Origin of the sequence: Pseudomonas sp. GXZC (assembly GCF_026967615.1) — a bacterium.
Taxonomy (GTDB): Bacteria; Pseudomonadota; Gammaproteobacteria; order Pseudomonadales; family Pseudomonadaceae; genus Aquipseudomonas; species Aquipseudomonas azotoformans_A.
In genome coordinates this window covers 6,367,269-6,423,926 of sequence record NZ_CP114115.1, presented here as the reverse complement: position 1 = coordinate 6,423,926, position 56,658 = coordinate 6,367,269, and the positions used below count along the sequence as shown (strand labels likewise).

The following is a 56,658-nucleotide window of genomic DNA, read 5'->3' as shown; positions in this document are numbered from 1 at the left end:
ATGCCGCCGGGGCCGTTTTGCGCCAGGTGGCCCATCTCTCGGCCAGTGCGGGTGCCGACGCCACGGCGTTGCATTTCGTCGTCGTCCCACATCGTGCCGTCCACCAGCAGGCAGTCGCTGCCGGCCATGATCTCCAGCAATGGCGCGTCGACCTTGCCCAGCCCCGGTGCGTAGAACAGTTTGCCACCGGTACGCAGGTCTTCGACGATCAGGCCGATGTTGTCGCCGGGGTGCGGGTCAAAGCGGTGCGGCGAGTAGGGCGGTGCGGCGCTGCGCAGTGGCAGTGGGGTGAAGCGCAGGTTGGGGCAGGCCGGGATGGTGAAGCTGGCATCCAGTTCGATGCGGTTCCAGGCCAGGCCGCCGTTCCAGTGGGTGAGCATGGTGAACAGGGGAAAACCGGTGCTCAGGTCTTCATGGACCATGTCGGTGCACCACACCTGGTGCGGGCAGCCTTCGCGCAGGCTCAACAGGCCGGTGGTGTGGTCGATCTGGCTGTCCATCAGGATGATCGCGCTGATGCCGGTGTCCCGCAGGGCGCGGCCAGGTTGCATCGGTGCAAAGCCCTGGAGTTGCGCGCGGATATCCGGCGAAGCGTTGCACAGCACCCAGTTCACACCATCGTCGGAGATCGCGATCGACGACTGGGTACGCGCTTGGGCCCGCAGGCTGCCATCACGAAAACCCGCGCAGTTCACGCAGTTGCAGTTCCACTGCGGGAACCCACCGCCGGCGGCGGAACCTAGAATCTGGACAAACATGGCAGCTCCATCAAGCTCAAAACAAAAACGCCCCGGGCGAACCGAGGCGTTGTATTACCCAGCGGATTAACGGCTGGCGAAGTACATGGTGACTTCGAAACCGATGCGCAGATCAGTGTAAGCAGGTTTGGACCAGGTCATATTCTTACTCCTACGAAGGGATGGGACGTTTACTACCAAGTAATACATATAGTCCACCTCCAGTCGGAGATGTTCAGATGTGTGCGTAGGAATGTTACGCAATTCTTTTCAAGTTAGCGCTGTCTTGGTGGAAAAAGCCTTTTGCAGGGGCGGCAATGATCAGTCTGCCGCTTGCCAGGTTGTCGAGATGCGCGGGCCGTTGGCAACGCAGCGCCAGCCGCCTGTGGCGTCGTTCAACTGCTGGGCGGCTAGCTGTAACGCTTCGCGGGTATAGGTTTGGATGTGGGATTGAAGGTCAGCCAGGTAGCCCGACGAGTGGCCCGCCAGGTGGGCGTGCCACAACAATTCGGCGGCTTGGGCGCTGGGCAGTTCCTGCGCTGAGAATTGCTGCGCCAAAGCCATGGTGCCCAAGTCGGCGCTGCTATCGATCAGGACTGGCAGTTGTTTCAGGAATACGTGCAGGTGATCAACGATGCCTTCCAGCGACACGCTGGGGGATTGCACGCCGAATAGCAGGCCGGTCTGGCCATTGATCTGTCGGATGCCGCTGAACACGGCGTAGCCGATTTGCAACTCGACGCGCAGGCGCTGGTAGAACGGGCCTTGGAGCAGATGGCCAAGCAGTCGCCAGGCGGCTTCATCCGCCAGGGACTGACTTGGCGTTGGGCAAAACAGCAGCAGTGCGGCTTCATCAGCGTCGGTTTTAATCTCATGCCAGATACGCTGGCCGCTGAGAGAGGGCAGAACATGATCGAGGTGTGCAGGCTGCCCTGGCAGACGGGCCGCTGCGGTCTTGATCGCGGCTTCATGCGCTGGGGAGAAACCCAGTCCCAGGCCGTGCCAGCGCGCAGTGGACCACGATGCCGATTCGGGATTATGACCGTTGCAGCACGCGGGCAGCGCCTTGAGCAACTCACGGATGGCAATCATCGGCGGTGAGTCGGGCGGGGCCTCTTGCGGTTGATTCAGGCTTTGCGCCAACGCGTCCAGCACGGCCGGCATGGGCTCCTGCAGCCCAATCATTTTCACCTGCCAGTCTTGGCCCAGGCTTTCGAACGACAATTCGACGCCCGCCTGACGGGCATGCTCGCGTAACGGCTGCAAAGTGTTTTCCAGGCCGGAGGGGGCTGATCGCCATTGCAGATACAGCGCACCTTCATCACCGTCGCCTGCCAATGCCTGGCTGAAGGTCAGCGCCGACTCTTCCCTACGTCCACGGGAGCGATCCTGCGCAAAGGTGCGCAAGCCCCGGTGAGCGCTGGTCTGGCCGCGAATCAGGCCGGCGCGTTCTTCCTTGGCCGGTGGGCGCAGGAATGGGTTGTTCGGTGGCAGTTGCCATGAGTGCTCGGAGGGCGGCAGGTGCAGCGAATCAAGCAGGGCTTTGAGGGCGATAACGTCCTGTTCCGATAGGCCTTGGCTGTCGTTCCGGGCCAAGGCCAGGGCGCCTTGGACCTGCTGTTGACGCGCGGCCAGCAGCGCGAACTCTTCCCGCAGTGATGTCCAGTCGCTGTGTGCGAAAAAGCTCAACCAGTCGTGCAGCAACGCCTCGATTTGCGTAGCCGATTCGCTTTGGGTGGTGAAGTCGATATCCAACACAGCCTGCCCGGCGAAGTCATAAATCACAGACGCCTGCAGGGCAGTCGCCAGTTGCCGCGTCTTCAATTCAGCCAGCAATCCGCCGGGTGCCGAGGCGTTTAGCCAGGTGCAGAGAAACGCCAGTGCTTCCCGTGGCGCATCGCAGGCGATGACGTGGTGCAGGTGATGGTGGGTGATGTGCTGATAGGTCCACGCATCGCCCTGCATCAATGCCGGTGGAGCGGATTGTGGGCGTAGCGGTCCTGAGGTGAGTTGCTCGCTGAACAGCTGTGCCAAGGCTTCCAGCTCTTTCAGTGATTGCGGGCCCGCCAAGCTCAAGGTCATCTGCCCGCTCTGATAGAACTGCGTGTGGAATTCCTGCAACGCCTGCTGAAATGCCTCACGCTCCACCGGCAGGCTGTCGCGGTTGCCTGCATGGAAACCCCGCAGCGGATGATCCGCCGCCAGCCCTTCCAGCAACGCGACCTGCTGCTGCGCCTTGGCATCGCGGGACCAGGCGACAAACTCGGCGTGCAGCACCTCGCGCTCACGCAACTGGTCCTCCAGCGCCAGGCGCGGGTGGCTCAGCATGTCAGCCAAACGCTCCAATCCACCGGCAAACAGTGCAACTGGCAGCTCAAAGAAAAATTCCGTGGTGCGCTCACGGGTGCTGGCATTGATCTGACCCCCATGACGTTGCACGTAGGCCATCAACCCTTCGTTTGTGGGAAAACGCTCGGTTCCCAGGAACATCAAATGCTCCAGGAAATGCGCCAACCCCGGCCAAGCCAGCGGCACGTCATGGCTGCCCGCGGCTACGCGCAAAACGGCGGCGCAACGTTTGAGACGTGGCGCATGCTGCAAGGAAACCCGCAAGCCATTGGCGAGGGTCAGGTGAAGGTGATGAGGGTGGGCCGGCGCAGGCATGGGCACTTCCGAAACGTGGGATGTGCCTATGCTAACAAACCGGCTGGATCAGGGCTTGTGCAGCGCGCCATACAGCTTGGGGCGACGGTCCTGCAGGTAGTGATTGGCGGCACGGGCCTCCAGGATCGACTGATGCTCCAGCTCCCCGACGATCAAGGCTTCATCCAGGCCCGCCTGGGCAATGCGCTGGCCATTCGGCGCGGCGATGCTGCTTTGCCCGCAATACTGGATCTCGCCTTCGTGCCCGCAATAGTTGGCGTAGGCCACATAACATTGGTTCTCGAAGGCCCGCGCCCGCACCGTGACGTCGGCAACAAAGTCGAACGGCACCATATTGGCGGTGGGCACCAGGATCAGTTCGGCACCGGCGAGGGCCAGGCGTCGGGTGTTTTCCGGGAACTCAAGGTCATAGCAGATCAGGAAACCCAGCTTCCAGCCGTTGAGCTCCACCAGCGGGAAATCATCGGCACCGGCACTGAACATCGAGTGGTCCAGATCGCCAAACAGGTGGGTCTTGCGGTAGTTGCACAAGCGCTGGCCGTGGGCGTCGATCAACTGCACAGCATTGTAGATCTGGCCATCCTCGGCCCGCTCCGGGTAACCGTACAGAATCGCCAGCCCTACACGTTTGGCCAGTTCGGCGATCGCCTGTGCCGACGGCCCATCCTGCGCCTCGGCCAAGGCGCCAACCGCCTCGGCGCCGATGTTGTAGCCGGTGAGGAACATCTCCGGCAGCACCAGCACATCGGCGCCGGTCGCCTCATGCGCCAATGCGTGCAGGCGCTTGAGGTTGCCGGCCACATCCAGCGGCAACGGTGGGCATTGGTAAAGGGCGACGCGCATGTTCAACTCCTTAGTCGGCCAGGGCGATCGGCCCGATCTCATCGAATACGTCACCCGGCCCAGGGTTCTCTGGGTGAGTGCTGCCACCGAAGTGGGTCATGATGCCCCACACCGCATTCAGCGAAGTCTGCACTGCGCCCTCGACCCAGGCTGGGGTCCACGACACATCATCACCGGCGATAAAAATCCCACGTTGTTCGGCGGGCATGTCCTTCTGCATGAAGTGCGCATACATACGCTGGTTGTAGCGATAGTGGCCCGGCAGCGCGCCTTTGAAGGCCCCGAGGAAATGCGGGTCGGCTTCCCACGACACGGTGATCGGGTCTCCGATGATGCGCGCCTTGATATCGACTTTCGGGTAGATCTTTTTCAGTGCGTCGAGGGCCAGCTTCACGCGTTTGTCGATGGGCTGCGGCAGCATTTTCAGCGCGTCGCTCATCCACGAGTACGACAGGCAGATCACTCCCGGCTTGTCGTCGCCGTTATCGAACAAATAGGTGCCACGGGTCAGGCGGTCGGTGAGGGTCATGCTCATCAGGTCGCGGCCGGTTTCCGGGTCTTTGTCTTTCCAGAACGGGCGGTCGACCATCACGAAGGTTTTCGACGACTGCATGTAGCGCGTGCGGTCCAGGGCCATCCACATCTTTTGCGAGAACAGGGTTTCGTCGCATTCGATCTGGGTGGTCAGCAGCCAGCTTTGGCAGGTGGTCAGCACCGCGGCGTATTCGCTGGTGTCGCCATAGTTGTCGGTGACGGCGAAACGGCCATCGGCGGCATGGGCGATACGTTTCACCCCGGCCCGTGGCGCGCCCCGGTGCAGTGAACTCAGACTGGTGCCGGCCGGCCAGTGGGCGCAGCGCTCCGGCACATGGCGCCAGATGCCCATCGGCACCTGGGCCACACCGCCGACCACCAGGTGTTGATGGTCGTCGCAGTTGGTCATCACTACACGGAAGATTTCCAGCATGGAGTTGGGGAAGTCTGAGTCCCAACCGCCAGTGCCAAAACCGACCTGGCCGAAGACTTCGCGGTGCAGGAATGACAGCTTGGCGAACGCCTTGGAGGTAGCGACGAAGTCGTAGAAGGTGCGGTCGTCCCACAGTGGCACCAGCTTGTTCCATAGCTCCTTGAGGCGCGGCACGTCACGGTCGCGGATGGCCTGCTGGATATCGCCGAACTGCGAGCCAGCTTCCAGGGCATCGGCCCAGGCGTCCGCCACTTCCTGGAACAGCACCGGCAAGTCGGAGAGTTTTTGCGCGTAGTGGGTCTGGCCTTCAAGGTCGATGACCGTACTGCCGGACGCCGGGGTCAGTGGGTTGGGGAAAGGTTTGGTTTCCAGCCCCAGCTTATCCACGTAGTGGTAGAACGCAGTGGACGACACCGGAAAGCGCATGCCGCCCAGCTCGGCAATGATGCCTTCGGCACCTTCGAAGGCTTGGGAGCGCAGGCGTCCACCCATTTTCGAGGCTTCGTACACCACCGGCTTGAGACCGAGCTTCATCAGCTCGTAGGCGGCCACCAGGCCCGCGATCCCGGCTCCGACGATCGCCACTTCGGCACCGTGGTTGGCGGCGGGGATGCTGCCGAGGCCGGCCGGGTGTTCGATCCAGTCATCAAAGGCAAACGGAAAGTCTGGGCCAAAGATGGTGATGGGCTTTTTACCGTCTGCAGGGTGGCGATTGTTTTTGTTGAACGTGTTCATGGCTGACCTTGCTTGATACCCGGCGGGGCACGACCCGCTGAGTATAGGAAAAGATGGCAGCCAGTTTAGGGAGCGTTGCGTACGTTAATAAGACGCAATGTGTCGTCGGATTGATCTATTTTTAGTCAGAGTGACGAAGCTTGTGGTCAAACTGGCTGACCGCGATCCAATTTGTTGCTGAGGATGATCGAAGTCGTGGTTTTCTCCACGCCGTCCACGCTGCCGATCTGGTCGAGCAATTGGTCCAACTGCTCAGGCGAATCCGTGCGCAGCCAGGCGACGTAATCGAACTCGCCACTCACCGCGCACAGCTGCTGCACCTGGGCCATGGCGCTTAACCGGCGCAACACCTCTTTGCCAGAGCGCGGTTGCACGGTGATGCCCACGTAGGCTTGCAAACCACCGTCCGCCACCCGCTGGCTCAGGCGCACGCCATACCCGGTGATCACCTGGGTTTTCTCCAGGCGCGCCAGGCGAGAGGTCACCGTGGTGCGTGCGATGCCCAACTGCCGGGCCAGCATGGCCACGCTTTCGCGGGCGTTGATCTGCAAGGCGGCGATCAGTTGGCGATCGATTTCATCTAGGGCGGGCAAGGTGAGGGCTCCGAAACAGGGCAATAAGCAGGCATCTTACAGGTTGGCGTCAGCGAGGAGGCAGCGCGCAAACAGTTGCGGTACGGGGAGTTGGCGCTGGTTATAGCGACTGAGCAGAATGATTTCGCGGTAAAAGGTCAGGGTACCCAGTGGGATAATTCGTACCTTGGGCGAGCGTTCCAGCCACAACCCGGCCTGAGGAATCAGCGATACACCCAGGCCGCACTCGACCATCTTGACGATGGCCTCCAACTCGTCCAACTCCAGCGCCACCTGCACGTCAAGCTTCTGCTCACGCAGGAATCGGCTGACCAACCGACCACCAAATGAGGCCCGGTCATAACGCACGTGAGGCTGCGTCGCGAGCAGTTGCAGAGGGTTATCACCCGCTAGCCTGTCAGGCACGATCAGCACAAACGGTTCCTTGCGCAGCACCTGCACATGCAACTCCTTGGGCAGGTCGAAGGGCGGACGGATGATGATGGCCGAGTCCAACTCGCCTGCATCTACCTGGCTCAACAGTTCCAGGGACACACCTGGTATCAGCTTGCACTCCACCGCCGGCGCCGCCTGGCGCAAACGCACCAGCGCCTGGGGCAGCAAACCGGTTTGCGCGGTGGTGATGGCCCCGACTTTCAACTCGCCCCGGTATTCGTTGGCATCCACCGGTACCGCCATGCGGTTGAAGGTTTCCAGAATCTCCTTGGCCAGCGGCAGTGCGCGTAGCCCGGCAGCATTCAGCGTGGCCTGGCGTCCGGTGCGGTCGAACAACGGCACGCCGAGGGCCTGCTCCAATTGACGAATCTGTGCACTGACCGCCGACTGCGTCAGCCCGATATGCATACCCGCCGCCGCAAACGTGCCGTGCCGGGTTACCGCAATAAAGGTTTTCAGTTCGCGCAGCATGGGCCTCTCGATTGATCGAAATAATTTGAGCTCGATGCAAAAACTATCGTCTTTTCATCGTCAGGAGCAAGGCTAAACTCGATGCACTTAACGCCCATAGAGGTTTGACCTGATGACACTTGCGCCTTTTCACCTGGCAATTCCGGTATTCGACCTGGCCGCCGCGCGGCACTTCTACGGCGACGTCTTCGGCCTGGAAGAAGGCCGCTCCAGCGACCATTGGGTCGACTTCAACTTCTTCGGCCACCAATTGGTGATCCACGAACACCCGAAAACTGCCTCGCAGGAGGCTGCCCACACCAATGCCGTAGACGGCCACGATGTGCCTGTGCCGCACTTTGGCGTGGTGCTGGGCTGGGACGATTGGCATGCCTTGGCGGAGCGCTTGCAGGCGCGGCAAACCCGGTTCGTGCTGGAACCGCATATTCGGTTCAAGGGGCAGGTGGGGGAGCAGGCGACGTTGTTTCTGTTTGATCCGTGCGGGAATGCGCTGGAGTTCAAGGCGTTCAGGGATATTGGGCAGTTGTTTGCGAAGTGAGGCTGCCAGACACACAAAAGCCGCGCAATGCGCGGCTTTCTTGTTTGGTGGGCCCACACGGACTTGAACCGTGGACCAAAGGATTATGAGTCCTCTGCTCTGACCAACTGAGCTATAGGCCCTGTAACAGGTCGCGGATTATAACGATGGTTTCCCCGCTGTGCCATCCGAATAATCCTCAATGCGCATACGAAGAAACGTAGCAGCAAAAAGCTCGGGCGGTAGCGGCAGGCTGACGATGTAGCCTTGCATCTGTTCGCAGCCTTCGGACGCCAGGAAGGCTTGCTGTGCGGGGTTCTCCACGCCTTCGGCGATGATGGTGAATTGCATGCTGTGGCCCAGGGCGATGATGGCGCGCACGATGGCGGCGTCGTGGGGGTCGTCGGGCAGGCCGCGGACGAAGGACTGGTCGATCTTGAGGAAGTCCAGGGGCAGGCGCTTGAGGTAGCTGAGGGATGAATAACCGGTGCCAAAGTCGTCAATGGCCAGCTGTACGCCGAGGTCTTTGAGCTGGTGCAATACCTCCAGCGCTTCTTCGGCCTGGCTCATGATGAAGTTTTCGGTGATTTCCAATTGCAGGCGGCCGGGGTCAAGTTGGTAGTCATGCAGCAACTGTTCGATACGGCCCAGTAAGCCGGGGTGGCGTAACTGCGCGCCAGCCAGGTTGACCGACAGTGGGCCGAAGTCGTCGAAGTGGCCTTGCCAGGCGTGCATTTGCCGGCAGGCTTGTTCCAGCACCCAGTCGCCAATCTGCAGGATCATGCCGTTTTCTTCGGCCAGGGCGATGAAGTGTTCGGGGGGCACGTCGCCAAAGGTGGGGTGGCGCCAGCGGATCAGGGCTTCGGCGCCGATGAGTTCGTGGGTCGTCAGGCTCAGTTTGGGCTGGTAGTAGAGGCTCAACTCATCGCGCTCGATGGCGCGGCGCAGTTCGTGTTCGAGTGCCACGCGTTCGTTGGCCTGGGCGGTGAGGTCGCGGGTGTAGCTTTCAACCCGGTTGCGACCCTTGGCTTTAGAGCGATACATCGCGGCGTCTGCGTTCTTGACCAGCGTGGCAACGTCGGTGCCGTCCTCGGGGTAGAGACTGGTGCCGATGCTGGCGCTGATGAAAAACTCGTGCTCACCCGCCTGGAACGGCGGTGTGAAGCAGGCCAGCAGTTTATTCGCCAGGTACTGGGCGTCGCTGGCGTGCTGCAAGCCGGGCAGCAGGATGATGAATTCGTCGCCGCCCAGGCGGGCGACGGTGTCGATGTCCCGCAACTGTTCCTTGAGGCGTACCGCGATGTCTTTGAGCAGCAGGTCGCCAATCGGGTGGCCGAGGCTGTCGTTGATGTGTTTGAAACGGTCCAGGTCGAGAAACAGCACGGCGCCTTGTTTGCCGGTTTCCTGATGGCCGTTGAGGGCCGCTTGCAGCCGGCTTTCAAACAGCGTGCGGTTGGGCAGGCCGGTCAATGGGTCGTGGTGCGCCTGGTAGTCGAGGCGGGCCTGGGCAAGTTTGAGGCTGGAGATGTCGGCAAACACTGCGACGAAGTGCGTGATCAACTGGTCGCGATTGCGCACGGCACTGATCGTCAGCCAGCTTGGGTACACTTCGCCGTTCTTGCGACGATTTGAGATCTCGCCCTGCCAGTGGCCCTGGGCAGTCAGTTGATGCCACATGGCGGCGTAGAACGCACTGTCATGCAGGCCGGAAGCCAGCAGGCGCGGGGTGTGGCCGAGGGCTTCGGCCTCGCTGTAGCCGGTAATCTCGGTGAAGGCGCGGTTGACGGCGCTGATGTTCTGGCGGGTATCTGTGATCAAGACGCCTTCGGCCGTGCTCTCGAACACCGTGGCGGCCTGTTGCAGTTTTTCCTGCATCAGCTGGCGCTCGGTGATATCGCGGGCGATGGTCAGCATGCAGTCTTCGTCGCCGATCGGCAACGGACGGCTGGACAGTTCGCACAGGCGGATCTGCCCATCGCTGCGGCGGATATGGCAGATGAAGTCACGCACAAAACCATCGCGCTGCATCATTTCCAGCATGTGTTTGCGTTCGTTGAGGTCGACCCAGATGCCCAGGTCCAAGCTGGACTGGTCGAGGGAGGTGGCGCTGGTGAAGCCGGTGATTCGGCTGAAGCCATCGTTCACTTCAATCAACAGTCCATCGCGCTGTCGACTCAGCAGCAAGCCGTCGGGGGAGGCGTGGAAGGCCTTGGCGAATTTCTCCTCGGAGGTTTGCAGTTGTTGCTGGGTTTCCTTGAGTTGGGTGATGTCACGCACCACCACGACGATGGCTTCTGTGGTGTCGAGTTGGAACGGTTCGGCGGAAATCAGCCCGGTGAAGGCCTGACCGTTGCTGCGCAGAAAGGGCATTTCCAGGTTGCGGATACTGGTGGTCTGCACCCGTTGCAGCAGGTCGGGCCCGACGCCCTTGATGCCCCAGATATTCAACTCGGTAGCGGTTTTACCGACGACCTGTTCGGCCGTCAGACCAATCTGGTCTTCAAACGCCTTGTTCACTTCCAGCAGGCAGCCATCAGACAGTCGTGCGATCACCAGCATGTCCGGGCACTGCTGGAACACCGAGGCGAACTTTTGCTCGGACAGCTGCAAGGCTTCCTCGGTGCGCTTGGCCTCGCTGATATCGATCATCAAGCCGCGCAGAACCGGCTCATGACCATGTTCGATCAGGCTGACAATGTCACGCACCCACAAGCAACGGCCGTCAGCGGTGATCACCCGGTAATCAATGCTGTGGTCGCGGTTGGCACGGGTTTCGCGATAGCAGTAGGCTTCGGTGCGGATCAGGTCGGCGGGGTGAATGATGTTGCGCCAGAAGCCTGGGATCAGCCAGTGCGCACGCGGGTAACCGAGCAAATCTTCAGCGTGGGGCGACACATAGCTGTAGGTGAAGTCGGTGATACTGGCTTCCCAGGCAATGGCGGACAGGCTCTCCACCAGGCCGCGATAGTGGTATTCGCTGCTGCGCAGTTCCTGTTCGAGGGCGACGCGGCGGGAGATTTCCGAACTGAGCCGGCGATTGATCCGAATCACCACGGCCAATACGGTACTCAGCAAGAGCACTGCGGGCAGGCCGTAGGTCAGCAGGTCGGTCCAGAAGGTGCGGTGATCGGTAAAGCTGCCGACCCAATGTTGCTGGATGGCGTCGGTTTCTTGCGGGCTGAGGTCGGCGAGTACCTTGTCCAGAATGCCCACCAGCATTTTGTTGTCACGCGGTACGCCCATCGCCAATTGGTAGCGGTAGGGTGTTTCGCCGCTGACGTACAAGCCGTCGAGCTTGAGTTGGCGCAGGCTCCAGACACTGGAGGCGAGATCGCCGACCACTGCATCCACTTCATCGGTGGCCAGGGCTTGCAGCGTCGAGCTGACATTCGGCATGGCCACCAAGTTGAGATCCGGGTGATGGGTGCGCAACAGCTCATGGGGGGCGTAGTTTTCCACCACGGCAATCTTCAAGCCGTAGAGGTCCTTCAGGGTACGTGGTTTGGCGCCGCCCTCATGGGCCAGGATGACGATGGGAAAGTCCAGGTAAGGCCGTGTGAACGCCATGTAGCCCTGACGTTCCGGCGTGGACATGATGCCCGGCAGCAGGTCGAGCTGATTGTTACGGGCCTGTTCCAGTACCGCACTCCAGTTCGCCGGCTCGATCAATTTGACGCGCACGCCAAGGCGGTCCTGGATCAGGCGCACATAATCCGCTGCCAAGCCTTGGTAGCGGCCATTCTCGTCACGGTATTCAAAGGGTGGCCATGACGCATCCACCCCGAGGCGCAGCTCCTGATGGTCCGCCAGCCAGCCACGCTCATCATCAGTAAGAGTCAACGCGCCAGCCGTTGCGGTCCAGGTCAGCAGCGACAGCAGCAACACAGTCGGCAATCTGGGCATAACGGTCTCGTTATGGCACGGGGAATGTTTCGAGTGTAGACGGGCATTGCGGGGGAGGAGGAGGGGCGCAGGATTTTATCGATACAAAACAAAACCCCCGGCCTGGGCCGGGGGTTTTGGTATCACTCGTCGAGGAAGGAGCGCAGATGCTCGCTTCGCGTCGGGTGGCGCAACTTGCGCAGCGCCTTAGCTTCGATCTGACGGATCCGCTCGCGGGTCACGTCAAACTGCTTACCGACTTCCTCAAGGGTGTGGTCGGTATTCATGTCGATGCCGAAACGCATGCGCAGTACCTTGGCTTCACGGGCAGTGAGGCCGGACAGTACGTCGCGAGTCGCTTCTTTAAGGCTCTCAACGGTGGCGACATCGATTGGCGACTGCATGGTCGAGTCTTCGATGAAGTCACCCAGGTGGGAGTCTTCGTCATCACCAATCGGGGTTTCCATGGAGATCGGCTCTTTAGCGATCTTCAATACCTTGCGGATTTTATCCTCAGGCATTTCCATGCGTTCGCCCAGCTCTTCCGGGGTCGGTTCGCGACCCATTTCCTGCAACATCTGCCGGGAAATACGGTTGAGCTTGTTGATCGTCTCGATCATGTGCACCGGAATACGGATGGTGCGGGCCTGGTCGGCGATCGAGCGAGTGATCGCCTGACGGATCCACCAGGTGGCATAAGTCGAGAACTTGTAACCGCGACGGTATTCGAACTTGTCCACAGCCTTCATCAAGCCGATGTTGCCTTCCTGAATAAGGTCGAGGAATTGCAGGCCACGGTTGGTGTACTTCTTGGCGATGGAGATCACCAGACGCAAGTTCGCTTCAACCATCTCTTTCTTCGCGCGGCGGGCCTTGGCCTCACCGATCGACATGCGACGGTTGATGTCCTTGATCTCGGCAATCGTCAGACCGGTTTCGGTCTCCAATGCTTGCAACTTCTGCTGGCAACGAATGATGTCCGGCTGCAGGCGACCAATGGCTTCAGCGTATTTCGCCTTGCCCTTGGCCAGTGCGTCGGTCCAGCTTTCGTCTACTTCGTTGCCCGGGAACTGGCGCAGGAAGTCGGCACGCGGCATGCGTGCATCACGGACACAGAGCTGCATAATGGCGCGCTCTTGTGCACGCAGACGCTCCAAGGCACTGCGAACACGCTCAACCAGGCCTTCGAATTGCTTCGGTACCAGCTTGATTGGCATGAACAGCTCAGCCAGGGCCAGCAGCTCGGCGATTGCCAGCTTGTTGGCGCGACCATGCTTTTTCAGGGCCTTGCGGGTGATTTCCATTTGATCGGAAACCGCACCGAAACGCTGGGCAGCGATGATCGGGTCTGGACCGCTTTCAACTTCATCTTCGTCGTCGCCGCTGGCTTCAGCGTCGTCGTCTTCGGAGTCGTCGTCCGCTTTCGCAGCCTTGGCATCGACTGGCGGCGGCACTTCGGCGGCCGGCGGCGCAATGCCATCGTCCGGGTCGATGTAGCCACTCAGTACGTCGGACAGGCGACCACCTTCGGTGGTGACGCGGGTGTACTCGGAGAGAATATGGTCAACCGTGCCAGGGAAGTGCGCGATTGCGCCCATCACTTCACGGATGCCCTCTTCGATACGCTTGGCGATTTCGATTTCGCCTTCGCGTGTCAGCAGCTCGACGGTACCCATTTCACGCATATACATGCGCACAGGGTCGGTGGTACGACCGATATCGGTCTCCACAGCAGCCAGCGCGGCAGCCGCTTCTTCAGCGGCAGCCTCGTCGGTATCGGCGTCCGCCAGCATAAGGGAATCCTTATCTGGCGCAGCTTCGAATACGTTGATCCCCATGTCGTTAATCATGCGGATGATGTCTTCCACCTGCTCTGGATCTGAAATATCCTCAGGCAGGTGGTCGTTGACCTCCGCGTAAGTCAGGTAACCCTGCTCACGACCGAGAACGATCAACTCTTTGATACGAGACTGCTGTTGCGCTTTTCCGGACATAACACCCTATCCACTGAAGGTCTTGGCGGGCAAAAAACAAGCCGAGGATTATACCCGAGCTATGACCTCACACGCCAGCTGAGGTCGGGTTTGATGCGGAAACATTCTGTTTTAAGAGGTCGCGCATCTGTTTTGCTATCTGAATTTGCTCTTCAGCCGATAATCCAGGCTGCCTTGCTCTCTTGATGAGTTCGTCGAGGGTCTGCGTGTGCTGACCCGCGGATAACCTAGTAATGGTGTCTAAAAACTGTTGTTCAAGGTTATCGCCGTCAATTAGCCACTCCTTTTCTGCGAGTGCTTTCAATAACCGGCCTTGTTCGGTGCCATGCCAACGCGCCATCAACTGAATGGAGTTTAGCTTAGGATTTTTCTGTACCGCCTCGATCAAGGCGATCAGTACCTGGGCATAAGTGTTACTTGCGTTGGCAAAGTGATCGGCGCTCTCGACCTTTTCCGCCAATTGCGGGTGGTGGATGAGCGTGCGCAGGGCAATGAGCGTTGGCGCCTCTACAGCAACCGGCGTTCGTGGGGCATAGGGCTCGTCGCGATCACCGCGCTTGCCGTTCTTGCTCCAGGGTTTCTTTTCCCATTTCTTGCCGTCGTTGCCAGACTTTTTCGGTGTCCACTCCTGCTGGGGCGCGTAGGCCTCCTGCGGTTGATGGAAGTCGGAATAGTCCGGCATAGCGTCGTAATCCATGCCTGGGTCGTAGGTCGGCGGCGGCGCATCATGCGGCGCGTTGTGCACCAGCTGGCTGACGGCTTCGCCGCTTAGCCCGGTGATTTCCTGCAGGCGCATGCGCATCAACGATTTCAGGTTGGCGCCGGGGACTTTGTCGATCAGCGGCGCCGCAAGGGTGGCCATATGGGCCTTGCCTTCAAGGGAGCGCGGGTCGGCTTCCTCGGTCAGTTGCTGGAAGAAATAGTCTGCCAGCGGTTGAGCATGTTGATTGATGCGTGCGCGGAATGCATCGGTGCCTTCAGAGCGAACCAGGGTGTCCGGGTCTTCGCCTTCGGGCAGGAACAGGAAGCGCGCGCGCCGTCCATCTTGCAGGCTGGAAAGAGTTGCCTCCAGTGCGCGCCAGGCGGCGTTGCGGCCGGCCTGGTCACCGTCGAAGCAGAACAATACGCTGGGCACCACGCGAAACAGGCGCTTCATGTGTTCTTCGCTGGTCGCGGTGCCGAGTGTGGCGACGGCATTGCGCAGGCCCTGTTGGGCGAGCGCGATCACGTCCATATAGCCTTCAACCACGATGATTTCATCGAGATTGCGGTTGTTCTTGCGCGCCTCGAACAGGCCGTAGAGCTCCTGGCCCTTGTGGAACACTGGGGTTTCCGGGGAGTTCAGGTACTTGGGCTTGTCGTCCCCGAGCACACGGCCACCAAAGGCGATGATGCGGCCCCGGCTGTCGCGGATCGGGAACATCACGCGGTCGCGGAAGCGGTCGTAGCGTTTGCCGGTTTCGGCGTTTTCCACCAGCAGGCCGGCGTCGATCATGGCCTTTTGCTGGAGGGTGTCGCTGCTCAGGTGCTTGTACAGGTTGTCCCAGCCGGGCGGGGCGAACCCCAGGCCGAAGTCGCGGGCGATTTCCCCGGTAAGGCCGCGGCCTTTCAGGTAGTCAACGGCGGCCTTGCGCTGCGGATGGCTTTTAAGCGCCTGACGGTAAAAGTCGGCAGCGGCCGTCAGCAGCGGGTACAGCGGCGAATCGGTGGGTTGGCGCGGCTTGTGCGCACGGCCACTTTCTTCGCGTGGGACTTCCATACCCGCCGCTTTTGCCAGGTCCTCGATCGCCTGGGGGAAGTCCAGGTTGTCGTGGTCCATGAGAAAGCCCAGGGCGTTCCCGCCTGCGCCGCAGCCGAAGCAGTAATAGAACTGCTTGTCCGGGCTGACGCTGAACGATGGGGTTTTCTCTTTATGGAACGGGCAGCAGGCGGTGTAGTTCTTGCCGGCTTTTTTCAGTTGCACGCGCGAGCTGACAACATCGACGATGTCGGTGCGGTTCAGAAGGTCGTCAATAAAGCTCTGGGGAATCAGCCCGGCCATGGCGTTCTCGTCATCACTGCGTGTCAATGAGGGCCCATTGATTGCTCAAGCGCACGCGTTGCGCGGCTCGATCATCAGTTGTCTGCTTGGGCATTCAGGAAGTGTATCTGCCGTTCATTCACTGACGTTAGTTTCAATCAGGGTTTTGGCATGGAAATGTTGCCCCGGCATCCGGTCTTGGCCAATGGCGGCCTCGGAAGCTCATCGTCGGGCACAGTCGATACAGTTGATCGCCTGTTTGAAGAATAAGTGTGCTCGTCAGTAGCCTTGATAGGCTCGTCAGAAGACGTGCACCGCTGGCAAAAGAGCCAGTCCTGACGTGTGAAGCAGTTGTCTCGGTCGCGTCTGCGGCGTCAACAGTGAAGCATCAAGCGATATCCGCAAATGCCATTAGCCCGGCTGAGGGCCGGGCTTGGCAGAAGCTTGCTACGAACGTCTGTGTATTAGTACAGACGAACGGCGCGGCGCTGTTCGCGCTGAACTTTCTTGGCGTGACGCTTAACAGCGGCTGCTGCTTTACGCTTACGCTCAGAAGTTGGCTTCTCGTAAAATTCGCGGCTACGAACTTCAGCCAGTACACCGGCTTTTTCGCAGGAGCGCTTGAAACGACGCAGAGCTACGTCGAAGGGTTCGTTCTCTTTAACTTTGACGGCTGGCATCCAGAGCTACCTTCTTTCATTACCGGGATCAACGTTCTCGTCGCAAAAAATTCGCGGCTGAGGTCGTCGGTTTTTAAGGGTTGCGGATGTTAACCCCTCATTGCCCGGAATGCAAAGCCTCTGATCGAAAACCGCTAGTCGGGAGGGGGAGTGACGACTATTATGCGCGCCTTCGAATTCAGCCTCTACAAGGCGCAAACCCATGCTAGTACTGGGACTTGAAACCTCCTGCGACGAAACCGGTGTCGCACTTTACGACAGTGAACGCGGGCTCTTGGCCGATGCGTTGTTCAGTCAGATCGACCTGCACCGCGCCTATGGTGGCGTGGTTCCGGAGCTGGCCAGCCGTGATCACGTCAAACGCATGCTGCCCCTGATCCGTCAGGTGCTGGATGAAGCCGGCTGCGTGCCGACCGAGATCGATGCAATCGCTTACACCGCAGGCCCCGGATTGGTCGGAGCCCTGCTGGTTGGGGCTTCTTGCGCCCAGGCGCTGGCGTTTGCCTGGGGCATTCCGGCCCTCGGCGTGCACCATATGGAAGGCCATTTATTGGCGCCGATGCTGGAAAAAACACCGCCAGAGTTCCCGTTCGTCGCATTGTTGGTTTCGGGCGGCCATACGCAGTTGGTTCAGGTGGATGGCATTGGTCAATACACCCTTTTGGGTGAGTCCCTGGACGACGCTGCCGGTGAAGCTTTCGACAAGACCGCCAAGATGATGGGCCTCAATTATCCCGGTGGCCCGGAAATCGCGCGTCTCGCCGAAAAAGGTGTAGCGGGCCGTTACACCTTCCCGCGCCCGATGTGTGATCGCCCTGGCCTGATGTTCAGCTTCAGTGGTTTAAAAACCTCCGCGCTGAACACTTGGCAGCACAGCGTCAGCGCCGGAGACGACAGCGAGCAAGCCCGTTGCGACATCGCGCTGGCGTTCCAGCAGGCCGTGGTGGAGACTTTGACCATCAAGTGCAAGCGCGCCCTGAAACAGGCGGGCATGAAGCGTCTGGTGATTGCAGGCGGCGTCAGCGCCAACAAAGCCTTGCGCACGTCGCTGGAAAAAATGCTCGGCGACATGAAGGGCGACGTGTTCTACGCCCGCCCCGAGTTCTGCACCGACAACGGCGCGATGATCGCCTATGCCGGTTGCCAGCGTTTGCAGGCTGGGCAGCACGAAAGCCTGGCAATCAGCGTGCAGGCGCGCTGGCCGATGGAGCAGTTGTCGCCGTTGTAAGGCCGCGAAATGGGCCGGGCGCATCGACTGTATTTAAAAATGCCGTTCGCGCCCGGCAAACAGGTCGCGTAAATTGCCCCGGTGGCGCCAGACGATCAGCAGTGTCAGCACGCTCATCGGCAGCAGTGCCGCCGGTTCTTGCCAGGCCAGTAGCGGCAGGGTGAGCGGGGTGGCGATCAGCGCGGCGAGCGAGCTGGTGCGGGTCAGGTAGAACGTGAGCAGCCAGGCGAGTACGGCCAGCAAGGCCGCCGGCGGGTAGATTCCCAGCAACATGCCAGCTGCCGTGGCGACGCCTTTGCCACCGCGAAAGCGGAAGTACAAGGGAAACAGATGGCCGAGGACTGCGCATACGCCGATCCAGGCCTGCTGTTGCAGGGTCAGGCCGGCGAGGCTGGCGATCAGTACGGGCAACAAGCCCTTGCACAGGTCGCCGAGCAGCGTCAGTACGGCGAGTTTCTTGCCGGCCAGGCGCAACATATTGGTGGCGCCGGCATTGCCTGAGCCACTCATTCGCGGGTCGGGATTTCCCGTCAGGCGGCTGAGCAAAATGGCGAAGGACAGCGAGCCGAGCAGGTAGGCGAAAATCGCCAGTGACCAAAACATGCTAACTATTCCGGGCGAGGACGCCCTGATTCTAACGGGGCATCGCGCCCTTGTCGTGCTGCGGAGAAGAGTGCTTGGACAGAGTGTTTATCGAAGGCCTGGAAGTCGACACCGTCATCGGGGCCTACGACTGGGAGCGCGGAATCCGCCAATGCCTGCGCCTGGACCTGAGCTTCGCCTGGGATAACCGCCCGGCCGCCGCCGGTGACGACCTGACGTTGGCGCTGGATTACGCCAGTGTATCCGCGCGTATCCAGGCCTTCGCCGAACAATCCCAGTACCAACTGGTGGAAACCTTCGCCGAACGCCTGGCTGAAGTATTGATGAGTGAATTCCAGATTCCCTGGTTGCACCTCAAGCTGACCAAGCCAGGCGCCGTGCCGGCTGCCAAGGGTGTGGGCGTGGAGATCGAGCGCGGATGCCGCTAACTCAGGTTTACCTCGGCCTAGGCAGCAATATCGAGCGCGAGTCTCATCTGCGCGCTGGCCTGGATGCGTTGGCGAGTTTCTTGACCGATCTGCGCTGTTCGGCGGTGTTCGAAAGCCAGCCGGTGGGCATCAAGAGCGGTCCGTTCTTCAATCTGGTGGTGTCGGCCCACACCGACCTGCCGTTGATGGAGCTGGACCGCCGGTTGAAATTCATCGAGGCCGACAATGGTCGCTATGCGCCGGATCGCAAGGGCTTGCCGCTGGATATCGATGTGCTGTTGTATGGCGATCTGGTGGGCAATTTCGATGGTTTGATCCTGCCACGTGCGGAAATTCTCAAGAACGCCTTTGTGCTTTGGCCGCTGTCTCTGATGGCACCGGAGCGTGTGCATCCTGAGGTGGGCAAGACCCTGGCCGAGCTATGGCGCGATGCGCAGATTGACCAGGTGCTGGCGCCTGTCGGGTTTGAATGGCAGGGCCAGCAGCTGACGCCAGGCACACTCCTATAGGGTGTGCTGTTCCTTGTAGGCTTTCAGGGCCCTGAGCCGTTCGCGCTTAAGTGCCTCGCCCAGCTCCGGGCCTTTGAAGCCTTTCTCCAGCAGCGGCGCAACGGCAACCTCGCGAGCTGCCTTCGCCGCCCCGCGCAAATAATCCGCTTGTGGATAACTTCTCTGCTCCAGGCCTTTGCGGCCTCGGGCGTCCATCTCGCAAGCGACGATGAACTCCTCAAAGCGCTGTGGCCGACGGTAAACGTCGAAACTTTGCAGCAACTCCAGCAAGGTCGAGGCTTTCAGCTCCAACGCACGATGACCATGGGTGTGATACTGGCCGACCAATAACGCCAATTCCTGGCAATCCCTTGGCACCTTGAAGCGCTCATTGACGGCCTTGATCAGCTTCAATCCCCGCTGCTCATGGGCGATGTGCTGCGGCAACTTATCCACAGGTGTCGTGCCTTTGCCCAAGTCGTGCAGCAAGCAGGCCCAGCGTACGGTCAGGGGTTGCTGGTGCAAGGCAGCCTGTTCCAGCACGCTCAAGGTGTGAATGCCGGTGTCGATTTCAGGGTGATGGGCTTCGGGTTGTGGGACGCCGAACAGCGCGTTCACTTCTGGCATCAAGGTTTTCAGCGCATCGCAGTCGCGCAGGACCTGGATGAACATTTGGGGCTGGTCTTCCATCAGCGCGCGGGAGATTTCTTTCCAGCTGCGCTCAGGCGTCAGCGCCTCGAGTTCGCCGGATTCGCTGAGCTGGCGCATCAGTCCGAGTGTTTCTGGTGCGACGGTAAAACCCAGTGATGCGTAACGTGCAGCGAAGCGTGCAACGCGCAACACACGCAGGGGATCTTCGGCGAACGCCGGAGAAACATGGCGAAGCGTGCGAGCTTCAAGATCGCGCTGACCGTGATAAGGATCGGTCAAGTTGCCGTCATCGTCTTCCGCCATGGCGTTGATCGTCAGGTCACGGCGGATCAGGTCTTCTTCCAGCGTCACCTCGGGGCTGGCGTGAAACACAAAGCCGCCATACCCCCGGCCGCTTTTGCGTTCAGTGCGGGCGAGGGCGTACTCGTCACCGTTTTTTGGGTCGAGGAACACCGGAAAGTCAGAACCCACCGGCTTGTAGCCCTTGGCGAGCATCTCTTCGGCCGTCGCGCCCACCACGACGCGGTCGATATCGGTAACCGGGATACCCAAGAGACGATCCCGTACCGCACCGCCGACTTTGTAGATTTTCATGAAAAAGCCTCCATTAGCGGCACAGGATACCGCCTGTGCCTGGCCAATGGAGGCTTTGCTGTTTCAGAGATGAACGACGGCCAGGTCCAGCCGGCCGTAGTCGTTGTCGTTGTGATCGGTGCGCGGAGGCACGTGGTGGGTTTTCATCACCTGGTCGCCCTGCAGGGTTTCCAAATGAATATCGAAGCCCCACAACCGGTGCAGGTGCTTGAGTACTTCCTCGGTGGATTCGCCCAGGGGTTTGCGGTCGTGCTGCTGGTGGCGCAACGTCAACGAACGGTCGCCACGCACATCGATGCTGTAGATCTGCACGTTGGGCTCGCGGTTACCCAGGTTGTACTGCGCCGCCAGGGTTTCGCGGATGGTGCGGTAGCCGGGTTCGTCGTGGATGGCCGGCACCACCAAGTCATCTTTGAGGTCGTCATCCAGGATACTGAACAGTTTCAGGTCGCGAATCACCTGCGGCGACAGGTACTGCAGGATAAAACTCTCATCCTTGAAGCTGCTCATGGCGAACTTGATGGTGGACAACCAATCACTGCCGGCGATTTCCGGGAACCAGCGGCGGTCTTCCTCGGTGGGGTGTTCACACATGCGCCGGATATCGCGGTACATGGCAAAGCCCAGGGCATAGGGGTTGATACCGTTGTAGTAAGGGCTGTCGAAGCCGGGCTGGAATACCACGCTGGTGTGGGAGGTGAGGAACTCCATCATGAAGCCGTCGGTGACCAGGCCTTCGTCGTACAGGTCGTTCATCAGCGTGTAGTGCCAGAACGTGGCCCAGCCTTCGTTCATCACCTGGGTCTGGCGCTGTGGGTAGAAGTACTGGGCGATCTTGCGCACGATACGCACGATTTCCCGCTGCCAGGGTTCCAGCAGCGGTGCGTGTTTTTCCAGGAAATAGAGGATGTTTTCCTGCGGTTCGGCGGGGAAGCGCGCATTGTCTTTGTCGCTGTTCTTTCCGGCTTTTTTCGGAATGGTGCGCCACAGGTCGTTGATCTGTTTCTGCAGGTGCTCCTCGCGCTCCTTCTGGCGCAGGCGTTCTTCCTCGGCGGAGATCGGATACGGGCGTTTGTAGCGGTCGACGCCGTAGTTCATCAGCGCATGGCAGGAATCGAGCAGGTCCTCCACCGCATCGATGCCGTGGCGCTCCTCGCACTGCATGATGTACTGCTTGGCGAACACCAGGTAATCGATGATCGAACTGGCGTCGGTCCAGGTGCGGAACAGGTAGTTACCCTTGAAGAAGCTGTTATGCCCATAGCAGGCATGCGCCACCACCAGTGCCTGCATGCAGATGGTGTTCTCTTCCATCAGGTAGGCGATGCACGGGTCGGAGTTGATCACGATCTCGTAGGCCAGGCCCATCTGACCGCGGGTGTAGGACTTCTCGGTGCTGAGGAAGTGTTTGCCGTAGGACCAATGGTGATAACCCAGCGGCATGCCTACCGAAGCGTAGGCATCCATCATCTGTTCGGCGGTGATCACTTCGATCTGGTTGGGGTAGGTGTCCAGGGCGTAACCCGCCGCTATGCGGCTGATTTCCCGGTCATAGGCCTGGATCAGTTCAAAGGTCCACTCGGAACCCGTGGAGATCGGTTGGCGTCTTTGCTCTTTTTTGGCGGTCATGTCACTAACCTGCGCTGGAAGAGTTCACGGAAGACCGGGTAGATATCGCCGGCCGAGACCAGTTGCTGCTGGGCGAACGTGTCGGCAAAGGCTTCGCCGATGCGCTCGTATTCGAACCACAGGGCCTGATGCTCACGGGGGGTGATTTCAACGTAAGTGTAGTACTGCACGAACGGCATGATCTGGTTGATCAGGATGTCGCGGCAGATCGGGGAGTCGTCGTTCCAGTTGTCGCCGTCTGAGGCCTGGGCGGCGTAGATGTTCCACTCGTTGGCCGGGTAGCGCTCGGCCATGATCTCCTGCATCAGCTTCAGTGCGCTGGACACTATGGTGCCGCCGGTTTCCCGGGAGTAGAAGAACTCTTCTTCGTCAACTTCGCGTGCGCTGGTGTGATGGCGGATGAACACGACGTCGATCTTGTCGTAGTTGCGCTTCAGAAACAGGTACAAAAGGATGAAGAAGCGCTTGGCGATGTCCTTGGTGGCTTGGGTCATGGAGCCCGACACGTCCATCAGGCAGAACATCACCGCCTTGGAGCTGGGGTTGGGTTGTTTGACCAGCAAGTTGTACTTCAAGTCAAAGGTGTCGAGAAACGGCACGCGGTGGATGCGCGCGCTGAGTTTCTCGATTTCCGCCTCGATTTGCTGGATATCGCCGAAGTTGTCCGGTTCTTCACGCTTCAGGCGCGCCAACTCTTCCTTGGCTTCCTTCAGCTTGGCGCGGCTGCTGCCCGATAGGGCGATACGCCGGGCATGGGCCGAGCGCAGGGTGCGGATGATGTTGATACGGGACGGGTTGCCCTCGTTGCTGATCCCTGCGCGTACCGTCTTGAAGGTGTCGGTGCCGGTCAGGTTGCGTTTGACCAGGTTGGGCAGTTCCAGGTCTTCGAACATGAACTCGAGGAATTCTTCCTGGGTGATCTGGAACACGAACTCATCCATGCCTTCGCCGGAATTGCCCGCCTTGCCCGGCCCTTTACCGCCGCCACTGCCTTGGGGGCGCTGGATATGTTCGCCGGTGGTGAATTCCTTGTTGCCGGGATGAACCACGGTCTGTTTGCCGCCCCGGCCGTGGTGCAGCACCGGTTCGTCGATGTCCCGCCCCGGAATGCTGATTTGTTCGCCATGCTCCATGTCCGTGATGGAGCGGCGGCTGACGGCCTCTTCGACGGCCTTTTTGATGTGGTCACGGTAACGCCGCAGGAAACGCTGGCGGTTTACCGTGCTCTTGTTCTTGCCATTGAGGCGTCGGTCGATCACATAGCTCATGGGGAGCCCTCCGGGCAGCTTCACGTTACAAGCTTCAAGCCGCGAGCTGGAAGCTTAGAGACAAGCGGTCAGCTGCCAGGCCAGTGGCCTGGCAGTTCACGCCTGTCGCTGCCTTACTGCGATTTGCGAACCCGCAGATACCACTCGGAGAGCAGCCGTACCTGTTTGTCGGTGTAGCCGCGCTCGACCATGCGTGTGACGAAGTCGTTGTGTTTTTGCTGATCCTCCTTGCTGGCCTTGGCGTTGAAGCTGATGACCGGCAGCAGATCCTCGGTGTTGGAGAACATTTTCTTCTCGATGACCACCCGCAGTTTCTCGTAGCTGAGCCAGGTCGGGTTTTTGCCATTGTTGTTGGCACGGGCGCGCAGCACGAAGTTGACGATTTCGTTGCGGAAATCCTTCGGATTGCTGATACCGGCCGGTTTCTCGATTTTTTCGAGTTCCTCGTTGAGGGCCACGCGGTTGAGAATCTCGCCGGTTTCCGGGTCGCGGTATTCCTGGTCCTGGATCCAGAAGTCGGCGTACAGCACGTAGCGGTCGAAAATGTTCTGGCCGTATTCGCTGTAGGACTCCAAGTACGCAGTCTGGATTTCCTTGCCGATGAACTCGATGTAGCGCGGTGCCAGGTATTCCTTGAGGAAACGCAGGTAGCGTTCGCGGGTCTCGGCCTGGAATTGTTCCTGTTCGATCTGCTGTTCCAGCACGTAGAGCAGGTGCACCGGGTTGGCGGCAATTTCGTGAGGGTCGAAGTTGAAGACCTTGGACAGGATTTTGAACGCGAAGCGCGTCGACAGGCCGTTCATGCCCTCATCCACACCGGCGGTGTCGCGGTATTCCTGTATGGACTTGGCCTTGGGGTCGGTGTCCTTGAGGTTTTCGCCGTCGTACACGCGCATCTTCGAATAGATGTTCGAGTTCTCCGGCTCCTTGAGGCGTGACAGCACGGTGAACTGGGCGAGCATCTTCAAGGTGTCGGGTGCGCAGTGCGCCTTGGCCAGGGAGCTGTTGAACAGCAGCTTGTCGTAGATCTTGATTTCATCGCTGACCCGCAGGCAGTACGGCACCTTGACGATGTAGATCCGGTCGATGAACGCTTCGTTGTTCTTGTTGTTGCGGAAGGTGTGCCACTCCGACTCGTTGGAGTGCGCCAGCAGGATCCCGGTGAACGGAATCGCCCCCAGGCCTTCGGTACTGTTGTAGTTACCTTCCTGGGTCGCGGTAAGCAGTGGGTGCAGCACCTTGATCGGTGCCTTGAACATCTCCACGAACTCCATCAGGCCCTGGTTGGCCCGGCACAGCGCGCCCGAATAGCTGTAGGCGTCGGCGTCGTTCTGTGGGAACTCTTCCAGTTTGCGGATATCGACCTTGCCCACCAGCGCCGAGATGTCCTGGTTGTTCTCGTCGCCAGGCTCGGTCTTGGCCACGCCGATCTGGTTGAGGATGGACGGGTAGAGCTTGACCACGCGGAACTGGCTGATGTCACCGCCGAACTCGGCCAGGCGCTTGGTGGCCCAGGGCGACATGATGGTGTTGAGATAGCGGCGTGGAATACCGAAGTCTTCTTCGAGGATCGCGCCATCTTCGGTGGCGTTGAACAGGCCCAGGGGCGACTCGAAGACCGGTGAGCCCTTGATGGCGTAGAAGGGCACCTTCTCGATCAATTGTTTGAGCTTCTCGGCCAGGGACGATTTACCACCGCCGACGGGGCCAAGCAGGTAGAGGATCTGTTTCTTCTCTTCCAGGCCTTGAGCGGCATGGCGGAAGTAAGAGACGATCTGGTCGATGCATTCTTCCATCCCGTGGAAGTCTTCAAAGGCCGGATAGCGGCGGATCACCTTGTTGGAAAATATTCGCGACAGGCGCGAATTGTTCGAGGTGTCTATCAGCTCCGGCTCGCCAATTGCCAGCAGCAGGCGTTCGGCGGCAGACGCGTAGGTGCTGCGGTCCTGTTTGCACAGCTCGAGATACTCTTGCAGCGTGAGTTCTTCCTGCTGTGTGGACGCGAAGCGTTGTTGGAAGTGGCTGAATATACTCATGACGTCGTCACCTCGCTCGATACGTGGAGCCGACGCCGGATCAATCAGTCGATGCTGGCAGACATTGGCAGACGCCAATGGCCGTTTTCCCCCCAGAACACCCTGAAACGCTACCGATGACCCGCACGCCGGTGTACCGGCTCTCCCCTGATTCGGATGGCCTGCGCTTAAGGATAGTTCGGAATCGGAGAGGTCAAGGCGCGATGCGCAATTAGTTTAGCTGCGCCGTTCGTCAGAAACGGCGCGAGCCCAAGCGTCACGCGGGGTAGCGGGGTGTGAAAAAAATTATTGCGAATTGCCTGAAGAAATTTCCGCAGGATAAGTCGTACGCCACAGTTCAAAGCCGCCGTCCAGGCTATAGACGTCGGAGAAGCCCTGGCTGATCAGATAGGCTGCTGCGCTCTGGCTGGAATTGCCGTGGTAACAGGCCACGATCACCGGCGCATCAAGGTCGGCGGCTCGGATGAAATCGGCGATGTTGACGTTGTCCAGGTGCTGGGCGCCGGTGATGTGGGCGGCTGCGTAGGTCGGTTGGTCACGGATATCGACCACCACCGCGCCTTGCTCGCGCAGGGCCTGGGCTTGTTCGGGAGGGATACGTTTGAATTCGCTCATGGCGGGCTCCTATGGCTTGGCAGTAGCCGGCAGTGTAACGGGAAGAGGGGGTTCGCACTGGCAGCTATAACGCTCGCCGGTGTCGATGTTCATCAGGGTCATGGCGCCGCCCCACACGCAACCGGTGTCGAGGGCGAATACGCCGGGCTCATTGCACTTGCCCTCAAGGGCCGCCCAATGGCCAAAAATGATCTGGGTGTCACGGGTCTTGCGCTCTTTGTGAGCGAACCACGGCTTGTAGCCCGGCAGCGCAGTGTCCGCGCCTTCCTTGCTCTTGAGGTCGAGCTTGCCCTCGGCGGTGCAGAAGCGCATGCGCGTGAAGTAGTTGGTGATGACCCGCAGGCGCGTGACGCCGCTGAGGTCATTGTCCCACTTAACCGGCTCGTTGCCGTACATGCCGTCGAGGTAGGCGGTATATAGGTTGTCATCGGCCAGGGCGCTTTCGACTTCAGCGGCGCACTTGAGGGCTTTCTTCAGTGTCCACTGGGGCGGGATGCCCGCATGGACCAAGGCCATGTTGCGGGCTTGGTCGTAATGCAGGATTTTTTGCCGGCGCAACCAGTCGAGCAGTTCGGCGCGATCCGGCGCTTCGAGAATTTCCCGCAGGGTGTCGCCCTTTTTCAGGCGCTCGATGTTATTGCCGGCAGCCAGCAGGTGCAGGTCGTGGTTGCCCAATACGCAGACCAAAGAGTCGCGCAGGCTATATAAATAGCGCAGCGTTTCCAGGGATTGCGGGCCGCGATTGACCAGGTCACCCACCAGCCACAGGCGATCGTTGGCCGGGTCGAAGGCCACGCGTTCAAGCAGGCACTTCAGGGGTTCCAGGCAGCCTTGCAGGTCGCCGACCGCATACGTCGCCATCAGTGCAGGGCTCCCGGCACGGCGAGGCGGAAGGGCTTGATGATGGCGTCGAACAGTTGGCCATCGGTGGCTTTCATTTGATACGAGCCTTGCATGGTGCCGACTTTGGAGGTCATTACCGTGCCGCTGCTGTAGGTATGGCTGGCGCCACTGTCGATCAACGGTTGCTGACCCACCACGCCAGCCCCGCGAACTTCTTCGACCTGACCGTCACCGTCGGTGATCACCCAGTGGCGCGACAGCAGCTTGGCCGGCACCAGCCCGTTGTTTTTCACCGTGATGGTGTAGGCAAAGGCGAAGCGGTTGTGTTCAGGTTGGGATTGGTCCGCCAGGAAGCGGGTGACGACGCTGACGTCGATCTGGTAGCGAGGATCGGACATGCAAGAGGCCTTAAAAGCGGAGGACAGCAGATGCGGGTCAGTCTAGGCCAAGAGGAGGGCACTAGGCCAGACATGTGTCTGGCCTTGCCCGGCGCTGTCAGTCTGCGGTTGGCGCAGGCTGGATAGCCAACTGGTCGGCCAGGCGCACGAAGGCAGCCAGGTCGAGTTGCTCAGGACGCAAGCTGCCATCGACGCCAGCGGCTTCGATCTCGGCGTTGCTCAGCAGGGCCTTGAGCGTGTTGCGCAGGGTCTTGCGGCGTTGGTTGAACGCTTCGCGCACCACGCGCTCCAGCAATTTGTGGTCCTTGGCCGGATGGGGTAACACGGCGTGGGGCACCAGGCGCACGATGGCCGAGTCGACCTTCGGCGGCGGGTTGAACGCACCAGGGCCCACGTTGAACAGGTGTTCGACGCGGCAGTGGTACTGAACCATGATCGACAGACGGCCCCAATCACCACCACCAGGGCCAGCAGCCAGGCGTTCTACCACTTCCTTTTGCAGCATGAAGTGCATGTCGCGGATGATGCCTGCGTTGTTCAGCAGGTGGAAAATCAGCGGCGTAGAGATGTTGTACGGCAGGTTACCCACCACACGCAGGCTGTTAGGCGCAGCGTTGAGGGTGTTGAAGTCGAACTTCAGCGCATCACCCTGATGCAGGTTGAAGTTGGGCATGCCGGCGAACTGTTGGTTGAGGATCGGGATCAGGTCCTTGTCCAGCTCCACCACGTCCAGTTGGCCGCCGCTGGCCAGCAGGCCTTGGGTCAGCGCGCCCTGGCCCGGGCCGATTTCCAGCAGGCGGTCTTCAGGCTTGGCATGGATGGAACGCAGGATGCGGTCGATCACGCCAGCGTCGTGCAGGAAGTTTTGCCCGAAGCGCTTGCGCGCCCGGTGTTGGTAATGCTCAGTCATATACGGGTCTCGGCCATCTGATAGGCGGTTTCCAGGGCCACGTGCAGGCTGCCGGTATCGATCTTGCCGCTGCCCGCGAGGTCCAGGGCAGTGCCATGGTCGACGGAGGTGCGGATGATCGGCAGGCCCAGTGTCACGTTGACTGCGGCGCCGAAGCCTTTGTATTTAAGCACCGGCAGCCCCTGGTCATGGTACATCGCCAGCACTGCATCGCAGTGCTCCAGATATTTGGGGGTAAACAGAGTGTCCGCAGGCAACGGGCCGCGCAGGTCCATGCCTTCTTGGCGCAGACGCTCCAGGGTGGGTTCGATGATGTCGATTTCTTCATGGCCCAAGTGGCCGCCTTCACCGGCATGGGGGTTGAGCCCACAGACCAGGATGCGCGGTTGGGCGATGCCGAATTTCTGTTGCAGGTCGGCGTGCAGGATCCGCGTGACGCGTTCAACCCGCTCGACGGTAATGGCATCGGCAATCTCGCGCAGCGGCAGGTGCGTGGTCACCAAGGCGACCCGAAGGCCGCGCGTGGCCAGCATCATCACGACTTGTTCGGTGTGGGTCAGCTCGGCGAGGAATTCGGTGTGGCCGGAAAAGGCGATACCGGATTCGTTGATCACGCCCTTATGCACCGGCGCAGTGATCATGCCGGCGAAGTCGCCATCGATGCAGCCTTGCCCGGCGCGAGTCAGGGTTTCCAGCACGAACGCTGCGTTGGCTTTGTTCAGTTGCCCGGCGACCACCTTGGCCTGTAGCGGGGTGTCCCACACATACAGGCTGCCAGCTGGGGCGGGCAGGTCGGGCCAGTTGCCAGGGGCTGTGTCCAGCAGTGTGACAGCCACACCCAGCTGCGCGGCCCGCTCAAGGAGCAGGTCGCGGCTGGTAATGGCAATCAGGGGGTGTGGCTGGGGTTGCGAGGCGAGCAGCAGGCACAGGTCAGGACCAATGCCGGCCGGCTCGCCGGGTGTCACCGCGAAACGCTGGGGTTTCACTGCGCTGCCTGGTCGGTGCCTGTCTGGGCGCCTGGCAGCTTGTTCTCAACATAGGCTTCGTCGCGGATCTGACGCAGCCAGGTTTGCAGCTCTTCGTCGTATTTGCGGTTACGCAATACGTTCAGCGCTTGTTGCTCGCGGGCTTGGTTGGTGTTGTCGGTGGCGCGACGGCCAAGGACTTCCAGCACATGCCAGCCATATTGGGTCTTGAACGGCTTGGACAATACGCCCTGCGGGGTATCGGCCATCACCTGCTGGAACTCCGGCACCAGGGCTTTCGGATCGATCCAGTTCAGGTCGCCGCCGTTGAGGGCAGAACCCGGGTCTTCCGAGAAGCTCTTGGCCAGGGTGGCGAAGTCTTCACCGCTCTGGATGCGGTCATAGATCTTCTGGGCCAGTTCCTTGGTTTGGGCTTCGGTGCGGATTTCGCTTGGTTTGACCAGGATGTGGCGAACGTGCACCTCATCCTTGAGCGATGTTTCGCCGCCGCGTTTTTCCAAGAGCTTCAGGATGATGAAACCACCCGGTGTACGCGCAGGTTGGGTGATGCCACCCACTTCCATTGCACTCAGCTCGCGGTCGAACGGAGGAGGCAATTGAGCCGCTTTACGCCAGCCCATGTCGCCGCCTTCCAGTGCGTTGTCGCTGCCAGACTGGGCGATCGCCATTTGGGCGAAATCAGCACCGGCCTTCAAGCGATCATAGATAGCCTGGGTCTTGGCGGCCGCTGCATTGAGCTGCTCGGAGTTGGCGCTGTCCGGTGTCGGGATCAGGATGTTGGCCAGGTGCAGTTCTTCGGAAAGCTGCATCTTGCCCAGGTCCGACGCCAGGAAGTTCTTCACTTCCTGCTCGGACACCTGAACCCGCTCGGCCACACGGCGCTGACGCACACGGCTGATGATCATTTCGCGGCGGATCTGGTCACGGGCGTCCTCATAGGACAAACCGTCGTGGGCCAGGGCAGCACGGAACTGGTCAATGCTCATGTTGTTGCGCTGGGCAATGGTGCCCACGGCCTGGTTCAGTTCTTCGTCCGAAATACGGATGCCGGAACGATCACCGATCTGCAGTTGCAGGTTCTCGACGATCAGGCGTTCCAGCACCTGCTGGTCCAGGACGCTGGTCGGTGGCACGCCACCGCCACGTTTGGCGATGGTTTGCTGAACTTCCTTGACGCGCTGGTCCAGTTGGCTCTGCATGATCACGTCGTTATCGACGATGGCCACTACCTTATCCAGTTCTTGAACCGCAGCGTGTGCCGATGCGGTGCCCAGGAACAGTGCGCCCAGCACTAGCGGGCGCAGACAATCAGAAAGCTTGGTTTTCACGTTCACGATAACCTTCAATGCCTTTGTCGAGGAAGCTCTCTACCTTGGCGCCGGTCAGGCCGCCGAGTCCTTTGAGGACGATCTGGAAGAAGAGCCCGTGGTCACCCTTTTCGTTAAGCGGGGCGATCTGGCTGTATTCGTCGTTGGAAACCCAGTAACGGTTGATGACGCGCAGTTTCCAGCAGCAGTTGTCGTACTCGAAACCACCGAAGGCTTCCAGGGTACGGTTGCGGGCGTAGTCATACTGCCAGCGGGTGATCAGGTTCCACTGGGGAATGATCGGCCACATCATCGAGAAGTCGTGTTGTTGGATTTTGTAGTAATCCTTCACGAAATTCGCATCGCCTGGCTGGCCGTAGTCGCCACCGAACTGCCATTTGCCGGTCAACTGGTTGTAGACGACCTGGTCGTTACGATAGCGATAACCGACGTTGATGATCTTGTTCGGGTTGTCTTCCGGCTGGTAGTGAAGCATCGCGCTGCCGGAACGAGGGCTGTGTTCCTCGGTGTCCCAGTTGTAGTCGGCAGTGGCGCGCCAGTCGCGGTTGAAGCGGAACTCGTAGTCCAGGGCAACCGGCGAAACATCAGACTGTGCGTCGGCACGGTCAGCCGCCAGGATACCCGGCAGTTGAACTTCACGATCCTTGAAGTACAGCGCCTGGCCCACGGATACGCGCTGACGCTCGAAGCCGTTTTCTTCGATCCAGCGGCTGGTCAAGCCCAGGGACAGCTTGTTCTCGTCGCCGATACGGTCAGAGCCGCTGAAGCGGTTGTCGCGGAACAGCGACGCGTAGCTGAACGAGTACTCGCTGGTGTCGAACACCGGGATATCAGCCTGGTCCTTGTTCGGCACGTACAGGTAGAACGCACGCGGTTCAAGGGTCTGGCGATAATCCTTGCCGAACCAGTTGGTATTTCGGTCGAAGTACAGGCCGCTGTCGACGCTTGCCACCGGAACCGCACGGTCCTGGGAACTCTTGAACGAGCCGCCCGCGTAAGGGTTGGTCGGAGTTGCAGCGGCTTGATCAGCAAGGATCTGATTCTTGCCGATGTTGTCCAGATCCAGGTCGTACTTGGTGTACACGTACTTGAGCTTCGGCGTCACAAAGCCGTAGGTCCAGTTCATCGGGTATTCGACGGCTGGCGCTACGTTCAGGCGAGTACCGTTGGCACGGGTCAGGCCGCGGACGTAAGTGTCCAGGCGACGCTCGATGTCACCGTTTTCATTGGTGAAGTTGCCATTCTCCAGGTCGCGGTCGAAGCGCACGGCTTCGGTCTCGTAGCTGAAGTTCAGGCCACCCGGATGGTACGGCAGCGTACCGTTGAAGGTGATCTGCGGCAGGCGGTCATACGGCGTGACCTGGGAAATCGTTGCCAGCTGGTAGGCCTGCAGGTTCAAGCGAGCCTGGAAGCTGTCGCCGCGATAAGTCACGGAACCCTGCTGGTTGACGTAGTCGCGGCTCTCTACACCTTCCTGGTAGGACTTGAGGTCCTGGAAGTAGTAAGGATCGCTGATCGTGGTGTAGTCGACCTGGGTCAGGACACGCGAATCCAACCCGCCCTTGTGCTGCCAATTGAGCATGTAGCGGGTTTTTTCGTAGTCGGTCTGACGCTTGCGCTCGTCGTTGTCGTCGTTCAGGTATGCGCCGCCGAACTGGCCTTCGCTGGACTTGGTGAGGTAGCGGAATTCGCCTTCCATCATCATGCCGCGCTTGGTCATGTATTGCGGGTACAACGTGGCGTCGTAGTTGGGCGCCAGGTTGAAGTAGTACGGCGTCACCAGGGTGAAGCCGGTTTCGCTGCCGGTGCTGAAGCTCGGCGGCAGGAAGCCGGATTGACGACGGTCGTCGATCGGGAAATAGATGTAAGGGGTGTACAGGATCGGGATGTTCTTGATCCGCAACGTCGCGTTGGTGGCGGTACCGAAACCGGTGGCCGGGTTCAACGTGATGTTGTTGCCCCTGAGCTGCCAGGCGTTGCTGTCTGGCTCGCAGGTGGTGTACGTACCGTCCTTGAGACGGATGATCGCGTTTTCAGCACGCTTGGCGTACAGCGCGTTACCGCGGATGCGCGATTTGTGCAGCACGTATTCGGCGTTGTCGATCTGGGCCGCGCCGGTATCGAGTTGCACTTCGGCATGGTCGCCGACGATCAGTGCACCGTTGTCGCGCAGACGGACCTTGCCGTTCAGCTCGCCACGGTTCTCGGCCTGGTACAGGCTGGCTTCTTCAGATTCCAACTGCATGCTGCCCTGGCGCATGACGACGTCACCGGCCAGGGTGGCGACTTGTTGTTCCTGCTCGTAACGCGAAGCCTTGGCGCCGATGAAGGTGGGCGCATCGCTCTTGTTCGTCTTGTCGTTCATGCCAGGACGAATCGGCTCGATGTACGCACCGCCGCAGTACGGGCCGGTTTCGGCCAGCTGCGCTGCGGTCAGCTTCTCGCGTGGTACCCAGTCCAGGTGGCTGTAATCGGCGCTGCGCGAGCGCAGGCCACGGCCCTTGGATTCGGTGACCAGTGCGGTCTTGGGCTCGGCCTCGGCTTTGCCGCCAGCATCGGCCTGCGCCGTGCTGTTGGCGGAGCTGATGGCAGCGCCATCATGCACCGGGCGTGGTGGTAGCGGGGCTGCGGCGGTTTTCGGCGCGCAATCCCAGGCACCCGAAGCAGAGACTGAGCAGTCATACTGTTCCGCGGCGACCACGAATGAGGTGGCGAAGGGTTGCAAGGCCAGCAGACTGCCGGTTACCAGCAACGGAAATTTTCTACGAAACGCGGGGGATTTCAATGCCATCTTATTAGTCCGGGCTTCCTGCGTGCCATCTGCCCGCGGTTTGGGCCGCACGCCTCTCGATGGTCTGAAAAAGATGCGTGATAATAAAGCATGCCCCGCTTGACGGCTAGCGCCGTCGGAGACCCTTGTAATGCCCGAGCAAGATCTACGTTTACAACAGCTGGAAGTCTGGCTGGATGAGCAACTGCCTATCCTTTTCAATGCTCAAGACTGGGGTGCCGTACCCCCGGCCACATTGACCGCGGCCAGCAGCGACGCGAGTTTCAGGCGCTACTTCCGTTGGGAAGGCGGTGGCCGGACCTTCGTGGTCATGGACGCCCCACCCCCCCAGGAAAACTGCAAACCTTTCGTCGATATCGCACATTTGCTGGCAAAGTCAGGAATAAATGTTCCAAAAATTTATGCAGAAGATTTGCCGCGTGGCTTTCTTTTGCTCAATGACCTGGGCAGAAAAACCTATCTGGACGTGATTGACGACAAAAACGCCGATGCATTGTTTGCCGATGCCATCGACGCCTTGTTGGCCTTCCAGCAATTGCCGATGGACGCACCGCTGCCCAGCTATGACGTCGCCTTGCTGCGCCGCGAGCTGGAATTGTTTCCGGAGTGGTACGTGCGCCGTCACCTGGGTATCGAACTGGATGCGCAACAACAAGCGCTTTGGCAGCATGTCAGTGATCACCTGATCGACAGCGCCCTGGCGCAGCCGAAAGTCTTGGTGCATCGCGACTATATGCCGCGCAACCTGATGATCAGCGAGCCCAACCCCGGCGTGCTGGATTTCCAGGATGCGGTCTACGGGCCAGTCACCTACGACATCACCTGCCTGTTCAAGGACGCCTTCCTCAGCTGGCCCAAGGCCCGCGTGCGGGACTGGCAGCGTGGGTATTGGGAACGTGCGGGGCAACTGGGCATTCCGGTGCAGGCGGATTTCGATGATTTCCTGCGCGCCAGCGACCTGATGGGTGTGCAACGCCACCTCAAGGTCATCGGTATCTTCGCGCGCATTTGCCATCGTGACGGCAAGCCTCGCTACCTGGCCGACGTGCCGCGCTTCTTTGCTTATATAGAAGCGGTGCTGGCAGATCGTCCCGAGTTGAGCGAGTTGGGTGAACTGCTGGCCAGCCTGCGCCAACCTGCCGAGGCCCGTGTATGAAGGCGATGATCCTGGCGGCCGGCAAGGGCGAGCGGATGCGTCCGCTGACCTTGCATACGCCCAAGCCGCTGGTACAGGCCGGCGGCAAGCGCCTGATCGAGTATCACCTGGAGGCGCTGGCCAAGGCCGGCTTCACTGAAATCGTGATCAACCATGCCTGGCTCGGCCAGCAGATCGAAAGCTACCTGGGGGATGGCGCGCAATTTGGCCTGCGTATCTGTTACTCCCCTGAAGGTGAGCCGTTGGAAACCGGCGGTGGGATTTTCCATGCGTTGCCGTTGCTGGGGGATGAACCTTTCCTGGTGGTCAATGGCGATATCTGGACCGACTACGACTTTACCCAGCTCAAGCAGCCGCTCAACGGCCTGGCCCATCTGGTGATGGTCGATAACCCGGCCCATCACCCTTCGGGCGGTGATTTCTACCTTGATCAAGGTTTGCTTCATGATGCAGCGCCCGGTGCCGATAACCTGACCTTCAGTGGCATTTCAGTGCTCGACCCCAAGCTGTTCACGGGTTGCAGCGCGGGTGCCTTCAAACTGGCGCCGCTGCTGCGGGCCGCCATGGCCAAAGGCCTGGTAACGGGGGAACACATGGCGGGACGCTGGATTGATGTCGGCACGCTGGAGCGCCTGGCGCAGGTCGAAACCCTGCTGACAGCGGGGCAGTAACATGCTGTGGCCAGGGACGCTGATCGGCGCCGGGGCTGGCTTTGCCATTGCCAGTATTCCGGGGGCCATGTTGGGGGCACTGTTGGGGCAGGCGCTGGATCGTCGTCTGCAACTGCACAGTTGGGCGCAGTTGCGCGAGCGCCTGGGTGGGCGCCCGGCGTTGCGCAATGACGAGCTGTTGTTCGTGTTGCTGGGGCGTTTGGCCAAGAGCAATGGCCGGGTGGTGGATGGGCATATCCAGCAGGCGCGTCAGGAGATGCGCTCGCTCGACATGACCGATTCGGCCCAGCGTCGTGCGATTGCGGCGTTCAACCGCGGCAAGTCCGGCTCCGACCGGGTGCGCAGTTACCTGCGCGTGCTCAAGGCCCAGCCCCACGCGGCGGAGGGCGTATTGCGCGCGTGCTGGCGCATGGTTTGGGCGGACGGCAAGGCAGATGATGCCGAGCGTGACCTGATCGACCTCTGGGGCAAATGGCTGGGGTGGACGCCGCAACAGTTGCAGGCCTTGGCGGCCGACTACACACCGGAGCGCAAGCCGCTGGTCAGTCGTGGCCCCACTTATCAGGACGCGTTGCGCTTGCTGGGGGTGACGGCTACCACCGAGCCGTCTGTGATCAAGCGGGCTTATCGTCGCCTGCTCAGTCGCCATCACCCGGACAAGATCGCCGGCACCGGCGCCAGTCCCGCGCAAGTGCGTGAGGCCACCGAGCGCACTCGCGAATTGCACACTGCCTATACGTTGATTCGCGAGCGCCGGGACTTCCGGTAGGTTTCAGTCGGCGTTGGCCTGTGGGCTCAGCCAGCCGCGAACCCTGCGATACAACTGTTCCTGCTCGGCAGCACTGTTGCCGGGCAAGGCTTTCAATGACACCTGCTTGTAACCGTCATTTTTCAAACGCTTGGCCGCCTGGACACGGGCCAGGGCGTTTTTGCGTGATTGTGCGTTGTCCTGATAGAAGACATCGGCAGTCGGCAACTTCAGGCCAGGGGCCAGTTGCTGCACATCTGGATGCCGTCCGTTGGGCGTCTGCGCGCCCACCATCACAAACTTCTGCACTTGGGACGGTTGTTTCTCGCTCAAATAGCGTGCGGCCCACCAGGCACCCGTGCCATGGCCGAGCAGCACTACACTGCGTGCGCTCTGGGTCTGGGCGAAAGCCACGGCGGCGTCGATGCGGTCGAAGATGCGCGAGGCGTCGGTCTTGTCCTGCTCATCGGCACCCGGCACCACCGCCGGGTCGGTGCCTTCGGCTTCGGCGCTGGCGGCCTGCTCGATGGGTTTGTCAGCGGTGCTCGCTTCCTTGCTGCTGGTATCGACAGTCGCCTTGGGCGCTTCCATCACACGCGGTGGCAACGTATCCACGCTTACATCCGGTAACGACAGGCTGAGGCTGCCCCAGTTGGCGTCCGGCAATTTGTGCCGCAGCGGGCTGATTGCTTGCGGCCAGTCAGCATTTTCGCCGGCGCCGGGGACGATAATCACCACGCCTTCGGGCTCGGCGCTGTTGGCGGGTTTCCACAGGGCGAGGAATGAATCGCTGCCGGCCTGCAATTGCTGCTGTTCTTGTTGCGGGATCTTGCGTTCGAGGGCGCTGGCTTCTGCCTGGCTGCGCTCGGGCAAGGGCTGGCGCTCGACCGGTTTTTCCGTGGCAGGTGCGGGTGCGTCAGCGGCCTGTACAGAAAAGGCGCTGGTAAAAAGCAGCGACAGGCACAATGCTGGCAATGCTGAACGGTGAAGAAAGGGCATCGTAAATTCCCGGCCAGAAGTGATTCCAGCAGCCTAATGGGTTGGTCAGTATTTGTCAGTGATGTGAGACGTGGATCATGGGTTTTCGCTGTCTGCTGGTTATCGGCTGTTTGTGCCTTGCCTTGATGGCAAATGCCGCCCCTGCGCCCGTCGCGCCCCAGGCACAACTCAATGCGCAGCAACGCGAATGGCTGGCCCAGCACCCGGAACTGCGGGTGGGCCTTGTGTTGCAGGCGCCCTACGCGCAATACGATCGGCGTTTGCAGCGGCTGTCCGGGGCGAATGTCGAGTTGATGCAATGGCTGGCCAAGGCGCTGAATATCGAGCTGACTTGGCGAAATTTCCCCAATCAGGAGCAACTGGAAGCCGCCGTGCGTGAGGGCGAAGTGGACATCGCCCCGGGCCTGCAACAAACCCCGGCGGGTTTGCGTCTGTGGTTGTTCACCGACCCTTATATGCGCGTGCCGCAACACATCGTCGGCATCCGCGAGGGCGGCGGCGCCGTGGAGCTGGAAAAGCTCGATGAGCAATCCCGCGTCGCCGTGCGCATGCCCAGCGCCGTGGCTGATTACCTGCGCAGCACCTACCCCAGCCTCAACCTGCAGGGCGTACCGATGGAGCGCCAGGCCCTTCAATTGTTGGTGAGCCAGCAAGCGCGTTATGCGGTGGTGGATGAAGCGCAGTTGAGCCGTTTGTCCGGCGAGGCGGAGTTTGCCGGGCTGGCAGTGGTGGGCGATATCGGCCTGCCGCAATTGCTGCGGGTGGCCACGCGACGAGAATGGCCGGAACTGGCCGGCATCATGCAAAGTGCCTTGCGTGCGATTCCCGCCCGCGACCTCGATCAACTGCACAACCGCTGGCTGCAGCCCAAATACCCACGGCTGACGGAGTCCCCAGGCCTGTGGCAAAACCTCAGTCTATTGTTGGGCCTGCTACTGCTCGCCAGCCTCGCCGTGGTGTTCTGGCAACGCCGCCAGCAACGGGTGCTGGAACACGGCCTGTTAGCCGCGCGGGAAGAAAGTGCTGCCCGCGCCGCGGGTGCCGAGGCCTTAAGGCTGACACAGTTTTCCATCGACCAAAGTACTGTCGGCATCCTCTGGGTCAACTGGGACAGCCACGTGCGCTATGCCAATCACGCGGCCGAAAGCATGCTCGGCTACGGCCCCGGTGCGCTGATCGAGCGGCCGCTGGTTGAGTTCGATCCCACCCTCACCATGGACCGCTGGCTGAACCTGTGGCGACGCGCCCGCGCCAGTGAGGAGGGACCGCAGAGTTTTGCCACTGACTGCCTGCGGGCGGATGGCAGCGTGTTGCCTGCGGATGTGTCCTTGAGCTTCCTGCGGTTTGCCGACGGCGAATACCTGGTGGTTTATCTGAATGACGTCACCGAGCGTCGTCGCGCGTTGGCGGCCTTGCAGGAAAGTGAGGCGCGCCTGCAGGGAATCGCGGCGAACGTGCCGGGGCTGGTGTTCCGTCTGGAGCGTTTGCCGTTGAGCGACGAAATCGAATTCGCCTACATCAGTGAAGGCAGCGAAAGCCTGGTGGGCTACGCGCCTGCGGTGCTGAGCCGGCCGGAAGTGGGGATTCGCAGTGTGGTGCATCCAGACGACCGCGCCAGTTACCTCGGTACGCTGGATCAGGCTACCGACACTGAGAGCAACTGGTTCTGGCAAGGTCGGATTCTTCCACGCCAGGGCGAACAGCGCTGGGCTGAGATCAAGGCGGTCACCCGACGTCTGGAAGACGGCTCGGTGGTGTGGGATGGGATTGTGTGGGACATCAGCGAAAGCAAGCGCATCGAGCTGGAACTGGATGCCTCCCGTGCGCAACTTCGCGAACTGTCCGCCCACCTGGAAACCGTACGCGAAGAAGAAAAGGCCCGTATCGCCCGTGAAGTGCACGACGAACTTGGGCAAATGCTCACCGTGCTCAAGCTCGAAACCTCCATGTGCGAGCTGGCCTATGCGCAACTCGACCCCGGTTTGCATGAACGCTTGAACAGCATGAAACGCTTGATCGCCCAGCTGTTCCAGTTGGTGCGCGATGTGGCGACGGCACTGCGCCCGCCGATTCTGGATGCGGGGATCGCCTCGGCCATTGAATGGCAGGCGCGGCGCTTTGAAGCGCGCACGCAAATTCCCTGTTTGGTGCAGGTTCCGGATAACCTGCCGACCCTCAGCGATGCCAAGGCCATTGGCTTGTTCCGCATCCTGCAGGAGGCGCTGACCAATGTGATGCGCCATGCCCAGGCGCATACTGTGGAACTGACCCTGGCCCTGGAGGGCACGGATTTGCGCCTGACCATCAGCGACGATGGCGTCGGTTTCGTCCAGGCCCAGGGTCGCCCAGTGTCGTTTGGCCTGGTGGGCATGCGCGAGCGCGTGCTGATCATGGGTGGGCAATTGAGGCTGGACAGCGAGTTGGGGGAGGGCACCACCCTGAGTGTCACGGTGCCATTGGATGCATAACACCAAGAGGAAGTCCCTGTGATCCGCGTACTGGTAGCCGAAGACCACACCATCGTTCGTGAAGGCATCAAGCAATTGATCGGCCTGGCCAAAGACCTGTTGGTGGTGGGGGAGGCCAGCAATGGCGAGCAATTGCTGGAAACCTTGCGCCACGTTGCCTGCGAGGTGGTGTTGCTGGACATTTCGATGCCCGGCGTCAACGGCCTGGAAGCGATTGCGCGGATCCGTGCGCTGAACAATCCGCCGGCAATCCTGGTGCTGTCGATGCACGACGAAGCGCAAATGGCCGCCCGCGCCTTGAAGGTTGGCGCGGCCGGCTACGCCACCAAGGACAGCGACCCGGCGCTGTTGCTCACGGCGATTCGCAAGGTGGCGGCGGGTGGGCGTTACATCGACCCGGACTTGGCCGACCGGATGGTCTTCGAGGTCGGCCTGACCGATGCCCGCCCGTTGCATTCATTGCTGTCAGAGCGCGAGTTCTCGGTGTTCGAACGCCTGGCCCAGGGCGCCAACGTCAATGACATTGCGCAACAGCTGGCGCTGAGCAGCAAGACCATCAGCACCCACAAGGCGCGACTGATGCAAAAGCTCAATATCACGTCCCTCGCGGAGTTGGTGAAATACGCCATGGAGCACAAGCTGCTCTAGCCGCATACCTGATAACGACACCGCAAAAACCCCGCTGAGCCCATTCTTGCCGCTTGCAGCTCGCCCCTTGTCGCTGCACCGTCCCGTGCGCGCCATCCGTGTAGGGCAATCCCTACCCTAAACCTTCCATCCGGCTGATGCGATTCTCTCCTGGCCCCCGATTTCCGGGGCCTTGCGCCTGGACTACGCTTGTCTCACAGCAGTCCAAAACAAAAAGGTGCGGGTATGAGCGAGGTGGATTCAAATGATGTGCTGGTCAGCTTTCGTGGCGTGCAGAAGAGCTACGACGGCGAGAACCTGATCGTCAAAGACCTCAACCTGGAGATTCGCAAGGGCGAGTTCCTTACCCTGCTCGGGCCTTCCGGGTCGGGCAAGACCACCAGCCTGATGATGCTCGCCGGCTTTGAAACGCCGACCGCCGGCGAAATCCAGCTGGCCGGGCGCTCCATCAACAACGTGCCACCGCATAAGCGCGACATCGGCATGGTGTTCCAGAACTACGCGCTGTTTCCGCACATGACCGTGGCCGAGAACCTGGCGTTCCCGCTGTCGGTGCGGGGCTTGAGCAAGACCGATATCAGCGAGCGGGTCAAACGCGTATTGAGCATGGTCCAGCTTGATGCGTTCGCCCAGCGCTACCCGGCGCAACTCTCCGGCGGCCAGCAACAGCGTGTGGCATTGGCCCGCGCGCTGGTGTTCGAACCGCAACTGGTGCTGATGGACGAACCCCTCGGCGCCCTCGACAAGCAACTGCGCGAACACATGCAGATGGAGATCAAACACCTGCACCAGCGCCTCGGCGTGACGGTGGTGTATGTGACTCACGACCAGGGCGAGGCGCTGACCATGTCTGACCGCGTGGCGGTATTCCACCAGGGCGAGATCCAGCAGATCGCCGCGCCGCGCACCCTTTACGAAGAACCGAAGAACACCTTCGTCGCCAACTTCATCGGCGAGAACAACCGCCTCAATGGCCGCTTGCACAGTCATACCGGCGAGCGCTGCGTGGTGGAACTGGCGCGCGGCGAGAAGGTCGAGGCGCTGGCGGTGAACGTCGGCCAGGTCGGCGGCCCGGTGACCCTGTCGGTACGCCCGGAACGTGTCAGCCTCAATGGCTCCAGCGAAAGCTGCGTCAACCGCTTCTCCGGGCGCGTGGCCGAATTCATCTACCTGGGCGACCACGTGCGCGTGCGCCTGGAAGTCTGCGGCAAGGCCGATTTTTTTGTGAAACAACCGATTGCCGAGCTGGACCCAGCCCTGGCGGTCGGCGACGTGGTACCGATTGGCTGGCAAGTCGAGCACGTTCGCGCACTCGACCCACTTCTAGAGGCGAATTGATCGCCCCCCTGGCTTCACCAACCCTGCACGTGGAGAGAACAACAATGTTGAGATCCCTGAAGTATTCCGCCCTGGCTTTGGGCTTGATGGGCGCGACACAGGCCATGGCAGGCCCGGACCTGACGGTCGTGTCCTTTGGCGGCGCGAACAAGGCGGCCCAGGTCAAGGCCTTCTACGCCCCGTGGGAAAGCGCGGGCAACGGCAAGATCATCGCTGGCGAGTACAACGGTGAAATGGCCAAGGTCAAAGCCATGGTCGACACCAAGAGCGTGTCCTGGGACCTGGTGGAAGTGGAGTCGCCGGAGCTGTCCCGTGGCTGTGATGAAGACATGTTCGAGCCCCTCGACCCGAAACTGTTCGGCAACAGCGCCGACTACGTGAAGGGCGCGATCCAGCCGTGCGGCGTGGGCTTCTTCGTATGGTCCACCGTGCTCGCCTATAACGCCGACAAGTTGGCCAGCGCGCCGACCAGCTGGGCGGATTTCTGGGACACCAAGAAATTCCCGGGCAAGCGCGGCCTGCGTAAAGGCGCCAAGTACACCCTGGAATTCGCACTGATGGCCGACGGCGTCGCGCCGAAGGACGTCTACAAAGTGCTGGCCGGCAAAGATGGCCAGGACCGCGCATTCAAGAAGCTCGACGAACTCAAACCGTCGATCCAGTGGTGGGAAGCGGGCGCACAGCCGCCGCAATACCTGGCTTCGGGTGACGTGGTGATGAGTTCGGCCTACAACGGCCGCATCGCCGCCGTGCAGAAAGAAAGCAACCTGAAAGTGGTGTGGAACGGCGGCATCTACGACTTCGACGCGTGGGCGATTCCTAAAGGACTGGCGAAAGACCGTGCTGAAGCAGCGAAGAAATTCATCGCCTTCTCGGTGCAGCCACAGCAACAGAAGACCTACTCGGAAAACATCGCCTACGGCCCTGCCAACACCCAAACCGTGCCATTGCTGGCCAAGGACATCCTCAAAGACATGCCGACCACCCCGGAAAACATCGCCAACCAGGTGCAGATCGACGTGAGCTTCTGGGCGGATAACGGTGAGCAGTTGGAGCAACGCTTTAACTCGTGGGCGGCCAAGTAACACCACCTGCTGTGTTTGATGGGCTTTTGTAGTGAGCGGGCTTGCCCCGCGCTGGGCTGCGAAGCAGCCCTAAAACCACACACCGCGCTCTTTCAGGCATAGCGCGGTGGGGTTAATGGGGCCGCTGCGCAGCCCAACGCGGGGCAAGCCCGCTCACCACAGGGTTTGTCGTACATCGCAGAAACTGTCGTCATTTTTAGTCTTACCGGAGTCAGCCATGGCCATCGCCGTTCCCTCGAACGAGGTCAACAGCCCCACCCTCAAGCAGCGCCTGGCGCGTGCCGAGCGGCTCAATCGCTGGAAGGCCCAGGCCTTGATTGCGCCGCTGGTGCTGTTTTTGCTGCTGGTGTTCCTGGTGCCGATTGTTGCGCTGCTGTTCAAAAGCGTCGGCAACCCGGAAGTGGTGGGCGGCTTGCCGCGTACTGTAGTGGCGGTGACGGCGTGGGATGGCCGCGGGTTGCCGGGCGAGCCGGTGTACCAGGCCCTCAGTGAGGACTTGGGCGAGGCCCGTCAAAATCAGACCTTGGGCGATCTGTCCAAGCGCTTGAACATGGAACTGGCCGGCTATCGCAGCCTGCTGACCAAAACCGCGCGGGCGCTGCCGTTCAGTGAAGCGCCTGTGTCCTATAAAGAAGCGTTGGAAAGCCTCGATGAACGTTGGGGCGACCCGGCGTACTGGCAGGCGATCCGGCGCAATACCAGCAGTCTTACCCCGTTCTATCTGCTGGCGGCCGTCGATCACCGCATCGATGACCTCGGTGAAGTGGCGCCGGCCACGCCGGACCAGGCGATCTACCTGGACATCTTCGCCCGGACCTTCTGGATGGGCCTGGTGATCACGGCGATTTGTCTGCTGTTGGCCTATCCGCTGGCGTACCTGCTGGCCAACCTGCCAGCCCGCAAAAGCAACCTGCTGATGATCCTGGTGTTGCTGCCGTTCTGGACCTCGATCCTGGTGCGAGTCGCCGCGTGGATCGTGCTGCTGCAATCCGGCGGCCTGATCAACAGCGCCTTGATGGGCATGGGCCTGATCGATAAGCCGCTGGAGCTGGTGTTCAACCGGACCGGCGTCTACATCTCCATGGTGCACATCTTGTTGCCGTTCATGATCCTGCCGATCTACAGCGTGATGAAGGGGATTTCACCCACCTACATGCGCGCGGCGATTTCACTGGGCTGTCACCCGTTTACCAGTTTCTGGCGCGTGTACTTCCCGCAGACCTACGCCGGAGTGGGCGCTGGCTGCCTGCTGGTGTTCATCCTGGCGATTGGTTACTACATCACCCCGGCGCTGCTGGGCAGCCCGAACGACCAGATGGTCAGCTACTTCGTGGCGTTCTACACCAATACCAGCATCAACTGGGGCATGGCCACGGCACTGGGCGGCCTGTTGCTGCTGGCCACCGTGTTGCTGTACCTGATCTATAACCGCCTGGTAGGCGCCAGCCGCCTGCGCCTGAGCTGAGGAGACCTTGCGATGCTGAGCCCTTATATGTCGCCCGTCGAACGGGTGTGGTTCTACAGCTTGCGGATTCTCTGCGGCTTGATCCTGTTGTTTTTGATTTTGCCGGTGCTGGTGATCATCCCGCTGTCGTTCAACAGCGGCAGTTTCCTGGTCTATCCGTTGCAGGGGTTCTCGCTGCATTGGTATCAGGACTTCTTCGCCTCCGCCGAGTGGATGCGGGCGCTGAAGAACAGCATCATCGTCGCCCCGGCGGCCACGGTGCTGGCGATGGTATTCGGCACCCTGGCAGCGATTGGCCTGACGCGCGGCAACTTCCCTGGCAAGGCGCTGGTCATGGCGCTGGTGATTTCACCGATGGTAGTGCCGGTTGTGATCATTGGCGTGGCCAGTTACTTGTTTTTTGCGCCGCTGGGGCTGGGCAATAGCTTTTTCTCGCTGATCGTGGTGCATGCGGTGCTGGGTGTGCCGTTTGTGATCATCACCGTGTCGGCCACATTGCAGGGGTTCAATCACAACCTGGTGCGGGCGGCGGCCAGCCTGGGTGCTTCGCCACTGACCGCATTCCGCCGGGTGACCTTGCCGTTGATCGCGCCGGGGGTGATTTCCGGGGCGTTGTTTGCGTTCGCAACGTCGTTCGATGAAGTGGTGGTGACGCTGTTCCTCGCCGGCCCCGAGCAAGCCACGCTGCCGCGCCAGATGTTCAGCGGTATCCGCGAAAACCTCAGCCCGACGATTGCGGCGGCGGCAACCCTGCTGATTGCGTTCTCGGTGTTGCTGTTGCTGACCCTGGAATGGCTGCGCGGCCGCAGCGAGAAACTGCGCACCGCCCAGGTGTAACGACCATTCGCCCGATGAATGGCTGACAACACGCCATAGGGAGCTACTCTTGTGCCAGCCCATCACTTAATAAGAGGCCGCGCACATGAGTACCTCCTCATTCAAGATCGCCCACAAACTGCTGACTGGCGCTGGCGCCATCGAACAGCTGGCCTTTGAACTCACGCGCCTGGATGTGGACAACCCGCTGATCGTCACCGACGCTGCGCTGGTCAAATCCGGCACCGTCGCGTTGGCACTCGAACATTTGGGCGAGCGCACCTACGAGATTTTTGACCGGGTGTTGCCCGATCCGGAAATCGCCATCGTCGAAGACTGCATGCGCGTCTACCGCGAGGGCGGGCACGACGGCCTGATCGGCGTGGGCGGCGGCAGCGCCATCGACATTGCCAAAAGTGTTGCCGCCTATGCCGGCTACCACGGCGCGCTGGCGGATTTGTTCGGCGTCGACCAGGTGCCACGCAAGGGCCCGCCGCTGATCGCTATCCCCACCACCGCCGGTACCGGTTCGGAAGTGACCAATGTGGCGATTCTCTCCGACAAGGCTGCGCAGCTGAAAAAAGGCATTGTCAGCGACTACCTGCTGCCGGACGTCGCGCTGATCAGCCCGCAAATGACCCTGACCTGTCCACGCAGTGTCACTGCCGCCAGCGGCGTGGACGCGCTGGTACATGCCATCGAATCCTACCTGTCGCTGAACGCCTCGCCGATCACCGACGCCTTGGCTATCGGCGCCATCAAGCTGATCGCCCAGGCATTGCCCAAGGCCTACGCCAACCCGGCCAACCTGCAGGCTCGCGACGACATGGCCACCGCCAGCCTGATGGCTGGCATGGCATTCGGCAATGCCGGGGTCGGCGCGGTGCACGCGTTGGCGTATCCGTTGGGTGGGCGTTTCAATATCGCCCATGGTGTGAGCAATGCGCTGTTGCTGCCCTATGTGATGCACTGGAACAAGCTGGCCTGCGTGGAGCGCATGCAGGAGATTGCCCAGGCCATGGGCGTGAATATCACTGGTTTGAGCATCAACGATGCCGCCGACCAGGCCGTTGAGGCGATGACGCGACTGTGCGCCGCCGTCGAGATCCCGGCAGGGCTGCGCAGTTTCGGGGTGCCTGAGGATGCGATCCCCGCCATGGCGGTGGAGGCTGCTGGCATTGAGCGGCTGATGCGCAACAATCCACGCAAGCTCAGCGCGACCGATATCGAGAAAATCTACCGGGCCGCTTACTAACCGTTGAGTTAGGTCACGGTGCGCGCGGCAAAGCATGAGGTATACAATGCGCGCCATCGTGATTTAGCTCAAAAAAGGTGCGTCATGCAGCCCTTCGTTATTGCTCCATCGATTCTCTCCGCCGACTTCGCCCGCCTGGGTGAGGAAGTGGACAAGGTATTGGCCGCCGGTGCCGACTTCGTGCACTTCGACGTCATGGACAACCACTACGTGCCCAACCTGACCATCGGCCCGATGGTCTGTGCTGCGCTGCGCAAGTACGGCATCACTGCGCCGATCGATGCACACTTGATGGTCAGCCCGGTGGATCGCATCATCGGCGACTTCGTCGAAGCCGGCGCCACCTACATCACCTTCCACCCGGAAGCCTCGCTGCACGTCGACCGCACTTTGCAGTTGATCCACGAAGGCGGTTGCAAGGCGGGCCTGGTGTTCAACCCGGCCACTCCGCTGAGTGTGCTTGAGTACGTGATGGACAAGGTCGACATGATCCTGTTGATGAGCGTCAACCCAGGCTTCGGCGGCCAGAAGTTCATCCCCGGCACGCTGAACAAGCTGCGTGAAGCCCGTGCGCTGATCGATGCGTCCGGCCGTGACATCCGCCTGGAAATCGACGGTGGGGTCAACGTCAACAATATCCGTGAAATCGCTGCCGCTGGCGCCGACACCTTTGTGGCTGGCTCGGCGATCTTCAATGCGCCGGACTACCAGGAAGTTATCGACAAGATGCGTGCCGAGCTGGCGCTGGCGCGTCCATGAGCGGCTTTGAGCAGCTGTTCCCCGGCAAATTGCCACGGCTGGTGATGTTCGATCTGGACGGCACTTTGATCGACTCGGTGCCCGACCTGGCGGCGGCGGTGGACGACATGCTGCTCAAGCTGGGGCGCAAGCCGGCCGGGATCGAGTCGGTGCGCGAATGGGTCGGCAACGGCGTGCAGATGCTGGTGCGCCGGGCCTTGGCCAACAACATTGATGCCGAAGGCGTGGATGAGGTGGAGGCCGAGCATGCCCTGGAACTGTTCAACGCCGCCTATGAAGACGGCCATGAACTGACCGTGGTTTACCCCGGTGTGCGCGACACGCTCAAGTGGCTGAGCAAGCAGGGCGTGGAAATGGCCCTGATCACCAACAAGCCGGAGCGTTTCGTCGCGCCGCTGTTGGACCAGATGAAAATCGGCCGGTATTTCCGCTGGATCATCGGGGGCGACACCCTGCCGCAGAAAAAACCCGACCCGGCGGCTCTGTTTTTCGTGATGAAAATGGCCAATATCCCGGCCTCGCAGTCGTTGTTTGTCGGCGATTCGCGCAGTGATGTGCTGGCGGCAAAGGCGGCGGGCGTGCAGTGCGTGGCCCTCAGTTACGGCTATAACCATGGTCGGCCAATCGCCGAAGAGTCGCCTTCATTGGTGATTGATGACCTGCGCCTGTTAATCCCCGGTTGCTTGGGAGCTGGCGCTGAGATAACGTTGCCCGATACCGATCCGTCCCCTTCTGGAAATTCCATCGTGGTGGTCACTCGCAAACTCTGGATGAAAGTCATCAAGGCCCTGGCCCGCTGGCGTTGGCGCGCCTGACTGATCCTGGCCGCACTCTGCGGCGCGTTTGCATACCTGACTGTTAGACCCTCAAGCCACGAGGCATATCATGACCCGCGAAGAATTCCTGCGTTTGGCCGCTGCCGGCTATAACCGCATCCCCCTGGCCTGCGAAACCCTGGCCGACTTCGACACGCCGCTATCGATCTACCTGAAACTGGCCGACGAGCCCAATTCCTACCTGCTCGAGTCCGTACAGGGCGGCGAGAAGTGGGGGCGTTACTCGATCATCGGCCTGCCGTGCCGTACGGTGCTGCGGGTACACGACCATCATGTGAGCATCACCCATGATGGCGTCGAGATCGAAAGCCACGACGTAGAAGATCCACTGGCGTTCGTCGAAGCGTTCAAGGCGCGTTACAACGTGCCGACCATTGCTGGCCTGCCGCGTTTCAACGGCGGCCTGGTGGGTTACTTCGGTTACGACTGCGTGCGTTATGTGGAAAAACGCTTGGGCAAATGCCCGAACCCGGATCCGCTGGGCGTGCCGGACATTCTGCTGATGGTTTCCGATGCCGTAGTGGTGTTCGACAACCTCGCCGGCAAGATGCACGCGATCGTACTGGCTGACCCGTCCCAGGCGGACGCGTTCGAGCAAGGCCGCGCCAGCCTCGAAGCCCTGTTGGAAAAACTGCGCCAGCCGATCACCCCGCGTCGCGGCCTGGACCTCAGCCGTCCACCGGCCGCCGACCCGGTGTTCCGTTCCAGCTTTACCCAGGATGACTACGAGCGCGCCGTCGACACCATCAAGGAGTACATCCTCGCCGGTGACTGCATGCAGGTGGTGCCGTCGCAGCGTATGTCCATCGACTTCAAGGCCGCGCCAATCGATCTGTACCGCGCCCTGCGTTGCTTCAACCCAACGCCGTATATGTACTTCTTCAACTTTGGTGACTTCCACGTGGTGGGCAGTTCGCCGGAAGTGCTGGTGCGTGTCGAAGACAACCTGATCACCGTGCGCCCGATTGCCGGCACCCGCCCACGCGGTGCGACCGAAGAGGCCGACCTGGCGCTCGAAGAAGACCTGTTGAGCGACGACAAGGAAATCGCCGAGCACCTGATGCTCATCGACCTGGGCCGCAACGATACCGGGCGTGTCTCGGAAATCGGTTCAGTGAAGCTCACCGAGAAAATGGTCATCGAGCGTTACTCGAATGTGATGCACATTGTGTCCAACGTCACCGGCGAGCTGAAAGCCGGCCTGACGGCGATGGACGCGCTGCGCGCGATTCTGCCGGCGGGCACCTTGTCGGGTGCGCCGAAGATCCGCGCGATGGAAATCATCGACGAACTGGAGCCGGTCAAGCGCGGTGTGTATGGCGGCGCCGTGGGTTATTTCGCCTGGAACGGCAACATGGACACGGCCATTGCGATCCGCACGGCCGTGATCAAGGACGGGGAGCTGCACGTGCAGGCCGGTGGCGGGATCGTCGCCGACTCGGTGCCAGCCCTCGAATGGGAAGAAACCCTGAACAAGCGCCGCGCGATGTTCCGCGCCGTTGCGCTGGCTGAACAGACCCCCAATTCCTGAGGTTTCCCCATGTTGCTGATGATTGATAACTACGATTCCTTTACCTACAACGTTGTGCAGTACCTGGGTGAGCTGGGTGCCGAAGTCAAGGTGGTGCGCAACGACGAAATGACCGTGGCCGAGATCGCTGCCCTGAACCCGGAGCGCATCGTGGTTTCGCCAGGCCCGTGCACGCCGACCGAGGCGGGCATCTCCCTGGAGGCGATCCAGTATTTCGCCGGTAAGTTGCCGATCCTGGGCGTGTGCCTGGGCCATCAGTCCATCGGCCAGGCCTTTGGCGGTGACGTGGTGCGTGCGCGCCAGGTGATGCACGGCAAGACCAGCCCGGTGTTCCATAAAGATGCAGGCGTGTTTCATGGCCTCAACCTGCCAGTGACGGTGACCCGCTACCACTCGCTGGTGGTCAAGCGCGAAACCCTGCCGGAATGCCTGGAGCTGACCGCCTGGACCCAACTTGAAGACGGCTCGGTCGATGAAATCATGGGCCTGCGCCACAAGACACTGAATGTCGAAGGGGTGCAATTCCACCCTGAATCGATCCTGACCGAGCAGGGCTACGAGCTGTTCGCCAACTTTCTCAAGCAGAGCGGCGGCACGCGCTAAGGACTTTCCATGGATATCAAGACTGCCCTGAGCCGTATCGTCGGCCACCTGGACCTGAGCACCGCTGAAATGAGCGATGTGATGCGCGAAATCATGACCGGTCAATGCACCGACGCGCAGATTGGCGCGTTCATGATGGCCATGCGCATGAAGAGCGAAAGCATCGACGAGATTGTCGGCGCCGTATCGGTGATGCGCGAGTTGGCGGACAAGGTCGAGCTCAAGACCCTCGACGGCGTGGTCGATGTGGTCGGCACTGGCGGTGACGGTGCGAACATCTTCAACGTGTCGACGGCTTCTTCGTTTGTGGTCGCGGCGGCGGGTTGCACCGTGGCCAAGCACGGTAACCGCGCCGTGTCCGGCAAGAGCGGCAGCGCCGACCTGCTGGAGGCGGCCGGGATCTACCTGAACCTGACGCCGGTACAAGTGGCGCGTTGCATCGACAGCGTCGGCATTGGCTTCATGTTTGCCCAATCCCATCATGGTGCGATGAAGCACGCCGCAGGCCCGCGCAAGGACCTCGGCCTGCGCACCCTGTTCAACATGCTCGGCCCGCTTACGAATCCGGCCGGTGTGAAACACCAGGTGGTGGGCGTATTCAGCCAGGCACTGTGCCGGCCATTGGCCGAAGTACTGCAACGCCTGGGCAGCAAGCATGTGCTGGTGGTGCATTCCAAGGACGGCCTGGACGAATTCAGCCTGGCGGCACCGACCTTTGTGGCGGAGCTGAAGAATGACCAGGTCACCGAGTATTGGGTCGAACCGGAAGATCTGGGCATGAAGAGCCAGAGCCTGCACGGCCTGGCGGTGGAAAGCCCGGCGGCCTCCCTGGAGTTGATTCGCGATGCCCTGGGGCGTCGCAAGACCGAGAACGGTCAAAAAGCTGCCGAGATGATAGTGTTGAATGCGGGTGCTGCGCTGTATGCGGCCGACCACGCCTATAGTCTTAAAGAAGGTGTCGCCTTGGCCCACGATGCGCTGCACACCGGTCTGGCTCGCGAGAAGCTCGAAGAGCTGGGAGCATTCACCGCGGTATTCAAGATGGAGAATGAAGGATGAGTGTGCCGACCGTTCTGGAAAAGATCCTGGCCCGCAAGGCCGAAGAAGTGGCTGAGCGTCGTGCCCGCGTGAGCCTGGCCGAGCTGGAAGCCCAGGCGAAGATCGCTGATGCGCCGCGTGGCTTTGCCAGTGCGTTGATCGCCCAGGCCAAGCTCAAGCAGCCGGCCGTCATTGCTGAAATCAAGAAAGCTTCGCCGAGCAAGGGCGTGATTCGTGAGGTCTTCATTCCTGAAGAGATCGCCAAGAGCTATGAGAAGGGCGGTGCGACCTGCCTGTCCGTACTGACTGATATCGACTATTTCCAGGGTTCCGACCTGTTCCTGCAGCAGGCCCGAGCCGCGTGCAAGTTGCCGGTGATCCGCAAGGATTTCATGGTCGACCCGTATCAGATCGTCGAAGCCCGTGCCTTGGGGGCCGACTGTGTGCTGTTGATCGTCTCCGCCCTGGATGACGTGAAGATGGCGGAACTGGCGGCCGTGGCCAAAAGCGTTGGCCTGGATGTGCTGGTCGAAGTGCACGACGGTGACGAACTGGAACGCGCCCTGAAAACCCTCGACACACCGCTGGTGGGGGTCAACAACCGTAACCTGCACACCTTCGAAGTCAGCCTGGAAAACACCCTCGACCTGCTGCCGCGCATCCCACGCGACCGTCTGGTGATTACCGAGAGTGGTATCGTCAACCGTGCCGATGTGGAGCTGATGGAGATCAGCGGTGTTTATTCGTTCCTGGTGGGCGAGACCTTCATGCGTGCCGAGAACCCGGGAGCTGAGTTGCAGCGCCTGTTCTTCCCGGAGCGTGGTGTGGCGGTCAGCGGTTCGACACTGGATTGATGATGACGCAGCCGGTGGCGATGACCGTCGAAGCAGGGCTTGCCGCCGAGCAAGACCTGCTGGCGGCTGTTTGCGCGGGTGAGCGGGAATATGGCTTGCTGTTCTGGCAACCCAGCGACCAAGCCTTGGTCATGCCACGTCGTTTGAGCCGCTTGCCGGCATTTGAGACCGCCAGCCAGGTTTCCGCGGATGCCGGTTGGCCGGTATTGTTGCGTGAAACCGGTGGAGAACCGGTGCCGCAGTCGAATGCGACGGTCAATATCGCCCTGGTCTATGCTCCGCCGCGCAGTGAAGGCGATCAGAACCGTATCGAAACCGGTTATTTGCGTTTATGCCAACCGATCTGCGATTTGCTGATCGAGTTGGGAGGCGATGCGTCCATCGGTGAAATCGACGGCGCGTTTTGCGACGGTCGCTACAACGTCAACCTTAACGGCCGCAAAATGGTCGGCACGGCCCAGCGCTGGCGACAAAGTGGTGGTCGCCCGGTGGGGTTGGTGCACGGTGCGCTGTTGCTGGAAAACGATCGCGAAGAGCTGATCGCGGCGGTCAACCGCTTCAATGAAGCCTGCGGCCTCGACCAGCGGGTGCGCGCCGACAGCCACATTGCCTTGCACGAAGCCTTCCCCGCGCCGGATGCGATCAGCCGGCTGGACACCCTGTACCGCAAAATGCTGGCCAGTTTCCTGCCGGTTTAGCGGGTGCCAAACACCACCATCGTCTTGCCTTTGACGTGTACCAGGTTGCGCTCTTCCAGGTCCTTGAGCACGCGACCGACCATCTCCCGTGAACAGCCGACAATGCGCCCGATTTCCTGACGCGTGACTTTGATCTGCATTCCGTCGGGATGCGTCATGGCGTCGGGCTGCTTGCACAAATCCAGCAGGCAACGGGCGACTCGTCCCGTTACATCAAAAAATGCCAGGTCGCCGACCTTGCGCGTGGTGTCGCGCAGACGCTGAGCAATCTGGCCGCTCAGGGCATAGAGAATGTCGGGATCGTGCTGGGAAAGCTCGCGGAACTTGGCGTAGCTGATCTCGGCCACTTCGCATTCGACCTTGGCGCGCACCCAGGCGCTGCGCTCCTGTTCCTTGCCAGCTTGTTCGAATAGCCCCAACTCCCCAAAGAAATCCCCGGTGTTCAGGTAGGCGATGATCATTTCACGGCCGTCTTCATCTTCGATCAGGATGGTGACCGAGCCTTTGATGATGAAGAACAGCGTTTCGGAGCGTTCACCCGCGCAGATGATGTTGTGCTTGGCCGGGTAGCGGCGTCGCTGGCAATGCATCAACAGTTTGTCGAGATTCTTGATCTTGGGTATGGGAGTAAGGGCAACCATGGTTGTATCCCGAAAAGACTGCGCTAAATAGTTTGAGTTGTTGTATTCATCGGGTATCGGCACTGATACGCGCTGTATAAAGGGTGGCATTACGCCATCGATTTGGCGTCAGCTTAACAGACACATTCTGACTCGATTAGCCAATTTTCCGTGCAAACCCTGCTATTGATCGCTTTTGTTGGAAGCGCTGACGCAGGCGGGCCCTGTGCTAAGCTGGCGACCCTTTTTTAGCAGTGGAGTCTGGGCGATGAAGGCACGCATCCAATGGGCGGGCGAAGCCATGTTCCTCGGTGAGTCGGGCAGTGGCCATGTGGTGGTCATGGATGGCCCGCCGGAAGCCGGTGGCCGTAACCTGGGCGTACGCCCGATGGAAATGCTCCTGCTGGGCGTAGGCGGTTGCAGTAATTTCGACGTGGTCAGCATCCTGAAAAAGTCCCGCCAAGCCGTGGAAAGCTGTGAGGCCTTCCTGGAAGCCGAGCGCGCCACTGAAGACCCCAAGGTATTCACCAAGATCCACATGCATTTCGTGGTGAAGGGCCGGGCGCTGAAAGAAGCCCAGGTCAAGCGTGCTATCGAGCTGTCAGCCGAGAAGTATTGCTCGGCGTCGATCATGCTCGGCGCGGCCGGTGTGGCCATCACCCATGATTACGAAATCATCGAGTTGGGTTGATCGCTCAATCGCAAAAAGAAAGGGCGCTGTGATAGCGCCCTTTTTTCGGCTCAGATTCGATGCATTCAAATTCTATAGGTACTTTTGGTCATGACTTTGGCCAAGAGACTCATACCGAACCGCACCGGCGCGGGGAAGCGGAAACCGCCCGCATCCAACGCGCTTTCGGCGTGGTGTTCTTCATCGATGCGCATCTGCTCAAGAATCGCCCGGGATTTTTCGTCTTCGGCCGGCAGTTGTTCCAGATGCTCATCCAGGTGTTTGCACACTTGATGTTCGGTGGCGGCGACAAAACCCAGGCTGACTTTGTCGCTGATCAGGCCGGCAGCGGCGCCAATCCCGAACGACAAACCATAAAACAGCGGGTTCAGCACGCTCGGGTGACTGCCCAGTTGGCGAATGCGTTGCTCGCACCAGGCCAGGTGGTCGATTTCTTCCTCGGCGGCATGTTCCATGGCGGCACGGACCTGCGGCAGCTTGGCGGTCAGGGCCTGTCCCTGGTACAGCGCCTGGGCGCAGACTTCGCCGGTATGGTTGATGCGCATCAGGCCGGCGACGTGGCGGGTCTCGGTCTCGCTCATCTGGGCGTCGGGCTGCACAATCGCGGGCGAAGGGCGATACGGCTGGCCGCTGAACGGCAGCAGCGTACGCATGGCCATGTCGGCTTGCAGCAACAGACGGTCAATCGGCGAGTAGTGACGTTGGGTAGTCATGCTGACCTCCGGGAAGAATCTCGGCGGCCAGTTTACCGCAAGAGAGGGGGAAGCGTTTGCGCTGCGTCAAGGGCATGGGGTCGCAGCCTGGGGCCGCGACCTTAGATGAAGGGCTGATCAGCCCGGCGGCCAGTTCATCTGGCGCTGACCCAGCACATGCATATGGATGTGATAGACGGTCTGCCCACCTTTCGGGTTGCAGTTCATCACTACCCGGAAACCTTCTTCACAGCCTTGTTCCACGGCCAGGCGCTGGGCGGTGAACAGAATATGACCGGCCAGGGCTTTATCTTCTTCGGTCAGGTCATTGAGGGTCGGGATGTGTTTCTTGGGAATGACCAGGAAATGCACAGGCGCCGCCGGGTGGATGTCCTTGAAGGCCAGGACTTGATCATCTTCGTAGATGATATCCGCGGGTATTTCTCTGTTGATGATCTTGGTGAACAGAGTATCCACAGCTGTTTCTCCATTATGAATGTGCAGGGTGAGTGTACTCAGCCAATCAACGTGGGCAATAGGCCTTGTTGATGGCGCCGGCGATCTTGCGGGTCAGCCAGCGTGGGCTGAAGCGCGGGCTGAAGGCGATCCAGCGGTTACGGCGGCCAGGGATGATGATGGCTTTGTTTTTATCCAGGGCGCGCACGGTGTAGAGCGCCACTTCTTCGGGGCTCATCAGCTGTTGGCTGCGGTCGAGCTTGGTGGTGTCCATCTGCGCGGTGCCGAAGAACGCGGTGCGAGTAGGGCCGGGGCAGAGCACTGAGACCTTGATGCCGCAGGTCTTCAATTCCTCACGCAAGCCTTCGGAAAAGTGCAATACATAGGCTTTGCTGGCGTAGTAAGTGCTCATCCACGGGCCGGGCTGGAACGCCGCGATGGACGCCACATTGAGAATCTGCCCGCCGCCGTGCAGCGCCATGGTGTTGCCAAGGGCGTGGCACATACGGGTCAAGGCGAGGATGTTGACCTCCATGAGGTCTTGTTCGGTCATCCAATCCTGGGCCAGGAATGGCCCGCTGGTGCCGATGCCGGCGCAGTTCACCAGCAGGTCGATCTGCCGCTCGCCTTCTTCAAGCTCCAGCAGGAACCCGGACAAACGCAACGGCTCGCCCAGGTCGCAGGCCCGGAACAGCACCTCGACGCCAAAGCGTTGGGTCAACTCGATTGCAATGCTTTCCAACTGATCACGCTGGCGGGCCACCAGAATCAAGCTGCGGCCGCGACGGGCCAGGGCTTCGGCCATGGCCAGGCCGATGCCGCTGGAGGCGCCGGTGATCAGAGCGTAACGGGTCATGCCTTTCTCCATCGCAACGCCACCGCGCCTGTGACAAAGGCATCACAGGCCGGGGGGCGTTTCTTCACTGTTCTGGAGAGTCTACAGGTTCGCCCGCTTCGTCAGCACTCTGCGCTTCGTCTTCTTCGACGGTGGTGGCTTGGTCAGCGTCTTCATCGGAGTTGATGGAGCTGCTTTCGTAGCTGCTGTCCATGTTGGCTTCGAGCTGGTTCAGGTAGCCGTTCATGCCCAGGGTTACCACGATGGCAAGCATGACCGGGATAAACGCCAGCCACAGCGTGGCCAGGACTTTTACCGCCGTGGAGTTGCGTGGTGGTGGCGCACCGTACTGGTTGGCGCCTGCATTGCCCGGCAATACCAGCAGCAGGATCGGGAAGACGCTGTTCACCAGCGGAACCAGGTTGAGGAAGTACAACCAGCCCGACCAGCCCAGGTCGTGCAGGCGCTGCACACCGATTTGCACACTGACCCAGACCAGCGCAACAAACAGCCCGAGGCCTAGCAGTACACCAAGAATGGTCCCCGCCGTTGGCGAAGCGGTGGCAACGGCAAAGCTGACGGTGCTGATGATGCCGCCGGCAACCAGCAGTGTGAGGGTCAACACCAGGGTCCAGGCGAGGTATCGCAGTCGACCGATGCGCCCGTGGATAGTGAACACCTTGAGGGTGGCGTATTCCGGCAGGTCATCACCCACGGCGGAACGTGGTGGTGCGTAAGGTGAAGCTGCAGGGCGCGAGAAGTTGCCAGAGTCAGTTTCGTGAGTTTCGTCCAGGCTGAAGGCCACGGGCTGTTCGGGTTCAATGCGCGCATCGACTCCGGCGTTTTTCAGTGCGGTGAGGTAGGTTTCCGCATCCGGGCGCGACAGGTCACGCTTGAGCGCGACCGGGCGACCGGTGAAGAGCTTCTCGATGGCTTCGACGTCACTCTTGAACAGCTCAGCCAGGTTCAGCTTGGCCGTGGTGCTTTCGACTCCCGGGAGCAAGGCTCCATCAAACACAATCTTGAAACGGTTGTCGCTCATGCGGGCTTCCTTGTCACTTG

At 60.6% G+C, this 56,658-nt stretch carries 51 protein-coding genes and 1 tRNA gene (1 of these 52 cut by a window edge); 22 read left to right on the top strand and 30 right to left on the bottom strand.

Going from position 1 to position 56,658, the window contains the following annotated elements; genetic code table 11:
- The 7 genes from pqqB to OZ428_RS30380 form a co-directional block, all read right to left on the bottom strand.
- Positions 1–758, bottom strand: partial view of a pyrroloquinoline quinone biosynthesis protein PqqB gene (pqqB, locus tag OZ428_RS30410; RefSeq protein WP_010207003.1) — the 5' portion only. It extends 154 nt beyond the left edge of the window; 758 of the gene's 912 nt are visible here — the first part of the coding sequence; its start codon is at positions 756–758; its stop codon lies beyond the left edge, outside the window.
- Positions 759–824: 66 nt separating this feature from the next.
- Positions 825–899, bottom strand: coding sequence for a pyrroloquinoline quinone precursor peptide PqqA (gene pqqA / locus OZ428_RS30405; RefSeq protein WP_003194766.1), 75 nt, complete (start codon positions 897–899; stop codon positions 825–827).
- Between the two features lie 159 nt (positions 900–1,058).
- Entirely contained in the window at positions 1,059–3,401 is a 2,343-nt protein-coding gene (pqqF, locus tag OZ428_RS30400; RefSeq protein WP_269132172.1) for a pyrroloquinoline quinone biosynthesis protein PqqF, read from the bottom strand.
- A 48-nt stretch (positions 3,402–3,449) separates the two neighbouring features.
- A complete protein-coding gene (locus tag OZ428_RS30395) occupies positions 3,450–4,244 on the bottom strand; it encodes a carbon-nitrogen hydrolase family protein (RefSeq protein WP_269132171.1) in 795 nt (264 codons plus the stop codon).
- Positions 4,245–4,254: 10 nt separating this feature from the next.
- Positions 4,255–5,946 carry a flavin monoamine oxidase family protein gene (locus OZ428_RS30390; protein WP_269132170.1) on the bottom strand — a complete coding sequence of 564 codons (1,692 nt, stop codon included), beginning with the start codon at positions 5,944–5,946 and terminating at the stop codon, positions 4,255–4,257.
- Positions 5,947–6,092: 146 nt separating this feature from the next.
- Positions 6,093–6,539 (bottom strand): Lrp/AsnC family transcriptional regulator, encoded by a 447-nt coding sequence (locus tag OZ428_RS30385; protein WP_038843036.1) that lies wholly within the window; start codon positions 6,537–6,539, stop codon positions 6,093–6,095.
- A gap of 36 nt (positions 6,540–6,575) precedes the next feature.
- Positions 6,576–7,445: a LysR family transcriptional regulator gene (locus OZ428_RS30380; RefSeq protein ID WP_269132169.1), complete on the bottom strand. Its 870-nt coding sequence runs from the start codon at positions 7,443–7,445 to the stop codon at positions 6,576–6,578.
- A 112-nt stretch (positions 7,446–7,557) separates the two neighbouring features.
- Here OZ428_RS30380 and OZ428_RS30375 point away from each other — a divergent pair, with 112 nt between their 5' ends.
- A complete protein-coding gene (locus tag OZ428_RS30375; protein ID WP_033898104.1) occupies positions 7,558–7,983 on the top strand; it encodes a VOC family protein in 426 nt (141 codons plus the stop codon).
- Positions 7,984–8,028: 45 nt separating this feature from the next.
- On the opposite strand, the gene OZ428_RS30370 is transcribed toward OZ428_RS30375, so the two are convergent.
- The 5 genes from OZ428_RS30370 to rpsU form a co-directional block, all read right to left on the bottom strand.
- Positions 8,029–8,105, bottom strand: a tRNA-Ile gene (locus OZ428_RS30370).
- A gap of 16 nt (positions 8,106–8,121) precedes the next feature.
- On the bottom strand, positions 8,122–11,865 hold the full coding sequence (locus OZ428_RS30365; protein WP_269132168.1) for a bifunctional diguanylate cyclase/phosphodiesterase: 3,744 nt from the start codon (positions 11,863–11,865) through the stop codon (positions 8,122–8,124).
- 122 nt (positions 11,866–11,987) lie between these two features.
- Positions 11,988–13,838 (bottom strand): RNA polymerase sigma factor RpoD, encoded by a 1,851-nt coding sequence (gene rpoD, locus OZ428_RS30360; protein WP_033898106.1) that lies wholly within the window; start codon positions 13,836–13,838, stop codon positions 11,988–11,990.
- A 67-nt stretch (positions 13,839–13,905) separates the two neighbouring features.
- A complete protein-coding gene (gene dnaG / locus OZ428_RS30355) occupies positions 13,906–15,879 on the bottom strand; it encodes a DNA primase (protein ID WP_269134236.1) in 1,974 nt (657 codons plus the stop codon).
- A 443-nt stretch (positions 15,880–16,322) separates the two neighbouring features.
- Positions 16,323–16,538, bottom strand: a complete 216-nt coding sequence (gene rpsU / locus OZ428_RS30350; RefSeq protein WP_002551877.1) for a 30S ribosomal protein S21 — start codon at positions 16,536–16,538, stop codon at positions 16,323–16,325.
- Between the two features lie 202 nt (positions 16,539–16,740).
- On the opposite strand from rpsU, the gene tsaD reads away from it, so the two are divergent.
- Complete coding sequence (tsaD, locus tag OZ428_RS30345) at positions 16,741–17,766, top strand: tRNA (adenosine(37)-N6)-threonylcarbamoyltransferase complex transferase subunit TsaD (RefSeq protein ID WP_017739515.1); 1,026 nt, start codon at positions 16,741–16,743, stop codon at positions 17,764–17,766.
- Between the two features lie 33 nt (positions 17,767–17,799).
- On the opposite strand, the gene plsY is transcribed toward tsaD, so the two are convergent.
- Entirely contained in the window at positions 17,800–18,369 is a 570-nt protein-coding gene (gene plsY / locus OZ428_RS30340) for a glycerol-3-phosphate 1-O-acyltransferase PlsY (RefSeq protein ID WP_010206988.1), read from the bottom strand.
- Between the two features lie 74 nt (positions 18,370–18,443).
- Between plsY and folB the strand changes: the two genes are divergently transcribed.
- Together folB and folK are read left to right on the top strand one after the other, a co-directional pair.
- A complete protein-coding gene (gene folB / locus OZ428_RS30335) occupies positions 18,444–18,797 on the top strand; it encodes a dihydroneopterin aldolase (RefSeq protein ID WP_015886183.1) in 354 nt (117 codons plus the stop codon).
- A complete protein-coding gene (gene folK, locus OZ428_RS30330; protein WP_133075363.1) occupies positions 18,788–19,306 on the top strand; it encodes a 2-amino-4-hydroxy-6-hydroxymethyldihydropteridine diphosphokinase in 519 nt (172 codons plus the stop codon). Before folB ends, folK begins: the two co-directional genes overlap by 10 nt.
- Here the strand turns inward: folK and OZ428_RS30325 are convergent.
- The 11 genes from OZ428_RS30325 to OZ428_RS30275 form a co-directional block, all read right to left on the bottom strand.
- Positions 19,301–20,530: a multifunctional CCA addition/repair protein gene (locus OZ428_RS30325; protein WP_133075362.1), complete on the bottom strand. Its 1,230-nt coding sequence runs from the start codon at positions 20,528–20,530 to the stop codon at positions 19,301–19,303. The two genes, folK and OZ428_RS30325, sit on opposite strands and share 6 nt — an antisense overlap.
- Before the next feature lie 63 nt (positions 20,531–20,593).
- Complete coding sequence (locus OZ428_RS30320; protein WP_033898111.1) at positions 20,594–22,159, bottom strand: SpoVR family protein; 1,566 nt, start codon at positions 22,157–22,159, stop codon at positions 20,594–20,596.
- Positions 22,156–23,427 (bottom strand): YeaH/YhbH family protein, encoded by a 1,272-nt coding sequence (locus tag OZ428_RS30315; RefSeq protein ID WP_269132167.1) that lies wholly within the window; start codon positions 23,425–23,427, stop codon positions 22,156–22,158. Before OZ428_RS30315 ends, OZ428_RS30320 begins: the two co-directional genes overlap by 4 nt.
- A 113-nt stretch (positions 23,428–23,540) precedes the next feature.
- Complete coding sequence (locus tag OZ428_RS30310; protein WP_016977873.1) at positions 23,541–25,463, bottom strand: PrkA family serine protein kinase; 1,923 nt, start codon at positions 25,461–25,463, stop codon at positions 23,541–23,543.
- 285 nt (positions 25,464–25,748) lie between these two features.
- Entirely contained in the window at positions 25,749–26,078 is a 330-nt protein-coding gene (gene glpE / locus OZ428_RS30305; RefSeq protein ID WP_033898114.1) for a thiosulfate sulfurtransferase GlpE, read from the bottom strand.
- A 9-nt stretch (positions 26,079–26,087) separates the two neighbouring features.
- On the bottom strand, positions 26,088–26,939 hold the full coding sequence (locus OZ428_RS30300; protein WP_133075361.1) for a symmetrical bis(5'-nucleosyl)-tetraphosphatase: 852 nt from the start codon (positions 26,937–26,939) through the stop codon (positions 26,088–26,090).
- A complete protein-coding gene (gene apaG, locus OZ428_RS30295) occupies positions 26,939–27,319 on the bottom strand; it encodes a Co2+/Mg2+ efflux protein ApaG (RefSeq protein ID WP_003194726.1) in 381 nt (126 codons plus the stop codon). The genes OZ428_RS30300 and apaG overlap by 1 nt, the downstream gene beginning before the upstream one ends.
- Positions 27,320–27,416: 97 nt before the next feature.
- Positions 27,417–28,229, bottom strand: coding sequence for a 16S rRNA (adenine(1518)-N(6)/adenine(1519)-N(6))-dimethyltransferase RsmA (gene rsmA / locus OZ428_RS30290; RefSeq protein WP_033898116.1), 813 nt, complete (start codon positions 28,227–28,229; stop codon positions 27,417–27,419).
- On the bottom strand, positions 28,226–29,215 hold the full coding sequence (gene pdxA, locus OZ428_RS30285; RefSeq protein ID WP_269132166.1) for a 4-hydroxythreonine-4-phosphate dehydrogenase PdxA: 990 nt from the start codon (positions 29,213–29,215) through the stop codon (positions 28,226–28,228). The genes rsmA and pdxA overlap by 4 nt, the downstream gene beginning before the upstream one ends.
- Positions 29,212–30,549, bottom strand: a complete 1,338-nt coding sequence (locus tag OZ428_RS30280; RefSeq protein ID WP_016977878.1) for a peptidylprolyl isomerase — start codon at positions 30,547–30,549, stop codon at positions 29,212–29,214. Before OZ428_RS30280 ends, pdxA begins: the two co-directional genes overlap by 4 nt.
- A complete protein-coding gene (locus tag OZ428_RS30275) occupies positions 30,524–33,334 on the bottom strand; it encodes an LPS-assembly protein LptD (RefSeq protein WP_269132165.1) in 2,811 nt (936 codons plus the stop codon). Before OZ428_RS30275 ends, OZ428_RS30280 begins: the two co-directional genes overlap by 26 nt.
- A gap of 130 nt (positions 33,335–33,464) precedes the next feature.
- Between OZ428_RS30275 and OZ428_RS30270 the strand changes: the two genes are divergently transcribed.
- The 3 genes from OZ428_RS30270 to OZ428_RS30260 are packed head-to-tail and all read left to right on the top strand — an operon-like array spanning position 33,465 to position 35,930.
- Complete coding sequence (locus OZ428_RS30270; RefSeq protein ID WP_269132164.1) at positions 33,465–34,490, top strand: aminoglycoside phosphotransferase family protein; 1,026 nt, start codon at positions 33,465–33,467, stop codon at positions 34,488–34,490.
- Positions 34,487–35,161 carry an N-acetylmuramate alpha-1-phosphate uridylyltransferase MurU gene (murU, locus tag OZ428_RS30265; protein ID WP_269132162.1) on the top strand — a complete coding sequence of 225 codons (675 nt, stop codon included), beginning with the start codon at positions 34,487–34,489 and terminating at the stop codon, positions 35,159–35,161. The genes OZ428_RS30270 and murU overlap by 4 nt, the downstream gene beginning before the upstream one ends.
- Position 35,162: 1 nt before the next feature.
- Entirely contained in the window at positions 35,163–35,930 is a 768-nt protein-coding gene (locus OZ428_RS30260) for a TerB family tellurite resistance protein (protein ID WP_177052767.1), read from the top strand.
- A 3-nt stretch (positions 35,931–35,933) separates the two neighbouring features.
- On the opposite strand, the gene OZ428_RS30255 is transcribed toward OZ428_RS30260, so the two are convergent.
- Positions 35,934–36,908, bottom strand: coding sequence for an alpha/beta hydrolase family protein (locus OZ428_RS30255; RefSeq protein ID WP_269132161.1), 975 nt, complete (start codon positions 36,906–36,908; stop codon positions 35,934–35,936).
- 77 nt (positions 36,909–36,985) lie between these two features.
- Here OZ428_RS30255 and OZ428_RS30250 point away from each other — a divergent pair, with 77 nt between their 5' ends.
- The 14 genes from OZ428_RS30250 to OZ428_RS30185 all read left to right on the top strand — a co-directional run bounded on the left by OZ428_RS30250 (position 36,986) and on the right by OZ428_RS30185 (position 52,302).
- A complete protein-coding gene (locus tag OZ428_RS30250) occupies positions 36,986–39,376 on the top strand; it encodes a PAS domain-containing sensor histidine kinase (RefSeq protein ID WP_269132160.1) in 2,391 nt (796 codons plus the stop codon).
- 18 nt (positions 39,377–39,394) lie between these two features.
- Positions 39,395–40,024, top strand: coding sequence for a response regulator (locus tag OZ428_RS30245; RefSeq protein ID WP_038842984.1), 630 nt, complete (start codon positions 39,395–39,397; stop codon positions 40,022–40,024).
- Positions 40,025–40,249: 225 nt separating this feature from the next.
- Complete coding sequence (locus OZ428_RS30240) at positions 40,250–41,362, top strand: ABC transporter ATP-binding protein (protein ID WP_028618154.1); 1,113 nt, start codon at positions 40,250–40,252, stop codon at positions 41,360–41,362.
- A gap of 44 nt (positions 41,363–41,406) precedes the next feature.
- A complete protein-coding gene (locus OZ428_RS30235) occupies positions 41,407–42,447 on the top strand; it encodes an ABC transporter substrate-binding protein (protein WP_269132159.1) in 1,041 nt (346 codons plus the stop codon).
- A gap of 217 nt (positions 42,448–42,664) precedes the next feature.
- Complete coding sequence (locus OZ428_RS30230) at positions 42,665–43,912, top strand: ABC transporter permease (protein WP_269132158.1); 1,248 nt, start codon at positions 42,665–42,667, stop codon at positions 43,910–43,912.
- Positions 43,913–43,924: 12 nt separating this feature from the next.
- Entirely contained in the window at positions 43,925–44,749 is an 825-nt protein-coding gene (locus tag OZ428_RS30225; protein WP_017739612.1) for an ABC transporter permease, read from the top strand.
- Between the two features lie 85 nt (positions 44,750–44,834).
- On the top strand, positions 44,835–45,983 hold the full coding sequence (locus OZ428_RS30220; RefSeq protein WP_269132157.1) for an iron-containing alcohol dehydrogenase: 1,149 nt from the start codon (positions 44,835–44,837) through the stop codon (positions 45,981–45,983).
- Between the two features lie 84 nt (positions 45,984–46,067).
- Positions 46,068–46,742, top strand: a complete 675-nt coding sequence (gene rpe, locus OZ428_RS30215; protein WP_010206952.1) for a ribulose-phosphate 3-epimerase — start codon at positions 46,068–46,070, stop codon at positions 46,740–46,742.
- Positions 46,739–47,557 carry a phosphoglycolate phosphatase gene (locus OZ428_RS30210; RefSeq protein WP_269132156.1) on the top strand — a complete coding sequence of 273 codons (819 nt, stop codon included), beginning with the start codon at positions 46,739–46,741 and terminating at the stop codon, positions 47,555–47,557. Before rpe ends, OZ428_RS30210 begins: the two co-directional genes overlap by 4 nt.
- A gap of 70 nt (positions 47,558–47,627) precedes the next feature.
- On the top strand, positions 47,628–49,109 hold the full coding sequence (trpE, locus tag OZ428_RS30205; protein ID WP_025857058.1) for an anthranilate synthase component I: 1,482 nt from the start codon (positions 47,628–47,630) through the stop codon (positions 49,107–49,109).
- Between the two features lie 9 nt (positions 49,110–49,118).
- Positions 49,119–49,712 (top strand): aminodeoxychorismate/anthranilate synthase component II, encoded by a 594-nt coding sequence (locus OZ428_RS30200; protein WP_236318464.1) that lies wholly within the window; start codon positions 49,119–49,121, stop codon positions 49,710–49,712.
- Between the two features lie 9 nt (positions 49,713–49,721).
- Positions 49,722–50,771, top strand: coding sequence for an anthranilate phosphoribosyltransferase (gene trpD / locus OZ428_RS30195; RefSeq protein WP_010206948.1), 1,050 nt, complete (start codon positions 49,722–49,724; stop codon positions 50,769–50,771).
- The gene (gene trpC, locus OZ428_RS30190) at positions 50,768–51,604 is read left to right on the top strand and encodes an indole-3-glycerol phosphate synthase TrpC (protein WP_269132155.1); all 837 of its coding nucleotides are present in this window, start codon (positions 50,768–50,770) and stop codon (positions 51,602–51,604) included. Before trpD ends, trpC begins: the two co-directional genes overlap by 4 nt.
- Before the next feature lie 2 nt (positions 51,605–51,606).
- Positions 51,607–52,302, top strand: coding sequence for a lipoate--protein ligase family protein (locus OZ428_RS30185; RefSeq protein ID WP_269132154.1), 696 nt, complete (start codon positions 51,607–51,609; stop codon positions 52,300–52,302).
- Here OZ428_RS30185 and crp read toward each other — a convergent pair.
- Positions 52,299–52,943 (bottom strand): cAMP-activated global transcriptional regulator CRP, encoded by a 645-nt coding sequence (gene crp / locus OZ428_RS30180; RefSeq protein WP_033898139.1) that lies wholly within the window; start codon positions 52,941–52,943, stop codon positions 52,299–52,301. The two genes, OZ428_RS30185 and crp, sit on opposite strands and share 4 nt — an antisense overlap.
- A 247-nt stretch (positions 52,944–53,190) precedes the next feature.
- On the opposite strand from crp, the gene OZ428_RS30175 reads away from it, so the two are divergent.
- On the top strand, positions 53,191–53,613 hold the full coding sequence (locus OZ428_RS30175; RefSeq protein ID WP_005792019.1) for an OsmC family protein: 423 nt from the start codon (positions 53,191–53,193) through the stop codon (positions 53,611–53,613).
- Between the two features lie 65 nt (positions 53,614–53,678).
- Here OZ428_RS30175 and coq7 read toward each other — a convergent pair whose 3' ends face one another.
- From coq7 to OZ428_RS30155, 4 genes are all read right to left on the bottom strand, one after another.
- Positions 53,679–54,326, bottom strand: coding sequence for a 2-polyprenyl-3-methyl-6-methoxy-1,4-benzoquinone monooxygenase (gene coq7 / locus OZ428_RS30170; protein ID WP_015886151.1), 648 nt, complete (start codon positions 54,324–54,326; stop codon positions 53,679–53,681).
- 117 nt (positions 54,327–54,443) lie between these two features.
- On the bottom strand, positions 54,444–54,782 hold the full coding sequence (locus OZ428_RS30165) for a histidine triad nucleotide-binding protein (protein WP_010206940.1): 339 nt from the start codon (positions 54,780–54,782) through the stop codon (positions 54,444–54,446).
- 46 nt (positions 54,783–54,828) lie between these two features.
- Complete coding sequence (locus OZ428_RS30160; protein WP_269132153.1) at positions 54,829–55,617, bottom strand: SDR family NAD(P)-dependent oxidoreductase; 789 nt, start codon at positions 55,615–55,617, stop codon at positions 54,829–54,831.
- A 64-nt stretch (positions 55,618–55,681) separates the two neighbouring features.
- A complete protein-coding gene (locus OZ428_RS30155) occupies positions 55,682–56,638 on the bottom strand; it encodes a DUF805 domain-containing protein (protein ID WP_269132152.1) in 957 nt (318 codons plus the stop codon).
- Positions 56,639–56,658 lie beyond the last annotated feature (20 nt).

Coding starts and splice junctions, on each gene's coding strand:
- pqqF (WP_269132172.1), bottom strand. CDS start 3,401: ATGCCTGCGCCGGCCCACCCTCATCACCTTCACCTGACCCTCGCCAAT.
- OZ428_RS30395 (WP_269132171.1), bottom strand. CDS start 4,244: ATGCGCGTCGCCCTTTACCAATGCCCACCGTTGCCGCTGGATGTGGCC.
- OZ428_RS30390 (WP_269132170.1), bottom strand. CDS start 5,946: ATGAACACGTTCAACAAAAACAATCGCCACCCTGCAGACGGTAAAAAG.
- OZ428_RS30380 (WP_269132169.1), bottom strand. CDS start 7,445: ATGCTGCGCGAACTGAAAACCTTTATTGCGGTAACCCGGCACGGCACG.
- OZ428_RS30375 (WP_033898104.1), top strand. CDS start 7,558: ATGACACTTGCGCCTTTTCACCTGGCAATTCCGGTATTCGACCTGGCC.
- OZ428_RS30365 (WP_269132168.1), bottom strand. CDS start 11,865: ATGCCCAGATTGCCGACTGTGTTGCTGCTGTCGCTGCTGACCTGGACC.
- rpoD (WP_033898106.1), bottom strand. CDS start 13,838: ATGTCCGGAAAAGCGCAACAGCAGTCTCGTATCAAAGAGTTGATCGTT.
- dnaG (WP_269134236.1), bottom strand. CDS start 15,879: ATGGCCGGGCTGATTCCCCAGAGCTTTATTGACGACCTTCTGAACCGC.
- rpsU (WP_002551877.1), bottom strand. CDS start 16,538: ATGCCAGCCGTCAAAGTTAAAGAGAACGAACCCTTCGACGTAGCTCTG.
- tsaD (WP_017739515.1), top strand. CDS start 16,741: ATGCTAGTACTGGGACTTGAAACCTCCTGCGACGAAACCGGTGTCGCA.
- plsY (WP_010206988.1), bottom strand. CDS start 18,369: ATGTTTTGGTCACTGGCGATTTTCGCCTACCTGCTCGGCTCGCTGTCC.
- folK (WP_133075363.1), top strand. CDS start 18,788: ATGCCGCTAACTCAGGTTTACCTCGGCCTAGGCAGCAATATCGAGCGC.
- OZ428_RS30325 (WP_133075362.1), bottom strand. CDS start 20,530: ATGAAAATCTACAAAGTCGGCGGTGCGGTACGGGATCGTCTCTTGGGT.
- OZ428_RS30320 (WP_033898111.1), bottom strand. CDS start 22,159: ATGACCGCCAAAAAAGAGCAAAGACGCCAACCGATCTCCACGGGTTCC.
- OZ428_RS30315 (WP_269132167.1), bottom strand. CDS start 23,427: ATGAGCTATGTGATCGACCGACGCCTCAATGGCAAGAACAAGAGCACG.
- OZ428_RS30310 (WP_016977873.1), bottom strand. CDS start 25,463: ATGAGTATATTCAGCCACTTCCAACAACGCTTCGCGTCCACACAGCAG.
- glpE (WP_033898114.1), bottom strand. CDS start 26,078: ATGAGCGAATTCAAACGTATCCCTCCCGAACAAGCCCAGGCCCTGCGC.
- OZ428_RS30300 (WP_133075361.1), bottom strand. CDS start 26,939: ATGGCGACGTATGCGGTCGGCGACCTGCAAGGCTGCCTGGAACCCCTG.
- apaG (WP_003194726.1), bottom strand. CDS start 27,319: ATGTCCGATCCTCGCTACCAGATCGACGTCAGCGTCGTCACCCGCTTC.
- rsmA (WP_033898116.1), bottom strand. CDS start 28,229: ATGACTGAGCATTACCAACACCGGGCGCGCAAGCGCTTCGGGCAAAAC.
- OZ428_RS30275 (WP_269132165.1), bottom strand. CDS start 33,334: ATGGCATTGAAATCCCCCGCGTTTCGTAGAAAATTTCCGTTGCTGGTA.
- OZ428_RS30270 (WP_269132164.1), top strand. CDS start 33,465: ATGCCCGAGCAAGATCTACGTTTACAACAGCTGGAAGTCTGGCTGGAT.
- murU (WP_269132162.1), top strand. CDS start 34,487: ATGAAGGCGATGATCCTGGCGGCCGGCAAGGGCGAGCGGATGCGTCCG.
- OZ428_RS30260 (WP_177052767.1), top strand. CDS start 35,163: ATGCTGTGGCCAGGGACGCTGATCGGCGCCGGGGCTGGCTTTGCCATT.
- OZ428_RS30255 (WP_269132161.1), bottom strand. CDS start 36,908: ATGCCCTTTCTTCACCGTTCAGCATTGCCAGCATTGTGCCTGTCGCTG.
- OZ428_RS30250 (WP_269132160.1), top strand. CDS start 36,986: ATGGGTTTTCGCTGTCTGCTGGTTATCGGCTGTTTGTGCCTTGCCTTG.
- OZ428_RS30240 (WP_028618154.1), top strand. CDS start 40,250: ATGAGCGAGGTGGATTCAAATGATGTGCTGGTCAGCTTTCGTGGCGTG.
- OZ428_RS30235 (WP_269132159.1), top strand. CDS start 41,407: ATGTTGAGATCCCTGAAGTATTCCGCCCTGGCTTTGGGCTTGATGGGC.
- OZ428_RS30230 (WP_269132158.1), top strand. CDS start 42,665: ATGGCCATCGCCGTTCCCTCGAACGAGGTCAACAGCCCCACCCTCAAG.
- OZ428_RS30225 (WP_017739612.1), top strand. CDS start 43,925: ATGCTGAGCCCTTATATGTCGCCCGTCGAACGGGTGTGGTTCTACAGC.
- OZ428_RS30220 (WP_269132157.1), top strand. CDS start 44,835: ATGAGTACCTCCTCATTCAAGATCGCCCACAAACTGCTGACTGGCGCT.
- rpe (WP_010206952.1), top strand. CDS start 46,068: ATGCAGCCCTTCGTTATTGCTCCATCGATTCTCTCCGCCGACTTCGCC.
- OZ428_RS30210 (WP_269132156.1), top strand. CDS start 46,739: ATGAGCGGCTTTGAGCAGCTGTTCCCCGGCAAATTGCCACGGCTGGTG.
- trpE (WP_025857058.1), top strand. CDS start 47,628: ATGACCCGCGAAGAATTCCTGCGTTTGGCCGCTGCCGGCTATAACCGC.
- OZ428_RS30200 (WP_236318464.1), top strand. CDS start 49,119: ATGTTGCTGATGATTGATAACTACGATTCCTTTACCTACAACGTTGTG.
- trpD (WP_010206948.1), top strand. CDS start 49,722: ATGGATATCAAGACTGCCCTGAGCCGTATCGTCGGCCACCTGGACCTG.
- trpC (WP_269132155.1), top strand. CDS start 50,768: ATGAGTGTGCCGACCGTTCTGGAAAAGATCCTGGCCCGCAAGGCCGAA.
- OZ428_RS30185 (WP_269132154.1), top strand. CDS start 51,607: ATGACGCAGCCGGTGGCGATGACCGTCGAAGCAGGGCTTGCCGCCGAG.
- crp (WP_033898139.1), bottom strand. CDS start 52,943: ATGGTTGCCCTTACTCCCATACCCAAGATCAAGAATCTCGACAAACTG.
- OZ428_RS30175 (WP_005792019.1), top strand. CDS start 53,191: ATGAAGGCACGCATCCAATGGGCGGGCGAAGCCATGTTCCTCGGTGAG.
- coq7 (WP_015886151.1), bottom strand. CDS start 54,326: ATGACTACCCAACGTCACTACTCGCCGATTGACCGTCTGTTGCTGCAA.
- OZ428_RS30160 (WP_269132153.1), bottom strand. CDS start 55,617: ATGACCCGTTACGCTCTGATCACCGGCGCCTCCAGCGGCATCGGCCTG.
- OZ428_RS30155 (WP_269132152.1), bottom strand. CDS start 56,638: ATGAGCGACAACCGTTTCAAGATTGTGTTTGATGGAGCCTTGCTCCCG.